Below are 57,671 nucleotides of genomic sequence, written 5' to 3' on the forward strand. Positions count from 1 at the left end.
GCATTCTCGGTCATTTTCCTGCGAAAAATCAATCGAAAACGGAAAGTTTAAACAGCTTCCATCATAAATGGAGATAGCACCTCGTGTTCCAAACCAAATTTTGCCTGTTTTGTCCTCAACAATAGCGTGAACATCATGATTGGTCAGTCCATCCGAAGTTGTAAAATTTTGAAATGATTTACCATCATAGCGGCTTACTCCACCTCCCGTGCCAAGCCAAATAATGCCGGCTTTGTCTTCATAAATAGGCATAACAGAATTATTAACAAGTCCCTCTCTTGTGGTAAAATGTTGAAAGGATTTTCCATCGTAATAATAAACACCTGAGCCAGACGTACCGAACCAAAAATTTCCTTTTCTATCTTCTAAAACGGACCAAAAAGGCTTTGAGATCAGTTTACCTGTGATTTTGGTGAACGATTTTCCATCGTATCGAAAAACACCATCGCTCGCTGCAAACCAAATATTACCCTTTCTATCTTGCTTGATATCCCAAATGGTAGAAGTGAGTGTGTCTGTGGTTTCAGACTTGATACGATCTTTTGATACGTTTGTTTGGTTTTGTCCACAGGAGGTATAAAAAACAGCCATTCCCAACAAGGCATAAATGAGTGCATATTTCATTGTTTCTTCTTTTTAGTACCAATCGCTTTCAACCACAGCGGTGGGCCGCAAACCTACCCGAACAGCAGCAAACCCCATCGGATACTCCATTTGTAAGCAATCGGCAACATCGCTAAATCCTGTTGAAAAATCGAATCCCCACAGCGGTCAAGACCATACAAGACCATAAAGGCGCACATAGGGCATACGAGGGGTACTGTTGTTAAAATGCGACCGTTGACCACGAGCCGACGGGATCAGAATATATCCGTCTTCTAGCGTAAAAAGAATAATCATGCCGCAAAGCGGTGATGACGAATTGACTATTAGTCAGATCATCAGTCTACGAATTGACGAAAATCTTACGAAATATCGTAAAAGAGATACGTCACAACATGAATGCAATTTAGTGTAATTAATTGATATATAGGCAATTGTGGGTTGGTGCTATCTGGTACGGGCTTTGCCAATCTTGTGGTATAAGCAGATAACGTCAACCATGTGCACAGCCACTTTTCTTCCCCGGCCCGACGGCGGGTTTATCCTGACCCACAGCCGGGATGAGCAGACTATCCGACCCACTGCACTTTTGCCCAAAACCTATTTCCACTACGACCAGGATGCGGAATGCCGTCCACTGGTTTATCCGAAAGACCCACAAGGGGGCGGCACCTGGATTGCTACGTCGGCCTTCACGACCGTTTGCCTGCTCAACGGCGGGTTCAAAGCGCATCAGCCGATGCCTCCCTATGGCAGCGGCCAACCGAAGCACAGTCGGGGGCTAGTGCCGCTCCACGTGTTTGATTACGATACCATCGACGAATTCCTGGAACGCTACGACCCTACGGGCCTTGAACCGTTTACGCTGCTACTGGCGCAAATGACCGGAACGCTGGCCGCCGGATCGCCGGCCAGCCGCCTGATCGAAGTGCGCTGGACGGGTCGGCGGCTGTTCATCAACGACAAAGATCCTGACCGGCCTCACATCTGGTCATCGGCAACGCTGTATGCGCCCGACATTATTGAAAAGCGAGAAGGCTGGTTTCATGATTGGCTCTATCAACATCCGCAGCCAACGGTTGAGCAGATTCGTCATTTTCATCGCTATGCGGGTGATGGCGACAACTACAATGCCATTCGGATGAACCGCAATAACGGGCTGATGACGCTTAGCCTGACCAGCATCATTCACGAGGACGAAACCGTTACGATGCGGTACTACGATTTTATCCAACAGCAATCCACCGAACAACATCTAACCCAGCCTGCTTATGCAATCGCTTAACCCGTCTTTAGCCAAATCCAGCTCGTTTTGGGAATCCGTCAAACAATACGTACCTGCACTGCGGTTGAGTCACCCGTTCTGGATTCGGCTGCGGCATTGGGAATACTGGCCGTTTGAAGTCGTGTACCTGCCCATCTTTTTCTATTACCTCTGGTTGTCGCTCAAAGCCCGTTCGTTTTTCTTCTTTTCAGCCTCCAATCCGGGCATCGAAACAGGCGGCTTGTGGGGCGAATCGAAGGGGAAAATTCTGGATGCCATTGCCGATGAGTTCAAACCCAAAACGCTCTTTATTTCTACCGATATGCCCATCGACTCTATTTTGGAGCAGGTTGATGGGCAAGGGCTAACGTATCCGGTCATTGCCAAGCCAAACGTGGGCGAACGCGGCTGGCGGGTCGAAAAAATTGATCATTGGGAGCACCTGGTTAACTACGCACAGCACCGGCCCGGCGACTTTCTGATTCAGCAATACGTCGATGAACCGTTGGAACTGGGTGTGTTTTATTACCGGATGCCCGGCCAGAAGTCGGGTATGATCTCATCCATTGTTCAGAAGGAATTTTTGACCATTCGGGGCAATGGGCGTAACTGCGTTGAGGAACTGATCATGCAGAATGAACGGGCGGTGTTGCAATTGCCCGCCCTGTACGAAAAGTACGGATCACGATTTCACGAGATTCCGCCGGTCGGTGAGGTTATCACGCTGGTGCCCATCGGCAACCACAGCAAAGGCACCAAATTCCTCAACGCGAACCACCTCATTACGCCCCAACTGACCGAAGTTTTCGACCGCATTAGTCAGTCTATCGACGGGTTTTACTATGGCCGCTACGATTTGCGGTGTCGTTCGGTCACGGATTTATATGCTGGCAAGCACATCCAGATTATGGAGCTGAACGGCGCCGGAGCCGAGCCTGCTCATATTTATCACCCCGGCTTTTCCATTCGGGAAGCCTACCAGGTACTGTTTCATCACTGGCGGGTTTTGTACGACATCAGCCGCGAAAATCACCGCCGTGGGGTGCCCTACATGCGTCTGGCCGAAGCCCGTCAGCTTTGGAAACAGACGAACGCAGTAAAGAAAAATTCGACCTATTAACTTAATCTATATGGCTTACGCAACGCTCAATATGCTTTTGGAAGAAACTGATTCCTTAACGGGCCTCCATGTTCTGATTACGGCCGGCCCAACGCATGAGGCTCTTGATCCTGTGCGTTACATCAGCAACCACTCGACCGGTAAGATGGGGTACGCCCTCGCCGATGAACTAGCCCGACGCGGTGCACGGGTGACGCTCGTGAGTGGCCCAACGCATCTGACGCCCATTCATCCGGCCATCACGCTGGTGCGGGTGCAGTCGGCGGCTCAGATGTACGAAGCCTGTCAACGGTATTTCCCGACGTCGGGACTGACCATTCTGGCGGCTGCGGTGGCCGATTACACGCCCAAAATAGTGGCAGATCGAAAGATCAAGAAACGTGAAGATACGTTTACGATTGAGCTGGTCAAAACCGTGGACATTGCGGCTCGTCTGGGACAACAAAAACAGGATGGGCAGGTGTTAATCGGTTTTGCGCTGGAAACCGACAATGAACTGGCCAATGCCCTAGGCAAGCTTACCCGCAAAAACCTGGATATAATTGTGCTGAACTCACTCCGGGATAAAGGGGCCGGGTTTGCGCATGATACCAATCAGGTTACGATGCTGCATCGGTCGGGGGCGGTTCATTCGTATGCGCTCAAATCCAAACAGGCCGTTGCCCGCGACATTGTGCAGGCGGCTATGGCTTATTTGCCTGTTTTTCAGTATGTTTAACATTAACCAATTGTTGTATGAATCGATTCATGTTGTTGATGGCCTTTATTGGCCTGTGTTCGTTCGCATCGCCCCTGACTACACCCGTGGTCGACGGAGGCAAACCACCCCGTCGCGTAGAGAAGACCGAAGCCGAGTGGAAGAAAACGCTGACGCCCAGTCAGTTTGCCATTACCCGTCAGGCCGGTACTGAGCGGCCCTACACCAGCCCGCTTGTCGAGAATCATGAGCACGGCGTGTATCGTTGCGTGAGTTGTCATGAGCCCCTGTTCAGTTCCGATACCAAGTTTGAATCGGGTACGGGCTGGCCTAGCTTCTACGCACCGATCAGCAAAAATGTCCTCAAAGACATTACCGATACTAGCCACGGCATGGTCCGAACGGAAGTGCAGTGCGCGGTCTGCGATGCCCATTTAGGCCACGTTTTCAACGACGGCCCCAAGCCAACCGGCCTACGGTACTGCATGAATGGTATCGCGCTGGAATTTGTCAAAAAACCATAATCCAATAAGCGTATGTTCTCGGTAAAAACAATTCCCTGGCTCCTGGCGAGTCTGCTGACAGCCAGTATAGTATGGGCACAAACGCCCGATAAAACGCCCGCAACCTTACCCACTCTAAAACCCGGTGAGGCTGTGGCCACCTTCGCAGGTGGTTGCTTCTGGGCTCAGGAGGAAGGATTCCAACAACTCAAAGGCGTCCGGGAGGTGATCTCCGGCTATTCGGGCGGGTTCACCAAAAATCCGACTTATCCCGAAGTGGGAACCGACGAAACGGGGCATGCAGAAGCCGTACAGGTGTATTACGACCCGAACGTAATCAGCTATTCGCACTTGCTGACCGCTTTCTTCGCCGGTCATGACCCCACGACGCTTAATCGACAAGGCCCCGACGTAGGCCGTGATTACCGGTCGGTAGCTTTCTACCGAACACCCGCTGAAAAAGCGGAGATTTCAGCGGCTATCAAGGAAGTCAACGCGTCGAAGCACTACGCCGGTCCGGTGGTGACAGAAGTGGTGCCCTTCAAGGCGTTTTATCCAGCCGAAAACTACCACCAGAACTATTGTCAGTTGCACCCCAATCAGCCCTACATCCAGCACGTATCCTTGCCCAAAGTGGCCAAATTGCGGCAGGCCATGCGGGGCAAATTAAAACAGGAAGGCGGTATCTAACCCGATGGGCAGCGGTCCGCATAGAATCGCTGCCCATTCTATTTTTACTCCGTATAACCATGAGCGACACCATCAGCGACCTGAATCAAACGGACAAAATCCTGCATAGTCTGGCGCAACTGATTGCCCAGACCGCTATGCAAACCTTGCCCGCCTTACCCGACGATAGCCAGACCAATATGGCCTGGAACAACACCCAACTTCGGCTGGAAGGACGTGCCTTTCCGTTGCATGAGCAATCCGCTCAACTGGTGATTGATACGAATTCCTTTACGTTGCAGTTTATCGATGAAGAAAGCCAACTTCTGGCTGCTTTTCCGCTCGAAGGCAGAACACCCATTGATGCGGAGAACTGGTGGAAGGCACGGATGCAAGCCTGGGGTTTTTCGGTTGATAAACCTCTGAATTATAAGCTCGATTACCCGCCGGTAGCCCCGGATACCCCTTACGCATACGGGAGCGGTATGGTCGACTGGCAGCGGGGTCGAACTCTGGCGAATCAGGCCTTGGACGCATTGAACGCCTGGAGTGGCGAAATGAGTGACGTTCGCGTCTGGCCGCACCACTTCGATACGGGCGTTTATTATTCCCGGTTAGGCAACAACGGGCAGGAACGGGCAGCTATCTGGGCGGGGTATGCCATCGCGGATGCCTTGAACGACGCGCCCTATTTTTACCTATCGGGGTATAACCAGCAGCAACCGCTTGATTTTTCGGGGCCAACATCTTTCTCTAAAGGAAAATGGCGGCAAACGGCTGAATGGCAGGGCGCTTTGCTATCGATCACCGACGTGACAGATTCGGATCAGGTGCGCTCCTTCTTTGAGGAAAGTTACCAGTGGCTCAACGATCAATTGTAAACGAACAAAAAGGTAAAACAGATGAACTAGGTAGCGTTACGCTATCTTCCAGTTGCCGATTAAATCAAGCCGCTGTTAACCTTCAGCGAAGCCCAAAATCGTAGGTAGTTCGTTCGCCTTAAACACCTTTAAGATGTAACGTATAGGAGGTGATTCACATAAACTAGTTCAGTTATGATCGTTCACAAAAAGGACTTTTATCATCATTGACTGAACTTCTCATAAATCAGCTATCAAAACCGTTCAGAAAAACGTCCCGTCAACCTTAGAAATTCCAGCTAATCTCCGGCGCAAAAACTACGCTGCGAGTCAACCCATCGGGCCGAACTTCCCGCACAATGAGCGGAACTCCGCCCGTAAACCCCAGTCGCATCCGGGATGACACATTCCACCAGCCCGCCAACGTCGCGTTGAGGGTCAGCCCGTCCGAGCCGGCGATGGCGCGGGAACGCCCGGACAAGTCCGTATAAGTATCCGTACCCAGGTGATAAATGCCCAATAGTCCAGCGTTGATGGTCACTTTGTTTTTAGCGACAAGCATGTAAGCCGTTCGGGCCAGCACGTCGGCTTTGCGGGTAAACTGGTTGGAGGGCGGATACGCCAGCGCTTCCTTGCGGTTATCGGCGTCGGGCATAAAGGTGTTGGCGTTAGCCCCCGTCAGCGGCTGTTGCCAGCCCGCCGAAAACTGCCAACGCGTGCTGTTCATCGACAACCCCACTATCGCATCCACCGTACCGAGACTGCTCTGGTACTGCATCGGCAGCGGCTGACTTCCGGCCTTTAGGTTGCTGTTACTCAGGGGTAGTTTCGTGCCCAGCGTCAGGGCAGTCATCCAGGCGCTTTTGGTTGGGAATGAGTAGGTCCCCGACAGAAAAACATCGCCCAGACCGCCAGCATGGCCCAGGTCACCACTGGCGTAATTTGCCGTTAGCTTACCCTGAACAGCCCAGCGAGCCGATAGTTGACGGTCATACTGAATACCGGGCGTTAGGACCAGCACGCTTTGATCGCCCAGACCAACCGGCACCAGCAGGGTAATTTTCTGCTTGGTCTGGTCGGCAAGGGCGTGTTGTTTCAGCGCACCAATGGTGCAGAAACCAGCGTCGCTACACCCTTGTGCGGCAACTGATAGCCGGGTCGCCAGGAGTACAATGACACCCAGATAAAGTGGTTTGAAAATAGTCATGATTTTATTGGGTGTCTTTCAGTTTCGGCCAGTTCTGGTCGGCTTTTTCGATGTAGCCGGGGCGATCTGTGTTCCACTTCGTACGTACTTTCGTGTTGTAGTTTAGGTACAGCTTGCCATTGTCGATGGTCCATGCATCGGGTTGCGTGGGGGCTTTGTGACCGTCGGCGGTTCCGTATGCGCAATAGCCGCCGTATTGCGGCATGTATTTCATCAGGTCTGTTTTAAAGGCATCCAGATGTTCTTTGCTTGCAAACTGCCAGGTTGTGCCCTCATAAGCATAGGTCAGTGTTGAGTCGCCTTTCACGGCCTGCCCATCGGTGAAGTACGCGACGGGGTCATAGCCCCGGATGGCTTTTCCGTCAACACTGAACACGTTGGTATGCTGAGCAAACGAGGTTGCTACGGACAGGAAAGTAACGAATAAAGCGGATAAAATAGTCGTTTTCATTGAAGTAACAGATTGATTGTGATTGGTTTGTGTAACGTCACTTTTCAGCGAGTGATCAGAATTTGAGCTATCTGCCAAACGGCCATGCCAATAAACGCCATCCCCGTTAGTCGGTTAATCCACGAACTGCTCAGGTACCGGACAACGCGCTCCCGCTGGTAATCCGTCAGCCAGGCGACGCCCACTAACAGCGCAAACGCACCAACTGCCGTTGCCCCAGCAAACACCCACTGACTACCGGTTTGGTCGGTGGATACCAACATCCGCCCGCCTATCATGGCATGACTCAGATAAAGCCACACCGCTGACCAAAAGGGCAATAGCTGCGGGTTCACACTAGCTAGCGTAATCCCTTTCCAGAAGGGCGCACTACCTCCCGTAACCGATTGCCCCATCAAAACGGGCTTTTGTCGGAAAGCGGCCAGGCCAGCGCCCAGCAGTATCGGAATGGGCAGATACGATAGCCAGTTCGTCCAGGCGCTTTGCTGCGGCAGTAACATCAACCCACTGACGGCCAGACTGCTATAAACGATTTCGGGTAAACTTCCGCCCAGCGCGAGCCAGATACCGGCCCGTCTGTTTTGACTGAGCGTCGTCTGCACGACCGCCAGATTGACCGAACCCGGATGCACCGATCCCAGAAAACTAATGGTACTGACGATGACGAATAAGAAAAGCATGACGTCTGTGAATTACGAGTCGTTCAATGGGCCTGATACTGTACGGTCGAGTAGGCGACACCGAAATGCGCGGGCAGTTCCACGAACGGAAACGAATCCCGGATAGCAACCTGAATCAGGGCCATGTGGTGAATGGCGTGTTCGATGTTGTGGTGCAATTCCCGCGCAAATGATGATGGAATCTGTACCGATGCATCACCGCTCGTTGACAGGTCAGCTTCCAGTTGAAGGGGCTGATTCAAATCAAGCCGGTGAATGGCGCGGTCGAGCGAGTCAATGCGCTGGATGGCTTCGTCGGTGTCGGTTTCCAGACGAAGGTCGCGCTGGCGACGGTCGTAATTCAACTGGCCGGTTTGCGTACTATTCACCAGCAACTCGTAAAACTCCAGTATGTGGCGAACGTGCTTGCCAACGGTGTTCCCCGAAAGAACTGCTACCGGACGGGCATAATCGGTGTTGGTCATCTGATCGATCACCTCGACCAGTTGCAGCAAAATATCGGTATTAGCGAGCTTGAGAGACATCTTATTTAATGAGTGAAAGAGCGAAAGAATGAAAGAGTGGGGGAGTGAAAGAGCGAGGAATGTACGGCTAAAATGCCTTTTCACTCTTTCGCTCATTCATTCTTTCGCTCTTTAAGAAAGGCAACCACTGCATCCGGGTCAGCCAAAGAATGAGGGCACAGCTCAGGGCTACGACCAGCGCCAGAAAGAACAGATAACCGCCGTCGCCCAGCACGTCGATACCCAGAATGGTCAGGTGGGAGAGCACAGCTCCGGCCATGACGCCCAACCCCAAACCAGCCCCGATCCAGCTGGTGCGGGGAATCAGAATCAGGATAGACGCAATCAGTTCGACGATGCCCGAACCAATGCGGCCCCAGGGTTCAACGCCGAGTTTGGAGAAGATATAGACCGATTCGGCCTGCGCCCCAAACTTGAAATACAGCGTTTGCAGAAGGATAATGGCGGCTACGAGCCGGGCCGCCCAGAGCACATAAGTTGTTAAGGTATTCATGGTTGATGAGGGCGTTTTAGGTTATGATTGAATGAATTTCGACCAGCTTGCATCGGCTTTCTTGTGCAGATTCGGCTCGTCTTTGTTCCACTTTGTTAGCGTGTTGTTGATGAAGCTGTGATAGAACAAATAGAGCTTGCCGTCGATGATTTTGAACGTTTCGGGATCGATTTCAACTTTTTCGCCCGTTGCCCCCATCGCATAGGCGCACCAGCCACCGTACTGGGGTTCGTATTTTTCGGGATCTTTCTGAAAAGCGTCCCGGTCGGCGGGGGTAGCGAAGCGGTAGGTGGCGTTCTTGTAGGTGTAGGTGTTGGCGGCTGAGCCTTTCACGGCCTTATGTTGCGTGAAGTAGGCCACAGGATCGTAGCCCTGAATGGCTAAGCCGTTGTCAAGGTTAAACTGCTGTTTGCGAATCGACGGCGAGTCCACCGCGTCGGCGGACCGGCGGGGATTCGATTGGGCGAGAGCACTAAAGCTTAGCGCGAAGGCGACGAGAAGGAATGTGATGAGCGTTTTCATGGATTTGTCCGATTGCCGAAGCGTTGGTTTGTTTGAAGCGGGCGTCGGTTTGATGACGACCCCGTGCCAATACGATTTCCAAAACCCGTTCCAATTAGGGTAGCAATCGTCCAAAAGGGCCCTGCAAGCGTGGAAAGGCCTTTTTCACCCGTATCATTGCGTGCCAGAACGGGTGAATGTCCATGTAGCATTTACGATATTTCGGAAGAATCACGAAATAAAGAATTCACGTAGGCAATCGTCTGTACAATCACTAGCCATGCAGGTTCAATTAAGTCCAGCCATTCTGTTAGCCAATGCTATCGTCATCATCGGCTTTTTTTTCGCAGGATTGTTACTTTTTGCCCCGACCAATCGTCAGGCTAATTCGGTAGCGATGCAATAAGCCTGGCCATTGATTACGGCATCGGACTGAACGGCTCGAATGGATTCTTTTTCAACTTTGGCGAGTTTTTCTAAGGAGCTACTGATTAACCCATTGCTTCCGATATTTCGGGAATAGTTACGATATTTCGTAAGTTTGCTTGCCGTTTTATAGACTGTTTATGCCCTGAAAACCTTCCTGGCAGGCTGTAGGGCCAATGCCTGACTACCTAGGCTGATTGGCGTTAAATTTGTCAGTTGATACGTACGCTTGCTCAGGAAGGTCAAGCTGTGTTCATCGCTTCAACGCTATGTCAGTTTCTACCGATACACCTGAAAAAATATTGCGCCTGTCCCACTCCACGATTGAGCAGGCGCTGGAACCAATTCTTCTGTTCGACAGGCAAGGGCGAGTGAGTCGGGCCAATCCAATTGCGGCCCAGCAGTTGGGCTATTTGGATACTACATTGGTAGGCACTCACTTCAGTAAGCTGCACGCTGGTTACGACACCGATGCCTACGACCGTTTGTGGGAACAAGTTCGCCAGGACCAAACCCTGACGCTCGACCTACCTCAAATCCGTCGGGACGGGAGCACCCTGCTAACCGAAACGAGTTTGAATTTCGTGCGGCTCGACGGCGAAGATTATCTCTGTAGTTTCGTGCGCGACATTACCGAGCGTTCGCAACTAGATGAAACCCTGCGTCGTATTTCGGAAAATACCGCGACCGATATCGGCATTGATTTTTTCCAGTCGCTGGTGCAGCAACTGACCACCACGCTGAACGTGCAGTATGCGCTGGTGACGGAGTGCACCAACGTAGAAAAAACCCGCGTCCGAACCCTGGCATTTGGCCAGAACGACGCCCTGTTGGAAAACATCGAGTACGACCTGGCCGGTACCCCCTGCAACATCGTCATGCATGACCGCGACTTTTACGCACCCAGCGATGTATCGCAGAACTTCAGCCAGGAAGCGGGCGTGGCCTCGTATTTAGGGGTTCCGATTCACGACAAGGCCGGGGAAGTGATCGGGCACCTGGCTATCTGCGACTCCCGACCTATGACCAATCACCATAAGTACGTGGGCATTTTGCGGGTGCTGGCGGCCCGGTCGGGTGCCGAGATTGGCCGCAAAGTGGCAGAAGAAAAACTGTTGCAGATCCAGCAACACCTGGAGGAAACCGTCGAAGCCCGCACCGTTGAGCTAGCCCGCGCAAAGGAAGAAGCGGAATCGGCAAACCGCGCCAAAAGCGAATTTCTGGCCACGATGAGCCACGAACTCCGCACTCCGCTGAATGGGATTCTTGGCTATACCCAACTGTTTCGGCAGGATGAGCGACTGACCAACGGCTTACGGAAGGGCGTGGAGGTGATTCACACCTGCGCCGAAGATTTGTTATCGCTCATCAACGACGTACTGGATTTAGCTAAGATTGAGGCCCGGCGGATGGACGTTCAGGCCGAGCCCCTACACCTGCCTCAACTCCTGCAAAATCTAACGAGCCTGATGCGGGCGCGAACCGAGCAAAAGGGGCTAACCTTCGACATGCAACTAAGCGCCGACTTACCCGAATGGGTAGCGGGCGACGAACGTAAACTCCGTCAGGTGCTCCTCAACTTGCTGGGAAACGCGGTTAAATTCACCAAGACGGGCCAGGTGAGCCTGACGGTTGATCGGATTCCGGAGAGTGACACGTTTCGGTTTGTGGTGAATGATACGGGCGTAGGCATTGCGAGTGAACAGGTGATGGATATTTTCCAACCGTTCGGACAGGTCCGGGAGCCGGGCGAATTTGTCGAGGGCACCGGGCTAGGGCTGTCCATCACTGACCAGTTGGTTGAGTTAATGGGTGGGGATTTGAAAGTAGCGAGTGAACCTGGGCAGGGTACGCAGTTCCGGCTGTTGCTGCAACTGCCTGTTTTGGCGCAAACGGTAGCCGCGCCAACACTGACCATGCCGATTGCTACCGAGCCGTTACCTACCGAACAACCGCCTGTTCAAGCCCGTCAACAATTGTATCGACTTGCCGAGATGGGCGACATTGGCGGGGTGCTCTCGCTTCTGACCAAACTGGAAAACACCAATCCAGCTTACGCTTCTTTTATTGACCAGGTTCGTCAGTCTGCCGAAGCGTTCGATACCCTCAATTTGAAAAAGTACCTGAAACACAGTCTGGAAGCTCAATGAATCCTACTTACGAATCCGGGGCCGGGCGCACGATCCTGTTAGTGGATGACATGCCCAATAACATCAGCGTACTGTTCGAAACGCTGACCCGCTTTGATTATAAAGTCCTGGTCGCCCGCGACGGCAAAAGCGCCATTGAACAGGCTAAATTAGCCCAACCCGACCTGATACTGCTCGATGTGATGATGCCCGGCATGGACGGATTCGAGACCTGCCGCCGATTAAAACAGATCGACACCCTGCGCCCGATTCCGGTGTTGTTTATGACGGCCTTATCCGAAACCATCGACAAGGTGAACGGCTTCAACATGGGCGCGGTCGATTACATCACCAAACCGTTTCAGTTGCAGGAGGTCATCTCGCGCATTAACACGCACCTCGAACTCCGAAAGCTCCAGCGCGAACTGGAAGAAACCAACGCCCACCTCGAACAGCGCGTGGCCGAACGAACCGAATCACTGGCGAAAGCGCTGGCCGAAGTCGAGCAGTTAAAAAATCGCCTGCAAGCCGAAAATACGTACCTGCGCGAAGAAATCCGGCAAACCAGCAACTTCGAAGAGATCGTCAGCCAGAGCAAAGCCTTCGGTCGGGTGCTGCGGCAGGTTGAGCAGGTTGCTCCCACGAACACGACCGTGCTGATTCTGGGCGAGTCGGGAACGGGGAAGGAACTGCTGGCGCGGGCCGTGCACAACCGAAGCAATCGCAAGAACCGGCCGTTGGTGAAAATCAACTGTGCCGCCCTGCCCGCCACCCTGATCGAAAGCGAATTGTTCGGTCACGAGAAAGGTGCGTTTACGGGCGCTACGACCCAGAAAATCGGCCGGTTTGAACTGGCCGACGGCGGCACGATTTTCCTGGACGAAATCGGGGAAATGCCCATTGAACTGCAACCCAAACTCCTGCGGGTGTTGCAGGAAGGCGAGTTCGAGCGCGTAGGCGGTAGTAAAACCCTGAAGGTGACCGTGCGGGTCATTGCCGCCACCAACCGCGACCTGGAAAAAGAAGTGGTCGAAGGCCGTTTCCGCGAAGATTTATATTACCGGCTCAATGTATTCCCGATTATGAGCTTACCCCTGCGCGAACGCAAAGACGACATTCCGCTGCTGGTGCGGCATTTCTGCACCAAACACGGCCCCGGCATCGGCAAAACCATCGACACCATACCACCTGACGTAGTGGATGCCCTGACAGATTACAACTGGCCGGGCAACATCCGCGAACTGGAAAACGTCATTCAACGGGCGCTCATCCTCTCGCCCGGTCGGAAGCTGGAACTCGGCGACTGGTCGCGTCGGAGAAGTTTACCCCTGAAACCGACCGGACTGGTGACCATGGAAACCTGCGAACGCAACCACATCATCAGCGTACTGGAGCACACCCGCTGGAAAGTAAGCGGTAGGAACGGAGCCGCCAAAATCCTCGACATGATTCCCACTACGCTGGATTCACGCATGAAAAAGCTGGGCATTAGCAGGCCGTAGAATGGAAGCACGCTTAAATAAACCGCGTAGGCTACTTCGGCGCAATAACAGCCATCGTACGAAAATTGCGTATGTACCTCGCAGTTGTCTTTAAGAATATATGTACGAAATGATCCCTTATTGACGAACGAAATTTCCTGACTGACCTGTCCGGCATTGAGCAAGGGTTCGGTCCTCATCGACTCTAATAAAAGGATGCTTTTACCAAAAATGGCAGCGATTGAAACTATTTACTGGATAGACAGGTTCATTAATTATTCAGACAGACTTGTCTGTATGGTATTTGAATAGATGAACGTAAAATTGGACACACAACCTGAATTGTCGGCAGTTCGGCAGCGCATTATCAACACGGCGGCCCGGCTGTTTCATCAGCGGGGATTTAACTCAACGGGCATCAATCAGTTAATTGCGGAAGCCGGCGTAGCTAAAGCCAGTCTGTACCAGCATTTTCGCACGAAAGAAGATGTTCTGAAGGCTTATCTCGAACAGACCAGCCGAGCGTGGTTCGAGCAGGTGCAGACTATTGTCGACCAACCAATTTCGGTGAAAGAAAAGATACTGGGCCTATTTGATCTGATTCGTGATTTCTCAGTAACCGTGGATTTCCGGGGCTGCAATTTCCAGAATGCGCTGGTTGAAATTGGACCAGGCGATTCGGAAACGCACCGGTTGATTCGGGACCACAAGATGCGAATGGGGCAGGTCTTTGCCGATTTGCTGACGGATGCCCGACCCGGTCTTGCTGATGAACTGGCGCTGTTGTTTGAGGGCGCTTTATTAATGAGTCAACTTTACAATAGTCTCGAACCCATCCAAAAAGCACGAACGGTTGTGGACCAAATTTTATAATTTTTTCTACTAAAATCAGATGAACACGGATAACACGGTTGACGACGAAACCCCCTTCGTTCGCGAAGAGTGTGGCGATACAATGTGGGATGAAGATGTACTGAATCGACTCACGGAAGCCCTTACACCAGTGCAAGGAAAGCCAAACGACACGGACGAAACGTAACATGAACCGCCCGTCCGTTGGCTTTACACCCCAATGAAGGGGCTTACTACCATACAACAATGGCACGCAATTATGCATCACTGGCTTTTTCGGACGCAGCCAAAGCTTTACAGGAGCGATACGGCAGCCGGTCAACCTATGCCCGCGTCGAGGAGAAAAGTCAGTTTCATGGCCTAACCGAGACCGAAGCCGATTTTATCGCCGACCGCGACAGCTTTTATTTGGCCTCTATGGGGGAAAACGGATTCCCTTATATCCAGCACCGGGGCGGCCCGAAAGGATTTCTGGTCGTTATCGATCCCATGACGCTAGGATTCGTAGACTTCAGCGGCAATCGGCAGTACGTTTCGGCGGGTAACATCCTGACTCATCCGAAAGTCTCCTTGTTTCTGATGGATTACGCCCGTCAGGCCCGGCTGAAACTATACGCCACGGCTGAGCTTGTCGAACTCACCGACCGGCCCGACCTGCTGGCTCGTTTAGACCCCACCAACTACAAACATCGTCCCGAACGCATCATGCTCCTGCACGTGGAGGCTTTCGATTGGAATTGCCCGCAACACATCACCCCCCGCTACACCACTGATCAAATCAACGAAGCCCTCGCCCCGCAACGCGCCTACATAGCGCAGTTGGAAGCTGAATTACTCCAATTAAAGAAGGCCGTTGGGGAAGGTGAAGTTGAGTAGTTCGGGCAAAATTGACAATACGATGGGGAGTATTGCTATTTCCGGTTGGGACTGCACCAACGACCTTTGTTGTGTCAATTAAGCACATAACAAACCAACGACGATCATGTCACAATTCACCGTTCCAACCCGCGATCAAGTATCGCCCGCTACGCAAACGGCTTTCGATAGCCTGCAAAAAATGGCCGGTTTCGTACCCAATCTATTCGCCACCTTCGGACACTCCGACAATGCGCTGCCCCGCTATTTAGCCTTCCAGGGCGCTAAAACGTCGCTGTCCAACAAAGAAAAAGAAGCCGTCAATCTGGTTGTCAGCGAAGTGAATGGTTGCCGGTATTGCCAGAGTGCCCACACTGCCATCGGCAAAATGAACGGTATTTCGCAAGAAGAAACGTTGAACATCCGGGCGGGTCATAGCACCAATCCGAAACTGAATGCGCTGGTTGTTCTGGCGAAAGATATTACCGAACACAAAGGCTACGCATCGCCCCAGAACCTGGAGGCTTTCTACGCAGCCGGTTACGACAAGGGCAATTTGGTCGATCTGATCTTGCAGGTAAGCGAGAAAATTGCCGCCAATTACCTACACAACCTGACCGGCGTAGCAATCGACTGGCCCCTGGCTGCCAAGCTCGAAGAAACGGCTGCGTAGTTTAGATCATTTAGCTTTGCGGTCATTGGTCATTGGAAGCGTCAGCCGTTCCCAATGACCAATGACTATTTCCCAATAACTAATTTATGCTCGCCATCTACCACGAACCCACGACCGACGGAACCATCCGGCTCGTTGAGCACGAAGCGGGCTTTTACCGCCAGTTTTTCGATGAGACGATTCGGGCTAATCAGGTGCAGACGGGCCGTCAGCAGCGTTTATTGACCGTCGCCTGGAATACCGGAACCGACCAGACCGTTACCATCGACGGGCTGGAGTACGTATTTCCGACCCAGACGGTGCTGCCTCTGGTCGTCAACCAGACGTTCCGTTTTGAGCGGGCCGACACCGTGGTTGCCTGGCAGTTCGACCGCGAGTTTTATTGCATCATCGACCACGACAAAGAAGTTTCCTGCTCCGGTTTGCTCTTTTATGGTCGGCCTGACCCCTTGTTTCTTCGCCTGTCCGCCGAAGATCAGGTAAAGCTGATGGCCTTGCTGGTTGTATTCAAAGACGAATTCGCTACCCGCGATACGATTCAGGGTGAAATGCTTAGGATGCTGCTCAAACGCCTGATTATTACCCTAACCCGGCTGACGAAAGCTCAGTACGTAGAACAAACCATGCCCACTTCGGGGCTGGAACTTACCCGACAATACCGGATGCTGGTTGAGCAAAATTACCGCCAGCAGCACCAGGTCAGTTTTTACGCTGATAAACTGGCCAAATCGCCCAAGACGCTGACCAACGTATTTGCCCTGCATGAGCGGGAAAGCCCGCTGCAAATCATCCACGAACGCATCGCGCTGGAAGCCCGGCGGCTGCTATCATTCACCGACAAATCGGCCAAAGAGATTAGCTACGAACTGGGCTTCGAGGACGTGTCGAATTTCAGTCGGTTTTTCAAAAAACAGGTGGGCGTGCCGCCTTTCGAGTTTAAGGAACAACTACAACGGATGAGGAACGTAGAGGAAGCTAACTAAGTCCGGATTGTACCAGAGTTGGCTGTCTGATCTCTACCAGTGGTAGTGATATAGCCATTACGCTATTCTTTTAGCCAGGCCGAAAGAGTGGTTTTGCCTGAAGTGTGCACACGAATAGAAAGGTGGCTATCGAGCCATAGGTCAACGCGATTAGGCCAGCGGCCTGAATAACCTGAATCGTTGCCATAGGTTTGGGTTTTGAACTTTCTCTTACTGTTTCACCAGCTTCAGCGTCTTTTTCTTGTCGCCGGCCACAAGCGTCATGATATACACACCTGCGGATAAGTTCAAGTTAGGTAATATAAAGGCAGCTAGGCCCGGCGACGTATACCGGTTTTGCCAGATCACCCGACCTGCTGTAGTAAACAACGTTGCATCCAGCGGCACATTAGCCTCAATCTCACCCCATTGAACGCCTAACGATTGGACATCGCTAAATGGATTAGGATAAACTAGCAATTGTCCGAACGAATCGGCCAGAATTGACGCCCGTTCGAAATTGGGAATTCCGTATCCTAATTGGTCATCTGGCGCGCCAAACTGACTCCCTGACCGACGTAAGGCTTCTGTTACCTGGGCAGCTGTCAGTCGAGGATGGGCTTGCCAGAAGCCCGTTGCCAGACCCGCCAGCAATGGAGTTGCATACGATGTTCCGTTACCTGTGGCAATCTGCCCATTTGGTAGGCCAATTACAGTACCCTGACCTCGGGCCGCTAAATCAGGTTTTACCCGGCCATCGGCCGAGGGACCGAATGAGCTAAAGGAAGCCCGCGTACCTGCTTGTGTAACAGCAGCGACGGCAAGCACCGATACGGCATCGGATGGAGCCGAAATATAGTGCCAGGCATTGCTCCCCTCATTACCCGCAGCTACCACAACCACCATACCCGTTTGGGTCGCAATTTGGGCCGCGCGACTACAAAGCGTCGTTTTGCCATCCATATTCTGATAGGTATAGCTCGTGGTTGGATCGTCGAACTGAGTATATCCGAGCGACGAACTGATCACATCGACACCAGCGCTATCGGCGTATTCGGCACCGAAAAGCCAGTTTGCCTCTTCAATCTGTTTTTCGCTGCTCGCGTCTTCAGTTCGGAGCAGAATAAACGAAGCTTTGTAAGCTGTTCCGTAAAGCTGATTATCTACCGTGGCCGCAATCGTTGATAGACAGGATAAGCCATGCGAATCGTCTTCATACACACTGGTTTCTTTTTTGACAAAATCGTAGGTAGCGAGCACTCGTTTTTCATCGAACACGGGCTTCAGAAAAGCAACGTTATTCGCGTTCAGAAAACCCGCATCCAGCAGGCCAATGAGCATGCCTTCGCCATGGTAACCCTGCTCGTGCATTTTATCGGCCCCTAATTGGGCCACCTGACTTTGTGAAGTACCATAATTGAGGGGTGTCTCGACGGTGCCAAACTTGCTGAAGCTGTCTGATGGGTAGGATACCGTTGGCTGGACTTCTGTAGTACCCACGCGGGCATTGGCCAACGATCGATTAAACTCCAGCCCGGTTACGAAGGGTAATTTCTGGATGGCTGCAATGGTTGCATCAGTAGCCTCGACCAATACCGCATTCATCCAACGAGACGGAAACCAGATTTTTGCTCCAGCCTGCTGAAGTTGCGTGATGTAAGTTGGATTGACGGGGAGATCACGCTCTAGTATGGGAATGTTCTGTTTTTGCCGACGTAGAATAGACCGTTGAGATAAAAACTGCCCGGGTTTGCTAATGCTGTAGGGCGAATTAACCTTGTCGCGCAATAGCACTAAATATTTACGCGTTTGCCCAAAACTGTTGAATTGGGAGAGCATTAACAGAAGGATTACCCAGGCAATTTTATTGGGTGCCGTAGTTCCGAATGCGATATATTTGTTGAGTACCATAATCGATCTGGTTGTGCCCTATGCAGGCTGAGGAGGCTGTGCAAAATTGTAAATTAATTCGCTCTCTATAAATCAAGCCAATTTGCCGGGCATATACTGCCACGTATTTTGTTTGCGCAATGAGCGTTGAATCATTCTGACCTAAAACGGTAACCGTTTGTTCAAATTGTTTAGTCTGTACGCGGTAAAACTGATCTACGTTGCGTGCCGTATAGGGAGATGGCCCCAGCGAATTAAGCCGGTTACTATCCCAGCTTAGTTGATTGCTGACTGGCAAAAGGAGTTGAACAAAATCCCTACCGTTTTCAGTCCGGATAAATTCATTATTGACCAGGCGGGTCGACCAGACCGAATCAGCCTGCCAGGGTTGGGTTTCAGAAGTACGCCGAAAGCGGTTCAAACGATAAGCTATTTGTCCGGTAACGTCGGTGTATGGTTGGCCTATAACTTCTTTGAGTTGGTAGTTTACCTGACTGCGCGCACTTGTGAGCGAGTACCGATTCTCCTGTACATCGTAAATGACATAACGACCCGTTTCGAGGAAGGCATAATCCTGAGCTGACGTATCCGGTTCGGTCGATGCCGATTGGCAGCCGAAAAGCTGACATGAACCTAAGAAGACAGTTAGAAATAAAAGCCGAAAACTCATAAGTCAACAGAAAATGAATTTCCGAAGATAACGAGCCTGAAGATAGTGAGCAATAAATGGATGGTACTCAAAAAATCCGGCTCCAGGCGAAGCGGATAATTAGCAAGAGAGCAATGAAGCCGACGACAATGTAAGTGAAAGGAACGTAGGTAATGGCGTAGATGCGGGTGCGATCAATGAACCACAAAATACCCATGACAGCGGCTATCAGCGTCAGAAAACTCGATAATTTCCCGAATCCAGGGATGTAATTAAAGGGGATTTTACGGCGTATCAGGAACAAGGTCCCAATCATCGTCAGAATAGGCAGCACCTGCAAGGCAAGGTTCATGTCCCAAATGCTCTGCCGCTCAAACAGAAAGAGATAAATATTGAGCGTAACGGCAAAAATGCCAGGAATACAAGCCAGGTAAACCAGCGTAGAATAGACATACTTCCACTTTATTATCTCCTCCGCCGTTTCGCCTGACCACAGATTCACTAAAAAGGCCGCCGTTGGGACAGACGCTAAAAGTAGAAACAGGAAAGCAGGCTGGCCGGAAATGGTGGCAAATACGTCGCGGAGGGTCATGATGGGGGAATGATTGACTGATAGAATGCCTGAATGATTGAATAAAGCATGCGTAAGCTATTCAATCATTCAGGCATTCTATCAGTCAATCATTATTTAAGCGTCAACAAATAACCAATGGTAAAGTTAGCGTCCCAGTCGAATACAAACTGATTGCAACCGGTAGCGTCGGCAATCGATTTATAGATGTTCAGGCCTGCCTTTGATTTGGCGTTTTCGAGTTTATAGGCTGAGGGAGCATCGAGAACCGTATAACGCTCTTTCCCTTTTCGTACACTTTTGGCTAGCTCAAACGGAACACCACCGATAATAAAACAGGTTTTCCGGTGATCGCTGGGTACTTGTTGAGCTTTAGCTTTTACATCAGCAGCTACTGTTTCGTCGCTGGTTCCATTGCCATAATATTTGGCTCCGTAGGTCTCCAGGGCTTTGGTGAAACTACCTTCTTTCCATGAAATCTTGGTATTCCCCGAGCCAATATCAGCTACAAACGAATTGTCGTAATATTCGACTGGTAACACAGCACGCAAGGCCAGTGAACCTTCCTGCTCTGGTGTAACCGTGTTAACGACGTAGTTCAGCGTTTTCAGGGCTTTGATGATTTTCTGGGTGCTTTCTACTTTAACAGCCCCTGAGCTAACCACAAACTGAATGTTGCGACCACCTACGCCAAAGTCAAGCATCTTGCCGATGTAGGATTTAAGACCTGCCCGGATGTCTTCGTCGCTGGCCATGTTTTCCTGAACGAGACTATTGCCAAACTCGGCTTTTTCGAGTTTCCAGCGTTTCTGATCATCAATCCGAACAATGAACGAGTTGAAACCACTGGCACCCATTTCGACCACACCTTTAAGAACGCCGTTTTGAGGTTCTGGCGCTGTGTACGTAAACGCGGGACCTGGCTGACTACTGCTTGCTTCATCCGATGAGCCAGACGACGATGCGGTCGACTCTTCGACAGACTTCTCAGCCGTTTTGTCGTCGGCGCGGGGCAGTGTCTGCGATTCAGTATATTCTTTGTCTTTAGGCTGGAGTTTTTTCAGGGCTTCGTTGCCACCGAAGTAACGGAATGCGAAGAAAATACCTGCCAGAATTAAGGCCGTGATAAGCAGCCGACCGGCTACAGTTAAACGTTGCATAGGAATGTTAATTTTGAATGGTTGAATGATAGAATGAGTGAATGAAGGTAGAGATCGTGAACTTTATTCACTCATTCTATCATTCACTCATTCAAAACTAGTCGAGCAAATTCTTATACCCAGCGTCTTTTTGCGGAGCGGGTCCCAGGTTGAGCGGTTGCGCAGGAGCATCCAGTTGGACGATCTTGAACTCGCCTTTGTTGTAGGCCTCAAGCAGCGCTTCCCCTTTATCAGACAGGATACCGTTCTGAATATCCACCCCATTGATAAAGTCCATCGACAGGTCCATCGCGCGTTTCATTTCGCCGAGTTTCATGCTCATATCGTCTTGAATATACTCCATCGACTGGTCGAAGTAGAACTTCTTGTCAGGATCGCCTTTGAAGATGCTTACGGCCGTTTTAAGAGCATTTGAGCTGTCTTTAACGATTTGATATTCAGTTTCTTTTAAGCGAACCTTGATTTCGGTTTCCTTGATAATGTAATCGGCGCTCTGGTTCACTTTTTCCATGAAAGCGAGCACGTTTTTCATATTTCGCTGGAGCGGCAGCAGTTTTTCGTTCATTTCCTGCAAGCCTGCCCCTTCGATGGTGGCTAACTGTGCAGCTTCCCGCATACCGGGCTTGTCGCTCATTGAATTGGCCTTGTTGGCTTCAGCAAACTTTTGCTTGATCGTGTCGTTGTTCTCGGTGATTTTCTTGTTCAGTTTCACCAGTTGACCGGCCAGAATATTAATCTGCCCCTGCATTTTTTCGCGCTTCTCCCGCAAATCCTGAATATAGATTTTCATGATAGCGATGGGGTTCAGCTGGATAACGGTTCCCGTAATACTTCGCATCAATGATTTAAACAGGAAGAAGACAGCGGTACGAACGTCTTTGCTGGTAAACAGGAAAATCAATACCCCTAATGCACCCAGCAGAAGAGCCAGTTCGAGGACGTTCGAGGTGGCCCGGATCAGGAACTCCAGAATCCGGTTGAAGTAAACCAGGCCCAAACCAGCCACACCGGCCAGCGTAATCATACCCAGAATACCTTCGGGGCGACTCCAGAACGAACGCTTTTCGGGTTCTGAACCACCGCCAAGTTGAGAAAAATCAGGTGTTGCCATGTAAGGATTTACGATTTTTGATTTACGATTTGTGACAGTACGGGCAATTCCGTTGCGAGTTGCGAATTAAGGATTTTATTACTCGGTGGTAAATCGTAATCCGTAATTCGTACCTCGTAAATCATTTTAGATATTGACCGATTTTAGCAATGTCGTCTTTGATTTGATCCGTAAAATGCACGAACGTCGTTTCGTAGTTCTGCTTATTCTGCGTGATCTTGGCACTTTGCTCACTAATGTCGCCACCAATGGCCGCTAGTCGGCTTGTGTTGGCATCGATCTGCTTTTGAATCTCAGCCAACTGTTTTGTCAGCGATTCGTTCTCGGTTTGCAGTCGTTTCTGTTCGTTCTGTAATCCGCCCACTCGCTCAGCTAAAGCAGCCTCGACACTTTTGCCAAAGGCGTCCCGATCTTTGTTCAGCGCTGCAATATACTGATGCGCTGTATTGGTCAACGTGGCCATGTCCGTACTGCCACCGAGCGCTTTGAAGCTCGCCCAGGCAGCCTGATATTGCTTATCTTCAGGTAATCCCAGGTTCATCAGACTCCGCAGCGTTTCGCGAAACTCGAAATAATCGGGACCGGGCGGGTTGTTCTGAGCCAGCACGGTTGCAAAATGTTCCGCAAACTTTGAATCGACCGAACCGGCAGGTGACGCTGGTGCTGTGGGCGTCGGCGTTGCGGCAGATGGCGTACTCGCTGGACGAGGAGCAGTCGATGCTGGCGCAGGTGATGTTCCGGTTGCGACACCGGGGTCTTCTTCTTTGACGAAGAAACTCAGGATTTTACGTCCAATCGATTTATCTGGTTCTGGCATAGTTGTGTATCAGTTGCGGGGCTACCCGTGCGTGAAATACTGAACAATGTTACGAGGTTCGGTCCAATCCCACAATATCAGATTTGGCCGAACGGTTGCGGGACTTGACAACGTGTTGCAGGGCGGGCCGAATGTAAAATTGTTTCAGGTTGATTGTTTAAAGTTTCAGGTTCCAGGTTCAATGTTTCAGGTTCCCTAATAACATTAGCAAGAAACTTGGAACCTGAAACATTGAACTTGGAACAACTAATCCTCCTTCAACTTCCCCTCCATCGCGTCCCGAAATTTCTCCACTTTCGTTTTTGATACAAGCTGAAGGTATAAGTTGTTATACAGATTGTGTTGGTAGTAGTCCTGATGATACACTTCGGCAGGGTAAAATGCCTTAAATGGTTCGACTTGGGTAACAACCGGGGCTTTGTGATGACCGGATGCATTTTCGCGACGGATAGCGGCTTCAATGCGCGCTTTTTCGTCGGGAGTTCGATAAAAAATGGCGGAACGATAATGCTTGCCAATGTCAGGCCCTTGTCGATTTAGTTGGGTGGCATCATGTCCGGCAAAGAAGGCATCGAGCAACACATCGTAGGAAAGCACCTTCGGATCATAATAGATTTGTACGGTTTCGGCATGACCGGTCTGGTCGGTACCGACTTGTTCATAAGTTGGATACGCCAAATCACCACCTGCATAACCCGAAATGGCGACCCGGACTCCTTTCAATGACTTCATTTCTTCCTGAACGGCCCAGAAACACCCACCCGCTACAGTTGCAACGGCTTCGCCAGGACGTACGGTTGGCAGTTTCGCCGGGTTGATGTCGATGACAGTGCTGTTTTTTTGAGCGGGCTGTTGGTTACAGCTTGTCAGCAGGCTTGCAGAAAGAAACAATAGTGTAAGGGAAATAAGCAGCTTCATGAATTGGATTCTATACGTCAATAACACAAAACGACCTATTTGGTTGTCAATCTTCTCATTGCGCCCTCGTTTGTATCTTTGCCTACCGACTGACTACTATCGACTACTGACTTTCGACTTATGTCGCTCACAACTTTAGGACTTGAACTACCAACCGACCCGCGCTGGGTCAATATTGCCGAAATGAATATTGGCGAAATTCTGATCGATCATGCCTGGTGCGAGCAAAAGGCCGCTTCGTCGTGCATCTCGCTCATTGTCATGTACACCGAAAAAGTAAAACTGGTGGAAGTCCTGACGCCCATTGTCACCGAAGAATGGGGACATTTTCAGCGCGTGCTTAAAGAACTGGCTAAACGAAATATCCCGCTTGGTCGGCAGCGAAAAGACGAGTATGTCAATCAGCTTCGCTCCCGAATTCTCCGAACCAGTGGCGATCAGCAGGGACAGATGCTGGATAATCTGCTGATCAACGCTCTGGTTGAAGCCCGAAGCTGCGAGCGCTTCAAACTCCTTTCCGAGAGTATCTCTGACGAAAGCTTACGGAAATTCTACCGCGAATTAATGATTTCTGAAGCAGGTCACTACCGCACCTTCATCGAACTCGCCGAAACCTACTTACCCGCCGACCGTGTTTGGGCGAGATGGAAGGAATTTCTGGCTATCGAAGCCGATATCATGGCCAATCTGGACGTGCGGAGTGATCGAATGCATTAGGATTTCTTTCGACAGGATTTACAAGATTTACAGGATTAGAAATCAGGAAAACATCCTGTTAATCCTGTCGAAAAAAGTAAATCCTGTCGAAAGAAACTTACGCATACTGTTGCCAGGCGCTTTTGTGGAATTCACTTAGCTCCTGAACTAAAGAGGGCGGGCTAATCACGTTTACCGAATTACCCAGGCGAGCCAGTTCATAGACCAGTTCTTTATTGACGATAATCGATAGCTTCACCCGAAGTTCATGCTCGCTGTCGACCAGGACATCTTCTTCCTGAAACGGATAAAAGGGTTGTGCCCGAAAAATCAAACCCTGCTGGCGTGTGAAAGAAAGAATAACCTCTTCGGGTGGGTTATCGTAAGCGGCTACACCCAGTGCCTGATGGAAATAGATGTTCGCATCGAATTCGGGGGCATCGTACGATTCATGGGTAATCTGTACGGAACCATCGACAATCCGATCTAACCCAAATACTCGGATTGACTGATAATCAAGTTGCCAGCCTACGACGTACCATCGATTGCGGTGTTCTTTAATGACATATGGAAAGAGCCGATGCATTTTCGTTTTCTCCGTATCGAATCGCTGGTGGGCGAACTCCACTACACATCGTGCATGAATAGCTCGCAGAAACACGTCGACCCACTCACTGCCTTTTACAAACGGCACCGATTCGAACAGAATATATTGACCGTAATCATCGACCGCATTGGTACGAAACCGGACGGCCTTGTCAATCTTATCGACCGTTCCGCGCAGGTCATCGAATAAATGGAGGTGCTGATACTGATTCAGCGTGGCAACAGCCGCATGAAGTGCCGTCAGGTCTTTATCGGTTAGCGTAATGGAGGCCGCCAAATTAAACGGGCGTGTGTAGTAATAGCCTTTCGGTTTGCGACTGTACTCGATGGGTGCCTCGTGAACCTCTTTCAGATAAGCAATATCCTGCTTAATGGTCGATTGAGCTACCTGGCATAAATTGGCCAGTTCTTCGGTCGTAGCGGGGCGATTCCCCCAACGGTTTAGGCGACTGTTGATAGCCTGTAACCGCTCTTCGCGATTCTTGACAATGGGCATGGTAGATAAATGGTGTAGAAATTTTCACAAAAATGTGATGTGAACGCTTGCGTATACATAGGCTGTACGGAAGCAAATCTACTTTTATGCCGTTAACTAATGTCAAAGGAAAAAAATAGTAGAAAAACGGGTAAACCTCATTCACCTTTCAATCCCCACCGAGATACATAAATATGCAGTTCAAGTTAACCCTCCGCCCGGTCGCCCGCCAAACGCTGGTACCCTTCAATTATGCGTATCGGCTCAGTGCGTTCATTTATGGCGTGCTAGCTGACGCCGATAAACAATACGCCGAGTTCCTGCACTCGCAAGGCTATCAATTTTCGCCTACCCGACGATTCAAACTGTTTACGTTTTCGGATTTGATCATGCCCAATGTGAAGGTCGATGTTCGGGCGGGAGGCATGTGGGTAAACTCCCCACATATAGAGTGGATCGTTAGCTTTTATATTGACAAAGCAGCCCAGCATTTTATCATGGGCTTGTTCCAGGATCAGCGTTGTGTGATAGCCTCACCCCGGCATCGAGCCAATCCAGGCCGGGCGGAGTTCATTATTGAACGCGTAGAGGCTGTTTCGGTAGAGATTACTCGTGAAACCATTCAATTACGTACCCTATCGCCAGTCGTGATTGCGGAAAAAGACGAACGAAGCATCGATCAATATTTGCATCCAGCCGACGAGCAATTTGGTCCGTTGCTCATCACGAATCTATTGGCCAAATACGGCAGTATTCAACCGGCAGTGCCAGCCGGAACCGCATTTGTGGAGGAATTCGATGTATCGTCGGTAGCCTATCGCTTATTACCAGCCCCAGGCCGAAACGCGGCCCAGCCCAAATCTCGTCTGGTAACTATCAAGGAAGGCTCACGCGAAGAGACCCGAATAAAAGGCTATTACAATTTCCAATTTGAACTAAGCGGACAGAGGGAGTTACTGGAACTAGCTGTGCTGGCTGGGGTAGGGAGGTATAATGCGGAAGGGTTTGGGGCCGTGGGAATTAACTAAGTGTAAAGATGGGAACAATTTCAAATCCACTCTGGCACAATTTTGTGTATCTTTGCATGCAACTGGCTGGTAGGCCTGTTTCCATAACTCAATTCATGTTGGGGGTTGCCAGTATTGGCACGGGGGCAGGAGGATCGACCAGTTTTTTTATTGACCAGTCATCCAGTCGAAAGGCTTTATCTTTTCCAATCGTAGTCGATTGGCTCCTCCATCATATTCTCTCTGATGATCGTACAGGTCAATTACTGATCCGACTTGTTGCTCAACTGTTTCCCAAAATCGGACCTCCCCGCGTATCAAATAGCGATGAAGCGCCCATAGAAAATAGTCTACAACACTTAGTTCTGGCATTTGGCTACTTTGCTGAATCTGACAATCATAGACTATGGTTTTCTCAACAGACAAATGGCGATTATCAGCTTCAATGGCTTTATCGACGGCTGATACTAATTGCTTTAGTGTCGTTTTGGGCTTATGAGCCAGATAAATCTTATGTGCAGTATCTTCTGTCAGACGGTTTTGCAATAAATGATGAACCAAGTCGAAATAAAACTCAGACGGATTGTTGTTATGCTTATGGTTGAAAATTTCTAGGTCTTTTCTAGCGATAACGGCATGGAAACGGATACTTGAGTAGGTTCGTATGAACTTGAAAAATTCAGATCTGACTTCGGGGTGATCTTTGCGGGCGTGTAGAAACCAGTCTGGCTTCTGAACAGTGTAGATGCTTCGGTACAGCGAATCCGTCAGTATATGCTTTTGAAATTCAAGTATAGCTTTTTCTAATTCTTTTCGATCAGATGTTTCAACTAATCCAAGAATTAATAAGGGTTGATAGCCCGGCTCCCCAACCAATAATTTCTTTCGCTTACCGTAGAATTCTGGGTCTCCGCATTCGTCAATGAAAAGGTAATTATGGTGCATGTGGGATAGGTGGTAAAAATGACTTGGACTGGTACGATTTAGGAGCTTTTCGGCAAGCTTTTAATGTTTTCAATTCCCTTGTCTAAGTATGATTTACAAAATTATACTTTTATATATTCTTTTCAGCTTATAATGTGACAAAATATTAATATATGCTTAAAGAACTCGTCCAATTCACACAATCCCTCAAAGAACAGGAGATAAACAACATTGGTGTAGTCCCCAAAGAAGGGCTACACATCGTTCTGACTCTTAAACAGGAAGATAATCAGGTCTACTGGCCACCTGATGGGTTTATCTCAGGAATCTACACGAAGAAAATGGTAGGACTGACCTCGTTTCTTCAGGAGTGCGCTGCTTGGGCACAGGCGGCTTGGATGGTCAATACCAATAAGTGCTTCGACTTGCCAGCTAAAGGAATTCACTCCTGTTCGCCGTATTGCCTGGCTTTCAAACGAGAGTCCCTGAAAGGCGGAGCCAAGTACGCAGATGCTAAGACAAAACTGCCGGAGCGTATAAACGCCTATTTCGCCAAAGCCATTGATTTGTTGGAGGATGAAGCCGAGAAGCAGCGTATCGAAGTCTTCAAATATGCATTAAACAGCGAAGAAAAGCTGGATGCTATTTTAAGCCAGATTCCAGAATATGAGTCGCTGAAAGATGCGAACTACATTGTCTTTTACCTGAATGATCCGCTGGAAGCTTACCAAAAGACTAATACGAAGTATTTAGCTGATAAACTATTCAATACGAATCAATTCAATCTGTCAGTTGATGATGTGGTGTACGGTACAAGCGATTTTATTAATGGCTTTTCAACTAAGAAGGCGTACCGATTGCACCAAACAGCTTCATTCGACATTGCCGGCCGTATTTCGTCTGTCGAGGCTCGTACTTTATTCGAATTTCACGACATCATTGATCGTGGGATTCTACCAAGACCGTTGCCCATTTTTGTCGATCGCGATGAATTGAAGAAGGATGCTGTTGCACTGTTTAAAAAAGGTGCAGAAGACGGCGAGCGAATTGGCTACAAAGAGATTATCGAAACGCTGAATGAAAAGCATAATGACGATGTAGGAAACTACTATCTCCTGTTCTATCTGGCTGGTGAAATCAAGGATTTTGACTTTGTTTCCAAGTTTGAATATTACCTGAACGACGAAGCGGGTAAACCGTGGAAAGTAGCTGATTACTTCTCTATTAATTACCAGCCAACGGTCAAAAATGTCTTCGACTTTCAGTACTCTATTCTAGTATCCATTCTGAACAACTCGCTAGTTGTCAAAACAAAAGTGGGCGGGTTTCAATACAAATTCTTCGACGATATTGATGCAAAGTATTGCAAATCAGACAATACCTATCTGCTAGTCATGAAGTATCGTAAAGCCTTTTATGATTTTATCTATAAATCAAAAAGACAGGCAGTTACGCAGCTGATGTTCGATGATATTTTACAGACCAGCATTCTTGACGATCTACGGCTGGATGAAATCAAAAATAATCGGCATACCCAAGAATATTCGATTCGCCAAAAGCTAAATATCTGGTTCAGCCTTTCCGAAAACTTTGAGCGTAAACATAAACCCGTTGAAACTATGGCCAATAAGTTACAGACACACCGAAAATTCATTCAGCAGCTTACGAAAAACGAAGCTACCATCGAGACCGACGAGCAATATGCTTTTACAGTCGGGCAGGTTATCTATTATCTGCTGACCAAAAGTAAAACCAGCGATACCAGCTACAAACGACTGGAACCCTTTCTGCAACAGATTCATGCGAAGGAATTGAATAAGGCCATTGCCCGCTTATTCGATACGTATAAACACGAAACGTTCTCGTCCAATTTTCGTACGCCATTTGCCGAAGTTATGGCATACGAGACAAAAGCCAGTATCCGAGACCTAATGCCGACTACGCTAGCGGGGATTTTCTCCCAAAATGCGCTATTCAGCGACAAGGAGAAAAAAGAGGAAACAGGAACTGATTCAACTCCAACCGAAGAATAAAATCAACCTTCAACCACCCAATTAAACAACTACCATGAGTCAATCCTTTAAGAATCGCGTTTTTGGCTGTGCCATCATTAAATCAATTAATTCGAATTATAACGCGGATTTTACGCACCAGCCCCGCACTCTTCCCGATGGTACAGTTTACGCCACCGATAAAGCGTTAAAATATTCTATTCGTAATTACTTCGTGAAGCACTTAGGTGAAGAGCGTGTTTTTTACTTCAAAAGTTTGAGTGACGAAATGCAGCCTCGTGATCTTGACCAGACGTACATTAAGCATTTTACCGCTTTTCCAACGGCTGAAAAAGGCAAAGATGCTGCGGTAAAAGTCCGTAAGCAGATTCTCGAAAATCTATTAAAATGCATTGATATACGGCTGTTTGGTGGCACGTTTGCCAGTTCAGGAGCCAATCTTTCATTGCATGGCACAGTGCAGTTTACGCATGGTGTTAACCGCTTCCCGGAGGGAATTATTTACTCGGAGCAGATTTCGTCGCCGTTCCGGAATTCCAACGATAAAAGCGCCGATTCGATGCAGACGACCCTTGGAACTCAGTTTAAGTTGCGCGAAGGTCACTACGTTCATCACCTGTCAGTCAATCCCCGAAATCTGGAAGACATGGCATCGTTGGTCAGTAGTGATGGCGTTACAGATGAGGATATTGTTAAATTGAAGCAGGCATTACGTTCGGGTGTTACACTGTACGATTCATCTGCCAAAGCGGGTACCGAAAACGAACTATTACTTTGGGTACAACTCAAGCCTGATTCCAAGTTAGTCTTACCATCGTTTGTGGAATTGGTGAGTGTGACTGTTGGCGAGAATGAAAACCGGGAAATCGACTTGACTAAAGTGAGTGCCATTCTTGGTCGGGAACATATCAAAAGCCAGATCGAGAAAATTGAGCTTTACTATGATCAGGCTGTAACGACCGTATTGAATGCGCCCGAAGGTGCTGAGATTCTGGAACTAAATTAACTCGGCAATGGCGAACCAGAAACTGATTTCGTTCGACTTACGGGCAGACTTCGGGTTTTTCAAGAAACCCGACTACAACGATGGTATTCTGTTATCGTATAACATGCTCCATAAGCCGGCTTTGCTAGGAATCCTTGGGGCTATTATTGGTCTGAAAGGCTATAGTAAAAAAGGCGAGTTTCCAGAGTATTACCAACGACTCAAAGAACTGCCTATTGGTATTCAGCCATTGGATCATGAAAAGGGGAATTTCCAGAAAACCAGTGTTAAATATACCAATACCGTTGGCTATGCTAATGATGATGGCAATTTGCTGGTAGAGGAAATGATGTTGATTCAACCGGCCTACCGTTGCTATTTGTTGCTGGATATAGAAAACCCCGACCACAGTAAGTTGTATGAATATCTGAAAAATGGTCAGGCTGAATACATTCCCTATTTGGGCAAAAATGAATTTCAGGCGTGGTGGTTGATGGACGATGATGGAAGTGTATCGCTAAAAGAATATAACCATGAGGCTTTTTTGCCTAGCCAAGATTTCCTGCTAAACACACTATTCATTAAAAGCAACCCTTTAAAAAATGAGCAAGTAACTGTCAAGATTTCGTTCAGGAACAGAACTGTATCGAACCAAGCTACTTTCTCCTACTTCGAGCGACTACCGGTGAATTTTCATGAGTCGTTGGTTCAATACCAGCTTTATGATTTTGCTTACACAGACTTTACACTCTCGCAGGAATCCACCATTAACAATCTCTTTCAGATTGAAGATGAGCAGGGTACTAAAACCATCGTACAACTTTTCTGACGTATGATTTCTATCCACACTTTATACAAAGAACGAGCAACAATTGCCGCCCTTCTCCAACTGCATGAACAGTACTGGGCGCATTTACCTGCTAAAGGTGAAGAAGACCTCAAACGGCCTGAAAAACTATTTGAGCACTGTGATTTAGTGAATGACTATTTTGAAAAACTTTGTGATGTTCATGGATTAGAGCCAATTATCAACCGGCTCATCCTGAACCTCACGAAGGATTCTTTCAAAAAAGAAAGTAAGATTAACGATTGGATTAAACGCCTTTTCGTCAATACCATAGCCTTTCATGACTTTGGGAAAGTAAACGAAGATTTTCAGGCTTCCCGAATGCGGAATCCGATGTTTAAGCCAAACCCGCAGAGTCCGTTTACACCAGCACATGGACACTCCTGGTTAGGTGCGTATATGTATGTAGGTTATTTTCTTAGTCAAATTGAGCAAGACAATGAATTAGATGAAAGCGAATTGCAGTATTTGACTGTTCTCATCTTGCAATTTTCCTACACGATTATAAAGCACCATAGTCCTTATGTAGATGAGGTCAAAGCAGGTTTACAGAAAGCTGATTTTGGGAGTTACTATACTCAGGTTCAGCATTATCTACGACTTTATAATTTCTCGTTTGAGCAAGGTCTATCTGAATTTATTTTTGGCAAGTTTGACCCTTTTTGGACTGAATTTGAACGGGTTTCCGGTTCATCATTTGCGCTTTTTGCCCTTTTGAAACTCAATTTCTCTTTGCTTACAGCGTCGGACTATCTGGCAACGCACGAGTATATGAGTGGCGATGTGACTAATGACTTGGGTATCTTGAAAGACCGTGATCGCATTGAGGCAATTATCCAAAACCTCCGCCAATTTGAGCATAACAAAGACACTTTTGAGCAACTGGAGTCTGGTTATGTATTTAAGGAGCAATCCCTACGGGAAAAGTCTAGAGAGAATTTGAACAAGCTGCGCCGGGAAATGGCAATCGAGTTACTTCAAACTATTCGGAAATTTTCGGATAAGCGACTTTATTACATTGAAGCCCCGACAGGTGGTGGGAAAACCAATCTGTCGATGATTGCTTTGACGGAGTTATTAGATAAGAACTCAGAGCTTCAAAAGGTATTCTATGTTTTTCCGTTTACAACACTAATTACACAGACCTATAAAGCTGTGCAATCAACACTACAATTAACTAATCTGGAATTAGCGGAACTTCATTCTAAGGCTGGTTTTCAGAGTAAAAGCGAAGCAAAGAAAGAAGATGATATGTATGGTCGAGACAAGAAAGATTATATCGACAATCTGTTTGCGCTCTATCCGGTTACGCTGCTTTCTCATGTAAAGTTCTTTGATATTCTGAAAACCAATTCAAAAGAAGCTAATTACCTGTTGCACCGACTGGCTAATTCGGTGGTGATTATTGATGAACTGCAATCCTATAACCCCAAAATATGGGATAAGATGTTGTACTTCATTAGTCAATATGCAGAGGCTTTCAATATCCGATTTATCCTTATGTCTGCTACGTTGCCTAAACTGGATAAACTGGATTTGAAACTCAGACCTTTGCCTGTATTTCAGGAGCTTCTACCTAATGCACAGAAATACCTTCAAAATCCAAATTTTGCTGAGCGAGTACACTTCAACTTTGAGCTATATGACCGTCAGTTTGACGCCAAAAACGAAGATGATTGGAATGAATTAGCCAAGACGGTTATTGATAAGTCAACGCAGTTTGCAGAGCAGAACAAACAAAACGGTAGCGTTCACACGATTATTGAGTTTATTTATAAAAAGTCGGCATCTACGTTTAAGCAGGTTATTGAAAAAGCCGATCACCCGTTTGATGAGATATTTGTTTTGTCAGGCACTATTCTTGAGTTTAGACGACGCCAGATTATCAATCAGTTAAAGAATCCAATTTATCGAAGAAAAAATGTTTTGCTAATTACTACACAGGTTGTAGAAGCGGGCGTAGATATCGATATGGATTTAGGTTTCAAGAATATCTCACTTTTAGATAGCGATGAGCAACTAGCGGGGCGCGTTAATCGGAATGCGAGTAAGGGCCTTTGCGAGGTTTATTTATTCCGATTAGATGATTCGCGAGTTTTGTACGGTTCTGATTATAGATACAAAGTGATTCAGGAAGGTAAAATTTCTAAGGAAATAGCTCAGGAAATACTTTCAAAAAAGCGATTCGATAAACTATATCAGGAGGTTTTTAGCAAGATTGATGGTTTTAATAAGGGCGCTTATGCCGATAATTTTTCTAGCGAAATTCTGGATCATCTGAATCGGTTAAATTTTACCCAAATCGACAGGAACTTCAGAATAATTGATCAGCAGAATGAATCGGTTTTTGTGCCCATTAATATTCCTGCTTGGGTCGAATCCACAGAAGAAGGCAAACTTGAAGCGATGTTTTCCGAGGATGATCTTGCATTCCTAATTCATTATGGTGCTTATAGAGACGGGGATGAATTTATTAATGGAGAATCGGTGTGGAGATGTTATGAGCGATTTATTTGGCAGGACATTGCTAATAGAAAAGCAGGAAAAGGATTTGATTTAAATGATCGAATTAATTTCAAAACGTTACAAAGCATTTTAGGGAAGTTTACTTTTTCACTTATGGCCCATTCAAAGACCATAGACAAAATGAAAAGCTTTTGCCTGAATGCAGATACGACGTATGGCTATTGGTATTTGTCCCATCACAATAAGGTGTATAAGACAGATGCAGGTTTGATGGAAGATGCATTTGATGACTCTGCAAACTCATTCCTTTAGACTATGAATGTCACCGGCTCACTCATCGGCATGTATCACATCTGCAAACGTGAACTTTGGCTGCATGTCAACCACATTCGTATGGAGCATAATTCCGAGCTGGTCGCTGAAGGCAAACAACTACACGAACAAGCCTATCCGCAACGCGCTGAACGCTACCGCGAAATCACGCTCGATGGGTCGAAAATCGACTTTTACGATCCGCACGACAAAGTGATTCATGAGATTAAGAAGTCGGATAAGTTCGAGCATTCGCACATTGCACAGGTGCAGTTCTATCTGTATTTGTTACGCAAAAACGGCGTGGAAGGCGCTACGGGCCTGATCGAATATCCTAAGTTGCGCCAGACCGAACGCGTTCAGCTTGAGGAAGCCGATGTTCCAATGGTAGAAGCCTGGATACGTGACATCGAGCGGATTGTGGAAAGTGAGCAGTGTCCCGGTCGTATCGAAAAGTCGAAATGCCGATCGTGCAGTTACTTTGATTTTTGTTACGTAGAAGAAGAGTAGTTTTTTTGACAGGATTAACTGGATTTTCAGGATTACTTTTTCATTGATGGGCGTCACATGGTAAATAAATCCTGTTAATCCTGTCAGAAAAAATGCAACATGAAGCTATTACTAGTCAGATCATTGCAGCTGCTTATGCTGTTCATAATGAGCTTGGGCCTGGGTTTCTGGAAAAGGTATATGAAAATGCGCTGTATGTCGAATTGCTCAATCGAGGTATTTTGGCCGAACAGCAAGTAAGCGTACCCGTATTTTACCAACAGGTTCAGGTCGGCGATTATGTAGCTGATATGCTGGTTGAGCAAACGATTTTGATTGAGTTGAAAGCTGTGGAAACCATCCATTCAAAGCATGAAGCCCAGCTAGTCAATTACCTCACGGCGACAGGATTGGAGATTGGTTTGCTGATTAATTTCGGGAGTAGTGTAACGGTTAAACGGAAGTATCGAACGTATAAAAAGTAGTTTTCTGACAGGATTAACAGGATTGACATGATTTTACTTGCGTAAGACGACTGTCTACCTAGAAAAGTAATCCTGTAAATCATGTTAATCCTGTCAGAAAAAACCTGTCGATAAAACATGAAACAACCTAAATACCTCTTCAACGCGGGTCGGATGAGCCGGAAAGACAACACGCTGAAGTTTACACCAGTCGATGAAGACGGCACCGAAGGGCAACCCCGTTACCTTCCCATTGAACAGGTTGGCGATTTGTATGTATTTGGGAGTCTGGATGCGAATAGCGCTCTGTATAACTTTCTGGGGCAGGAAGGTATTGCCGTCCATTTCTTCAATTACTACGAGCATTATACCGGCTCGTTTATGCCGCGCGAGTATTTGCTGGCGGGAAAGATGCAGGTCGATCAGACGAAGCATTACCTATCGGCCAAAAAGCGCATCGATATTGCCCGCCGATTTGTGGAAGGCGCGGCCAATAATATCCTTCGGGTCCTGAAGTACTACGACAACCGAGCCCGTGCGACCGGTACGCCGGAGCGGGACCGTAAAGCCAAAGAATTAACCGACGCCATCGTGACCATCGAACGTTTATTGAGTACCGTTCCGACCACTACAGACGTCCCAATGCTCATGGGCATTGAAGGCAATATTCGCCAGACCTACTACAGCTGTTTCGATGCCATTGTTGGGCAAACCTTTTGCATGGATGGGCGGAGTAAACGGCCACCTCAAAATGAGCTTAATGCGCTTATTTCGTTCGGTAATATGCTGTGTTATACGGCCTGCCTGAGCACCATTTACCACACCCAACTCAACCCGACGATCAGTTTTTTGCACGAGCCTGGTGCTCGGCGGTACTCCCTGGCGCTGGATCTGGCAGAAGTATTCAAGCCCATATTGGTCGATCGGTTAATCTTTCGGATGGTCAACAAACGGCAACTGCAACCATCCGATTTTCGGTCGGAAGTGGGCGGGTGCGTTATGAAAGAAGCCGCCCGGAAGCGATTTGTACAGGGTTTCGACGAGCAATTGAAAGAAACAATTAAGCACCGGGCCCTGGGGCGGAGCGTTAGTTACCGGCATTTAGTCAAGCTGGAATGTTACAAGCTGCAAAAGCATCTGCTGGGCCTTGAAGAATACCGGCCGTTTAAGGCGTGGTGGTAAGTTTTAAAGAGTGAAAGGGTGAATGAGCGAATGAGCGATTAGCTGACGCGAAAATTTTCACTCATTCGCTCATTCACCCTTTCACTCTTTAATTATGTACGTAATTCTAGTCTATGACATGGGGCAGAAGCGTGTCGGAAAGATGCTGAAACTCTGTCGACGGTATCTGAATTGGATTCAGAATTCCGTATTCGAAGGCGAAATGACGGATGTGCAGCTAAACGAGTTGCTCTACGAAGCCCGGCGTATTATGAAGGATGATGAAGACAGCCTGATCCTGTTTAAAAACCGCGATAAAAAGTGGTTGGATAAACAGCTTGTGGGTAAGGAACGGCAATCGACCGATGATTTTTTATAAGGGAGTGGCGTTCCGATTGTCGTCAATCGCCTTTATCTGTTCATTGACTTATGGTAAACGAGCTATCTCGTTGCGGTGTTTTTCTAGCTATACTGTTGACTATCAGCAAGTCGTCGATCGGCGGCTATTTTCTTAGTTTTACCGATTGACGACTTACTAGTCAGAAATTACATCGCAAAAACCGTATTAGGGCTGTCCAAAGCCCTTTTTTTAGTCGTAAATTCACGGCTTCTAATCGTACCTGTGAGGAATTGAAATTTTTAACCATGGCCAGTACTGGGCTCGTGCCAGGTCTTCTAATCGTACCTGTGAGGAATTGAAATGGACTTATCCGCGATGGGCCATACTTGTCTGTACTAACTTCTAATCGTACCTGTGAGGAATTGAAATCCCATAATCTGGAAAAGTCCCCAGGAAACCGAGAGCACTTCTAATCGTACCTGTGAGGAATTGAAATTACTGGATTTGCCGATTTAATAATTTTTAGTCGCATGCTTCTAATCGTACCTGTGAGGAATTGAAATTTTGTAGCCAGGCGCCATACCCTACATCTGTCCCGGCTTCTAATCGTACCTGTGAGGAATTGAAATATGGTCGTCCCGTTTCGGGTAATCGTTAGCTTGTTCCTTCTAATCGTACCTGTGAGGAATTGAAATTTACAAACACAGAGGCAATCAGGATCACGACCGAATACTTCTACGATTAGAAGTAAGGAATCTTAAAAGTTAATCGCACTTGATAATCAGAATACAAATCGGCCTGAAACGTTTTATAAGAAGCAATTTCAGGAATTGTCGACCTAGTTGGGTAATTGTCCTTTTGAGGAGGGTTATCTTTACTGTCCGATTTGTAGACCGCTAATGACTTTTCTTCAGCAAACAGCTAAACGAGTTTTTGACCAGCATGGCCCTAGCCTGAGTGATGTTTGGGTAATTCTGCCCACACGTCGGGCCGTGTCGGTATTTCTGGACGACTTAGCTGCCCTTTCTGATCGACCTTTTTTGGCTCCTCATGCCCTGGCCGTCGATGATTTTATTACGCAGGCGGCTGGTGTACAATTAATTGACTCGGTTAGTTTGCTGTTTGAACTTTACGATGTTTTCAAGGAAATTGATCCACAAGTTGAGTTTGAACAGTTTATTGGCTGGGCGTCGGTGCTCCTGGCCGACTTTGATCGTATCGACCAATATCTGGTTAGTCCGACCGAACTCTTCAGCTACTTAACAGCAGCCAAAGCCCTCGAACGCTGGCAGGTCGATAGGCCCTCTTCGGCACAACCCATTACTGAAACTCCTGGCACAAGCCGCTATTTCAAACTCTTTGAGAATCTGCATACTGCTTATAATGCGTTGCATAAGCGCCTGACCGAACAGCGGTTAGCGTATCGCGGGATGGCTTACCGATTGCTGGCTCAGAACGTAGAGGTATTGATTCGGGATAATCTGGCCTATGAGCGCATCTACTTTGTGGGGTTCAATGCTCTTAGTCGTGCCGAAGAACAGATCATCCGTGTGTTGGTTGAGGCTCAGAAAGCCGAACTGATCTGGGATGCCGATCAATACTATATTCGGGATAAAGGGCAGGAGGCTGGTGAATTTCTACGCCGATACCGCGATAACGGCTGGTTTTTTTCGAAACAAAATCGGGAAGACCTCGCTCAATTATCCAATAATCTGCTGGGTACGGAAAAAAACATTCGCGTAGTCGGCGTGCCCAATGCCAGCATGCAGGCCAAAGTCGCCGGGAAGATTTACAGTGATTGGCAGAAGAGCGCGGAGCAAGGAGCGCGGAGCGAGCAACAAGCTGAAGTTACGGATGAGCAGTTCCCTGCTCCGCGCTCCCTGCCCCCTGCCTCGCAGCCCAAAACCGCTATCGTGCTGGCCGATGAAACGTTACTCATACCTGTTTTGTATGCGCTCGACGAAAACGTGACCGATCTGAACGTAACAATGGGTTTATCGCTACGATCGTCATTACTGTTTACGCTGGTCGATACGTTGTTTGAAATGCAGCGAACGGTACACGAATTTCGGACGAAAGATGGGCGAGACCTTAAGATTCCGAAATACCACCACCGTCATGTGGTGAAGGTGCTCAACCATCCGTTTGTGAAGCAATACGAGCGAATTAAGGGGCTTATGTGGCCGGGCGAAGCGTTGGAATCGGGCGAGGTTTTACCGCCTGAACCGCTGTTTCAATGGATTGCCAAAGTTATTGTAAAAGACCAGCGCGTTTACCTGACCGAAAAAGAAATGCGGGAGTTAGGGCAAGACGATCCACTGGTTCGGGTCTTGTTTTCGCGCTGGCCGAATGAGGCTCCCCTGAAAGCCATACAGACTTTTTATAGCTTGATCGAGCTGTTGCGCGATGTGTATCGAGTTAGTCAGGATGCCATTGAAATTGAATACCTCTATCTGTTTTTTACCCTGCTTAAGCAACTGGAAGCAACGCTGGAGGGTGTTCAGGAAGGGCGAAGCCCGGATCAGAGGGCGAAGAGCACGAGGCAGGGAGCAGGACGAAATGGATATAACGCCCAACTGACGCTCGACTTCACGGCCTTCGGTTCAGTACCCCATGCTCCCGGCTCCGCGCCCCCTGCCATTACCGTACGGAGTTTTCGACAGTTTTTGTACGAATTGATTCGGCAAACAAGTATTCCCTTCACGAGCGAAGGCAAGAGTCAATTGCAAATCATGGGGATGCTCGAAACGCGGGCGCTGGACTTCGATCGGGTCATTATACTATCGGTTAACGAAGGGGTGTTGCCGCAGTCGCGAAAGCTGAACTCGCTGATTCCGTTCGACATTGCTTCTGAGCTCCACTTGCCTACGTACCGGGAGCAGGAGGCCGTCATGGCCTATCACTTTTATCGATTGTTGCAGCGAGCCAACGAAATCGTCTTGCTCCACACCACATCGACCGATGCCTATGGGAACAGCAAAGGTGAACCGAGCCGATTTATTCGGCAGATTGAGCATGAGCTGGTACCCCGTTCAAAAGGCCTGATTCGGCTTAGTCATCCAACGGTTCGCCTGGGACGAAGCGGTACGAATACCGTAGCCGATTTGGCGGATCTCCGTGTGCCGAAAACCGAGGCTATTCGTGCTGAACTCATCAATACCTTAACCACGCGCGGATTGTATCCGTCTTATCTGAACCAGTTTGTGAGCTGTTCCATGCGCTTCTATTTCAGCCGGGTCGTCAATATTAGCGAAGAGGAAGATATCGAAGAAAAAATGGGAGCCGCCGAATTTGGGAGTTGGCTCCACATGGTGCTGGAACGACTGGATAAAGAATATCGCTTGCTGGAACGGCCCATTGATGAGGCAACGATCAAGAACCTCCTGGAAGAAGAGTTTGCGAAGTCGATGAAAGGGCGGGTTATTGAGTCAGGAATGAATCTGTTGCTGTACGAACTAGCGCAGAAACTCATGCTCGATTTTCAGCGGGAACAGAGCAAACTATCGGGGTTGACGGTGATCGGTACGGAGCAAACCCTCGAAACGCGCTTAACCGTGCCGCTTAATGGGGGAGGGGAAATTTCGGTGCGTATTGCGGGTAAAGTAGACCGGATCGAGAAATTCGGTGATCAAATCCGCATCGTCGATTATAAAACGGGCAGCGTTAAATTGCCCGAGAAGACACCGGCCGATTTAACGGAAAAATTGCTGAAAGACGGGGCTGAGGAGAAAATGAGGCAGCTCTGGATGTATCGATACCTGGCGCTCAAGAACATCAGCGAGTACGGCGGATTGCCGCGTGACAAAGCCAAACGAGATATTTTTCCGGCAAAAGGATTGCCTGTTGAAGCGGGTTTCTATTCGTTCCGGGATATCAATAGCGGCTTCAAAACCAACCCCGTCCGATTCGATACCAACGACGATCCTGAGCAGTATATCAAAGATTCGGAAGAGTTATTGCGCCAACTGATTCGCCAGTTACTCGACCCGGCAGAACCGTTCAAGAAAACCGATAAACTCGAAACCTGTCAATACTGCGATTTTAAAGGGATTTGTGGGCGGTAGGATGGCACGCTGATGACGCTGATTTTCTAAGATTCACGCGGATAAAAATCGTATTTAATCTTAATGAATCAGCGTCATCAGCGTTCTATCTTTTACAACGCCAACTCTTTCTCCGTCACGATCGTGAGGACTTCCGGGTCTTTCAGGCGCACCGCCAGCCCCAGCGTTTTCGGCACTTCATAGTGGAAGAAAAACTTCATCGTGTGAATTTTGCCTTCGTAGAAAGACTGCTCGTCGCCTTGTGGGTTTTGGGTAAGTAGTGTTTGTTTCGCTACTACTGCTTGCTTGAGCCACTGCCACGCAACCACAACGATGCCAAATAATTCCAGGAACAAAGTAGCGTCGGAGAGGTATCGTTCAATGTCTCCCTGTTGAGCAAAGGGCAGCAGGCTGGCCAACACCTCCTGAATGAGCTTAAGTTCAGCGCTAAGCTGATCGGCATAGGGCTTGAGGTCGTCGTGCGTGCTGGCTTCTGCAATGGTTTTACTGATTTCAGCGAATAGCAACTGAGGAGCCTTGCCGCCTTTCATGGTTATTTTACGCCCTAGCAGGTCCTGCGCCTGAATCCCCGTTGTGCCTTCGTAAATGGGCGTAATCCGTATATCGCGGTAGAGTTGCTCAACCGGGAAATCTTCCGTAAAGCCGTATCCCCCAAAGGTTTGAACACTCTGACTGACCGACTGAACCCCCATTTCAGATGGGTACGATTTAGCCACGGGCATCAGCAAATCGAGCAGCAAAAAGGCGTTTTCTTTTTCTTCTCCTTCGGCAACTTCACTGATGTCGTAGAGACGTGCTGCTTCGAGAAGTAATGACAGGGAACCCTCCGTTACGGCTTTCTGAAACAACAGCATGCGCCGAACGTCAGGGTGATTGATAATGGGCGTTTGGGGTGAATCCAGCAGGTTTTTCTGGTTCAATCGCCGACTCTGTGGACGCTCTTTGGCATATTCGAGGGCGGCATAGTAAGCCGCTGTTGAAATAGCCGCAGCCGTCATCCCAACGCCAATGCGGGCCTCGTTCATCATCTGGAACATATAAGGCAAGCCCTGATGTGGTTGCCCTACGAGGTAACCGATTGTATTGTCGTTAGACCCCATTGTGAGGTGCATGGCCGGAACACCTTTCTGCCCCATTTTATGGTATACACCCGTCGACGTCACATCATTATCGACAAAATTCCCCTGACCATCTGGCCGGTATTTAGGAACAACAAACAACGAAATACCCTTGGTGCCTTTAGGGGCTCCGTCAATACGGGCCAGCATCAGGTGAATAATATTCTCGGCCGCATCGTGATCACCCGCCGAGATAAACACTTTTTGTCCCTGAATTTTATAGCTTCCGTCGGGCAGGGGTGTAGCCGAAGTCGTTACGTCGGAAAGCGACGAACCTGCCTGCGGTTCCGTAAGCGCCATCGTACCCTGCCAGGTACCGGCCAGCAGATTGGGTACGTAGGCTTCGTTGAGTTCAGGCGAGCCAAAAGACGTAATCAGGTGAGCGGCCCCAGAGGTAAGTCCGGTGTACATCATGCCGTTGTTGGCCGCCATAATAATGAAGCCCACGCATGAACTGATCATTTCGGGAAGTTGCTGGCCACCATGCTCAAACGAGAAACCTGCGCCAATTAAGCCCGCTTCGCCCATTGCTTTCAGGTACTCTTTGATCTTTGGGTGAACCGTTACCTGCCCGTTTTTGAGTTCAGGCTGATTTCGGTCAACCTCCTTCAAGTACGGGTGCATAAGTGTATCGGCGATGTAGGTTGCCGAGTCGATGACCAGGTTAAAGGTTTCGCGGTCGTGAGCGCTGAAATAATCGTATTTGGTCAGCTCTTCGGCCTTGAAAACTTCATGGAGCAGAAAGTGCAGATTGCGTTTGCTGAAATAGGTCGTTGCCATGAGGGCATTCGGGTTAAAATAGGTAAACTAATTCTATGGTAAGCGGGCTAAAAATACCACCTTTGGCGCACTATTTGTACAACGATTCCCAAACTATCATTTACTCTACGCCGTTAGTATACGGTGATCAATCAAATTAATTGTCAAACATGAAAAACCTGATTGCAGTGTTCGTTCTTTTGCTGACGATGACTCCGTTGGTAAAAGCACAGGAAAAAGCTCCAGCGAGCCCGAAGGTAACGGTCGCAAGTCCGGATAAGAGTATTTCAGTTGTGTATGGTCAGCCTTCCAAGAAAGGTCGGGTTATTTTTGGGCCGGAAGGGTCGAGCAGCCTGGAGAAATACGGTAAGGTGTGGCGTACAGGTGCTAACAACGCTACCGAAGTGACGTTCAAAAACGACGTTATGTTTGGTGGCAAAATGGTGAAAGCCGGAACGTATACGCTGTTCACCATTCCAGGAGAAAAAGAATGGAGCGTAATTTTGAATAGCACACTGGGTCAGTGGGGTGCTTATGACTACGAAAAAATTAAAGGTACTGATGTCGCTATCGTTAAAGTGCCTGTTTCTATGAATAAGACACCCATCGAAAAGTTGACCATCACCCCCGCCAATAGCAGCATTGCCATTGCCTGGGATAACATGACAATTTCGGTGCCTGTTACCAAACACGGTTAAGCTAAACGGCTTATTTGGGCAGGGAATTTATGGAACAAGCAGTTACAACGCTCAGCCAAAAGGTTGGGCGTTGCTGTTTTAGAGCGCCTTATTCGCTGCCATTTCTGGTTAAAACTGAAAATTTTAATGCGGGCGATTTGAAGAAAATAGCCTTACAATAGATTATCTGATAATTTAATCAACCATTAATGAAAAATTAGGCGATAAGTAGTTAGCAAACAAACGTTTATCGCGTTATTTGTGGAGTACCTAGCCAATATCCGATGATGAAACGCTACTTGCTGTATGTGCTGTTTGGCTTAGCCGTATTGCCTGCCTTTGGTCAGGGCGTTACGGACTACTATCGGGTATCCGATAATAGCCAGCAATATAACCGCCTGCTAACTCGTTATGGTGGGCCTCAAATTCGCGATCGTTGGTATGTAGCACTCGATGGTTTCGTCAGAACGGATCGCGCCCAACTCGATAATTCCATAAATGGTCTGGTTGAAAGTACGCTCGTTGGCAAAGTTGGCTGGGGCGTTGTGCTTGGCTGGTCGTATCGTGAACGTTGGATGGTAGAAGGAGGATACGCCCGGATGCCTATTCACACTCAATTAGCGATTAACAACACCAGCCCACCCTTGTCATTACGGGCTACCAACGATCGAAACGCCTTTATTCTACGAGGTAAACGGCTTCTTCTCTCAACAAGTAAACCCTGGTTACGGTCGGGCTTTTGGGTCAGTGGCGGTATGTGGGCGATTCCGAACAGCGGTCAGGAAGAAAACCGGGTTTCTGTAAATGGTTACCGCTATCAGGGCCGTTGGGAAACTCCCGAATATTTCCGTTTGACTAGTGAATCGCGCAATAGCTCACAAATGACAGCTTTAGCTGAATTGGGCGTTGAATACAATGTTCGGCTAAGCAATGCGCTTGATTTAGGTATTTCGGCTCGTAAACTCTGGGGGCTTGGCAGCGCTGTTACCACCGATGTGACATACACGGCTAATCGTATGGCTTCGCAACAGGCACAGCTTTTGGGAGCGGGTACGGGTATGAGCTACGGCCTAACGCTTCGTTACTCCTATGCTGCCCGACGCCATCAGTCGAATGTGCTGGAAATCCAGGGTAAAAGTCGTTTAGGAAAAAACTGATTAGTTACAATAAACCTTAAGGCAGTAGGCGGCTTGAATGGCCGCCTTTTTTGTGCGTATCCAATACGAGTATACATAACGCTCATTCAACCTCTGAATACCCATGAATCGATTGACCTGCTTTTTCTTCGCGCTAAGTTTTATACTAACGCAAACTTCCTTTGCCGATGTGCGACTGCCGAAGGTTTTTGGCTCGCATATGGTGCTACAACGTCGTAAACCAGTACCTGTGTGGGGTTGGGCAGATCCCGGCGAGAAAGTAACTGTAACGCTGAATGCGCAGGTCAAAACCATAAAAGCAGACAAAGATGGGAAATGGCGTGTTGCATTGGACCCAATGGAAGCGGGTGGGCCTTATCAGTTATCGGTAAAAGGAAAGAAAAATACCGTTACGTTCGACGATGTATTGACCGGTGAAGTTTGGGTATGCTCCGGGCAATCAAACATGGAGTACCAATTGCGCTCGGCTGCGAATGCCAAAACCGAAATTTCGCTGGCCAACTACCCAACTATTCGGCAGTTGTTAGTTAAAAAGGACATTAGCTTAACACCTAAAGATGACATCGAAGGCGACTGGGCGGTATGTACTCCCGAAACGGCTCCAAACTTTACAGCGGTCGGGTATTTCTTTGCCAAACAACTTCAGAAGGAATTAAACGTACCCATTGGCCTGATCAATACCTCCTGGGGTGGTACTCATTCCGAAACCTGGACGAGTCGCGAAGCCATGAATCAGAATGATGAGCTGCGACCAGTGGCCAATAAACTCCCCGGTTCTTACGAAGAGGTGATGAAAAGTGGTCAGGAACGCACGCAATTATTGATTAAAAACCAACAAGGAAGCTTGCCCAACAGTGCTGAAGAATGGACGTGGTCGGCGGCTGATCTCGATGATAGTCACTGGAAGTCGATGACCATGCCGAGCGACTGGGAGTGGAGAGGCTTGCCAACGCTGGATGGCGTGGTCTGGCTTCGTCAGGAAGTGATGATCCCAGAAGGGAAAAAATTACAGAAGATGGTCCTGCACATGGGGTCAGTCGACGATCAGGATTCAACGTTCGTAAATGGTAAGCTTGTCGGCAATAAAAAAGGCGGAGGGAATCGCGACTATCCGTTGCCCGATGACTTGTTGAAACCGGGTCGGAATGTGATTGCTGTTCGTGTAACGGATACGGGTGGGGCAGGTGGCCTAATGGGAACGCTAGCCGATTTTCATATTTCGGGCGATAATATCGATATTCCCCTGACGGGACAATGGAAATACCGGATCGCTACTGTTTTTGCTTCGTCTTATAAGCCAGGGCCTAATACCTACGCCACGCAATTGTTTAATGCCATGCTGAACCCACTGATTCCGTATGCGATAGAAGGGGTTATCTGGTATCAGGGTGAGTCGAATGCAGGTCGGGCCTATCAGTATCGAAAAACGTTTCCATTGATGATTCAGGATTGGCGGAAACATTGGGGCTACGATTTCCCTTTTCTGTTTGTTCAGTTGGCCAGCTTCAATTCGGCCAATGGTGATAGCCGACGCGGAAGTACCTGGGGTGAACTGCGGGAGGCTCAGACGATGACCCTGCAATTGCCCAATACCGGTATGGCCGTTACGTCAGATATTGGTGAACGATCAGATATTCACCCAAAAAATAAAGAAGACGTGGGCAAGCGCTTAGCCGCCGAAGCCATGCGCATAGCCTACCAAAAACCAGGCGTCAGCGCCGGGCCTCAATTCGAGAAAATGACCGTTGACGGAAATCGGGCTATACTAACCTTTACAAGCGTAGGAAGTGGTTTGTCTGTGAAAGATAAATATGGATATTTAAAAGGCTTTGAAGTGGCGGGTGCCGATCATAAGTTTTATTTTGCCAAGGCTGAAGTTCAGGGTAATACAGTAGTTGTTCATGCCGATTCGGTAAGTGCTCCGGTAGCTGTACATTACGGATGGGCTGATGATAATGGCGAAGTAAATTTGTATAATCGGGAGGGATTTCCAGCTGTTCCTTTTCGTACCGATACCTGGAAAGGAATCACCGAAGCTGTTAAATTTGGTGAACAGTAATACGGACACATGCAAAAGCGATTCTATCTCTATCTGGTTAGTCTACTGCTAGTCACAGGAGGCTATGTACAGGCGCAACTGAGTATAACTTCTTCGGGGTCGAATACAAATCAGGCTATTCGATTATATGACCCACTCCTAACGCGCTATTCCAACATAGAAGGATCGCCCTATGTGCCGTCAGACTCCGTGCAGCAGGGATGGCTGGTGATCAACAATAAGCGAACGCCAACCAAGATACGGTACAATAGTCAGACTGGAGAAGTTGAATACATACAGGATAATAAAGTGGTAACGCCAATCAATCCGGTTACCGAATTTGCTATTCTGGCTCCTGATACGCTTTTGTTTCGAAAAGGGTTTCCGGCAATCGGTCTGTGGACGCCCAATGAATTTTACCAGTTGCTGTATAATGGGCGTAAGGCTAAATTAGTGAAGCATATCCGATCTGATATTAAAGCGAATACAGATCAGATGCAGAACGATTATGGTAAAGAGCGATTTCGGAAACAGGAAGACTATTATGTCTGGATGGCAGCCGTAAAACCACCCGCCGAGAATTATTTTGAGAAATTGTCTGATGGAGAAATGAAGTCGGTGGTAGCCAGTAAAAAGGCGCTGGTGAGCTTGTTCCCGCAGCAATCGGATCAGATCGATCGGTATTTGATGGAGAAAAAACTCAAACTCAAATCCTGGGCTGATTTTGCAAGTGTGTTGCGGTTTTTAGATATGCTTTAATCATAACCGCATGGGCGGCCCCGCAGGATTTTTTTGATTTGACTGATCGACTATGATTTTTATTATTAGGCATTCGCCTAACGCGTTTAAATTTTCTAGATTTCATTCAAACTGAATAGTTTTTGTCATTTCGACGCAGGAGAAATCTCAAACCTACCTACTAATCGAGCTTGAGATTTCTCCTGCGTCGAAATGACAAAAAAGCAACCTAATTTTCATTTTATAAGGGAAGTATAAACAGCTTCAAAATTAAAGTCGATCAGTTAAATCAAAAAAAAACGGTTATGCCTAATCAATTTTTTGCTGGACTCGTTACGCTAGTATTACTAACTGGAACATTCGCTCAGGCTCAGGTTGATTATAGTAGTGCTCAGAATGTCCGAATTTCGGCACCAGCATTTACCAACTATCATGGGGTAGAAGGTTCGCCTTATATACCGAGCGATACAGTAAAGAACGGCTGGATAATGTTGGGTAATAAGCGAGTACCTGCTAAACTACGCTACAATACCCAAACCGGTGAGGTAGAATATGTGCAGGGCGATCGCATTCTGGCACCCGTTAATCAGGTGTCTGATTTTGTGATTCTGGCTCCCGATACGTTGCATTTTCAAAAAGGCTTTCCGGCTGTTGGCACACGCTCTGCCACAGATTTTTACCAGATACTTTTTGAAGGACGAAAGACGAAACTTGTCCGATACATCTATGCGAATGTTAAAAGCAATACAGACGCGATGTCTATTGATTACGGACAAAAAAAATATAGTAAACGGGAGGAGTATTATGTCTGGCTTCCGAAGGGGCCACCAGCCGCTGAAAGCTATTTCCTGAAAGTAACGGATGGTGAGCTGAAACCCGTTACGGCCAACAAAAAGACATTAATCAATCTGTTTCCCCAGCAAGCCGATCAGATCGACAAATACATAGCCGACCAAAAACTCAAACTCAAATCCTGGGCCGAATTTGCCAGTGTGCTGCAATGGGTAGATGCGCATTAATCTGAACCAAGATTTTAACAAGATTTAAAGGATTTGCACGATATCACTTATAATCCTGCAAATCCTTTAAATCTTGTTAAAATCCCGGTCAGAGATCCTCAAGCCGTTCCAGCATCAGAATGGAACCCTGTGGCACAATGACATATTTTTCACCTTCATATTCCAGGTCAATGGCATTACGTTGTAGGTAAAGAGCTACATCGCCTTCCTGAGCCTGAAGTGGCATATATTTCACTTTTTCTTCGGTTTCTTTCCAGGGTTCGTCTTCCATAGGCGATGGAATCGGATAGCCCGGTCCAACTTTAATAACGTGGCCAGCCTGGACCTGTTCTTTTTCCTGTACAGTCGGGGGTAAGTACAATCCGCTCAATGTGCGGTCGGTGGGGTCTTTGGGCTTTATCAACACCCGGTCGCCTACAACAATCAGGCGTTTGAGTTTATTATCGGCAGTAATCCCAATCATAATAGTGTCAGTCAATAGTCGAAAGTCGTTCGTCAAAAATCGGGCGAGTTAACGATTCAGGTCAAATTGTCATAGCTTGTTGGCCATTACTGACTGCCAGTTTTTGATTACCGACTAAACTACGGTACTGGATCATAGCCATGACCGCCCCAGGGATGACAACGACTGATCCGCTTCAAGCCCATCCAACCACCCCGAATGGCGCCATGTTTGCCAATCGCTTCAATGGTGTATTGCGAACAGGTAGGCGTGTAACGACAGGCGTTTGGAAAGTAAGGTGACACAATGGCTTGATAAACCTTGACCAGCCCAATAAGAATTGATTTCATCATACACGCATAAACAGCAAAACCGACAAAAACTTTCCCGCAATATGTATCTTTGCCAATCATCGTTATCCCGTTCAATGTTTCATGTTCAATGTTCAATGTTGCAGATGAGTAATTGACCTGGAAACCTTGAACATGAAACCTTGAACTTTGAACTGTTTTTCTATGCTTCAATACATTATTTGGGAAGTTAATCCCGAAATTTTTCACATTGGCTCGTTTTCGGTGCGTTGGTATGGGCTACTGTTTGCACTGGGGTTCCTGATTGGCATGCAGATTATGGGCTACATTTTCAAAAAAGAAGATAAGCCGGTTGCCGATACCGATACATTGCTGATTTATATGGTAGTCTCCACCATTTTAGGGGCCCGGATTGGCCATTTCCTTTTTTATGAACCCGAAGTGCTATTACATAATCCTCTAACGGTCATTACTCCCCCATTTGCCGGATTGGCCAGTCACGGGGCAACCATTGGGATTCTGACAGGGCTGTGGCTCTATTCGCGCCGGAAAGAAAGTTTGCGGACAAACCAGACCTTTCTGTGGGTGACCGACCGAATCGTTATTGTAGTGGCATTGGCAGGAGCCTGCATCCGGTTCGGTAATCTGATGAACTCCGAGATTGTTGGGCGGCCAACCGATGTGCCCTGGGCGTTTGTGTTCATGAATAACAACGAGTACGCGAAAATCCCTCGTCACCCCGCCCAATTGTACGAATCGCTGTCGTGTCTGGTGTTATTCTTCATTCTGCTTTGGTTCTGGAATCGCAAAAAAGAGCTAACCCCGCGCGGTAGTATGTTGGGTATATTTCTGATCTGGGTCTTTGGACTCCGCTTCTTTTACGAATACCTGAAAGAAAATCAGGTTCCGTTTGAAGATAGTCTGCCATTAAACGTAGGTCAGCTTCTGAGTATTCCAGCCGTACTGATGGGCGTTTACTTCATAGTTCGGAGTTACCGAAGTCCGGTTGTCATACCCGCTCGAGACGAACCGAAAGAAATCGAATCCTAGCCATTTAGGGTTTTTGTAGAGACAAAAGCCGATTCTTATAGAAATCCTATAAGAATCGGCTTTTCTGTTGATTGTTGGGTAAGTTGCTAATAGATAGTTGAATAGCTGGGTTGATGCTAATGGTTTGTCTTATTTTTTGTCATTCCGATGAAGGAGGAATCTTAAAATCCCCAAGCATACGGGTGAGGATACGTTAAGATTCCTCCTTTGTTGGAATGACAAAAACCTGCTATGAGAACTCAGAAAATGCTGTATTTTTGATGGTAACTTATACCAACTCTACACTTCATCTGTGAGCCTATCTTATTTCGTTTCGCCCAGAAACCTGTTTATTCTTGGTACACTTCTGAGTACTCACCTGTCACATGCGCAGGTTCCCGGTCGGCAAATGCACTGGACTGCTAATGGAAATGCGTATGTTACCAGTACGCAGGGAGACCTTGTCCAGACCGACATTCGGACAGGGAATAAAGCCGTATTAATTCCACAGGATAAATTACGGGTACCCGGAAGTGGGCAGCGCATGGCGATTTCTGATTTTGTATTTACCCCCGATAGCGCCAATGTGTTGATTTTTACGAATACAGCCCGTGTCTGGCGCTACAACACCCGTGGTGATTATTATCTGATTAATCGTTCATCGGGGCAGGTTCGACAAGTAGGTAAGGACCGACCTTCGCAGTCATTAATGTTCGCTAAGTTATCGCCCAATGGCAAAGCCGTAGCCTATGTCAGCGAACACAACCTGTTTGTAGAAGATGTGGCAACAGGTCAGGTAACCCAACTAACAACGGACGGCACTCGGAAACGCATCAATGGAACGTTCGACTGGGTGTACGAAGAAGAATTTGGTTGTCGGGATGGATTTCGCTGGAGCCCTGACAGCAAACAAATTGCTTATTGGCAGGTAGATGCGACCAAAATTCGGGATTACCTGATGTTGAACACCACCGATTCGGTATACTCTCACGTTATACCAGTTGAGTACCCGAAAGTAGGCGAGGCTCCATCGCCGACCCGCATTGGCGTTGTGGCAGCAACAGGAGGGGCTACGACTTGGTTAGCCATTCCGGGCGATCCGCAACAGCACTATCTGAACCGGATGGATTGGATACCTAACAGCGCGAGCCTGTTCATCCAGCAACTGAATCGGAAGCAGAACGAAAGTAAATTGTTCGTATGTACGCCCGCTACCCAATCGATTACGCCGATTTATACCGAAACCGATAAAGCCTGGGTCGATGTCAGAGAACGAAACAATACCGATCCTAATGGTGGAGAATGGCTTAATGGCGGAAAATCCTTCGTGTGGGTTTCTGAAAAAGATGGCTGGCGGCACATTTATCGGGTGACGACCGACGGAAAAAGCGAAATCCTGCTAACACCCGGCTCGTATGATATTGAATCGATTAGCCATATTGACGAGGCCACTGGACAGATTTATTTTATTGCATCGCCCCAGAATACAAACCAGCGTTACCTGTTCCGAACCCGGCTAGATGGCAAAGGAAAGGCAGAGCGACTAACCCCGGCTGGTTTGGACGGTACGCACAGTTACGTGATTTCGCCCAATGGGAAGCTGGCACAGCATTCGTTCATGAATTATCAGACACCACCCGTTCAGGAGTGGATAACCCTGCCCGATCATAAGCCAGTCAACGCGTCGGAAAGTATTTCGACACGGATGAAACCCGTTTCAAAATCCAACGTTAGTTTCTTCAAGGTTACGACCGATGACGGCATTACGGTGGATGGCTGGATGGCGAAACCCGTAAACTTCGATAGTACCAAAAAGTATCCGATTGTTTTTTACGTCTACGGTGAACCCGCTTCCAGTACAGTCAATGACGTATTTTCGGTTGGCCAGAACCGGTTGTTTCAGGGCGATATGGCTAATGCTGGCTACCTCTACGTAGCGCTTGACAACCGGGGAACACCTAACCTGAAAGGAGCCGCCTGGCGTAAGTCGATTTATCGGCAAATAGGCCGGATTAATGTCCGCGATCAGGCGATGGCGGCCAGAAAACTGTTTTCGCAACATGCCTATATCGATACCAGCCGCGTGGCCGTTTGGGGTTGGAGTGGGGGAGGTTCAACAACCTTGCACCTACTGTTTCAATATCCAGAAATTTACAAGACAGGCATTTCGATAGCAGCAGTTGGCAATCAGTTATTTTACGACAATATTTACCAGGAACGCTACATGGGGTTGCCGCAGGAAAATCGGGAGGATTTCGTGGCCGGATCGCCAGTGACGTACGCGAAAAATTTACGGGGGAATCTCCTTTACATCCACGGTACGGGCGACGATAACGTGCATTATGACAATGCGGAATTGCTGATCAATGAGTTGGTTAAATACAACAAGCAATTTCAGGTAATGCCTTATCCAAATCGGTCGCACGGAATTTCGGAGGGAGAAGGAACGCAACAGCACCTGAGAACGCTCTACACAAACTATTTACGGACTCACTGCCCACCCGGACCACGGTAAAAGTAGCCTGGACGGCCACGTCCGGGTGAACAATAGCGCTTACTTTATACCCGGACGTGGCCGCCGGTCTGCCGTACCACCAAGCTACAATCCATTGCACTATGCCGATTAAGGTGATAATAATCCGATTGTTGACCATAAGCCTGTTTCTTTTGCCCGGTCTGGCTTCTGCACAGCGCTACCAATTTACGCACGACGACACGTTACGAGGTTCCATAACCCCTGAACGATCCTGGTGGGACCTAACATTTTATCACCTCAAGGTGCGCGTTCAACCTACCGACAGTACCCTCAAAGGCTCTACTGAAATTCGGTATCGGGTCCTGAAATCAAGCCAGATAATGCAGGTCGATTTACAACGACCACTACAAGTTGAGCGTGTAGAGCAGGACGGACAACCGCTCAAATTCCGGCGGGATGGCAACGCATTTTTCGTAACATTGGCGAAAAAGCAGCAACCTGGTCAGAACGAATCCGTAACGGTTTATTATGCCGGGAAACCCAAAGTAGCTAAGCGCCCGCCCTGGGATGGCGGCATGGTGTGGTCGCACGATAAGGAAGGTAACTGGTTTATTGCCACGGCTTGTCAGGGATTGGGGGCTAGTGTCTGGTGGCCCTGCAAAGACCATATGTACGATGAGCCTGATTCGATGGCAATCAGTGTAACGGTTCCCGAAGATTTGATGGATGTATCGAACGGCCGCTTGGTCAAAACGACAACAAATCCAGACCATACCCGAACCTTCGACTGGTATGTTAAGAACCCGATCAACAACTACGGTGTCAACCTGAACATTGCCCGCTATGTCCATTGGGACGAAACCTATCCGGGAGAAAAAGGCGCCCTTTCGCTAAACTATTACGCCTTGCCCGAGCATGCCGATTCTGCCAAACATCAGTTTCGGCAGGTGCCCAAAATGCTCAAAGCGTTTGAATACTGGTTTGGCCCGTATCCGTTTTATGAAGATGGCTATAAGCTCGTTGAAACGCCTTATTTGGGTATGGAACACCAGAGTTCAGTAACCTATGGCAACCGTTTCCGAAATGGTTATCTGGGCCGGGATCTCTCGCGTACGGGTTGGGGGTTGCTCTGGGATTTTATCATCGTTCATGAATCGGGCCACGAGTGGTTTGCCAACAACATTACCTATAAAGACGTAGCCGATATGTGGATTCACGAGAGTTTTACCAACTACTCGGAATGCCTATTTACAGAGTACTACTATGGCAAAGATGCCGGAGCGACCTACGTAATTGGCTGTCGGGCCAACATCCGCAACGATAAGCCGATTATTGGGATCTACAACGTAAACCACGAAGGGTCAAGCGATATGTATTACAAAGGGGGCAATATGCTGCATACCATTCGGCAGCTAGTTGGCAATGATGCCAAGTGGCACCAATTGTTGCGGGATATGAACAAAACCTTCTATCACCAGACCGTTACGACCGCACAAATTGAACAATACATGGCGCAGCAAACGGGTGTCAATCTGAAACCTGTGTTCGATCAATATTTGCGCGACGTTCGGATTCCGGTGCTTGAATACCGGTTGGTTGGGTCAGACGTCCAGTATCGTTGGAGCCAGTGTGTAGCCGGATTTGCGATGCCCGTGAAAATCTGTCTGGGCGAATCAGGCCCACTAAAACAAATTCAACCGACTTCGCAGTGGAAAACAATGCCTGCCAATGGTACCAAAACACTCACTGTCGATGCGAACTACTATGTTCTTTGCCAGCGAGTTAGCGAGTAAATAAAACGACCGATTTACGTTTACTCAAAAGAATTGCTATCCTATTGGAGGAAAATGTAGCTTGCCTGTAATTAACCTTTACCCCATTCTTATCTAATTAAAACGACTATGCGAACGAATCTAAACTGGCTTTGGGCCGGCTTACTCCCCGTGATGTTATTGGCTGGCTGCGGAAGTAAGGAAGAAGAGGAAGAAAAAGAGAAAAAAGACGAAGAAAGTGTATCGACACTCGGCGCGGTGAGTGCTTTGAAAGAAATGGCAAGTCAGGCCGAGGAATTGGGGAAAAAAGGACCCGTTGAAACAGTCGACTTTCGTAAGCTCAAAGAACTATTGCCGGCCGATGCCGACGGACTGGCTCGTAAAGAAGCAACAGGTGAGAAAAATGGAACAGCGGGTTTCACGGTCTCAACCGCAACGGGTAAATATGGCAACGACGACAATAGCGAGAGTATTGAACTGTCTATAATTGATGGGGGCGGCTCTGCTATGATGATCGGCCTGGCGGCCTGGTCGATGCTTGAGATTGACAAAGAAACCGAAAACGGCTATGAAAAAACCACGAAAATGGGCGATAACAAAGCGTATGAAAAATACGACAACGCTAGTAAAGATGGTGAAATAAACGTGCTGGTTAACAAGCGATTCATTGTGTCGGCCAAAGGTCGAGGTGTTAGCATGGACAAAATCAAAGCCGCCCTCGAAGACGTCGATTTGGACAAATTGGCGGACTTGAAGTAAGATTTGTAAAGTCAAAAAATGGCCAGGGGTTGTCAAGTATAGCATCAAAAACAATTGCTGACTCTACTTGACAACCCCTGACCATTTTTGTGAATTAGGCTATAACTACGGCTGATCAGGTGGATTTATACCAAGCACGGTCTGTATAATGTCATCTATAGTGTAAAACAGATGAATATCTGCCTGCGCCTTGAACACATCGACAAGAGTATATCCCCAGGCAACTGCACCGAATGCCATACCGGCTCCTTTAGCGGCTTCGCCATCTCTAACTTCATCTCCCACACACAGAACATCATTGGACTTAACACCACAAGTTGTCATAGCCTTTCTGAATTTATGCTGTTTTCCAAAAAGAGAGCTACCACAGCCGTAATACGTGATGAGCGCTGCATTTTCAGGACCAAGCACCTGGCGGATGTTTTCTTCCGAATTAGAGCTGACTATGGCCAATTGAATCCCCTGATCCGATAGCGATTTTAATAAATCGGGAATGCCTGCGAACAACTGGATTTGCTCAATATCATTGGCCATCCGACGAATAAATGCATTGGCAATAATTGGTATTTTCCAGGCTGGCAATTGGGCATTTTTCATCAATTGACGAGCCCCCATTCCCCGTATATGATCGAGTCGTTCGAGATTGATGGGTGGAAAATTATACGTCTCGGCTAGCGTATTTATTATGGTTAGAAAATAGGGAAAGGAATCGGCGAGTGTACCGTCAAAATCGAAAATAACCAGTTTGTACTTCATCGTGAACGGTGAATAAAGCAGATAGCTTTTTATTCAAAATCAGCGTAAAGGACTTTTCGGTCTACTTTATCCGGCAGTGGTCCTTGTCGGGTTAACTTCATTTTGGCTAAAGCTGCCCCTGCATGGGCACAATTGCCGGGAGCATAACCATCTAAATAGGCTGTAAGAAAACCTGCCCAATACGCATCACCAGCACCGGTAACGTCTACCACATCAATCTTTTTGCCGGGGATTCGTGCTTGTTTGGCTCCGCCATCATACGAAACCAGACTTCCATTAGGGCCAAGGGTTAGGCAAATGGTCGTTGCCCCCATTTGATGAAAATCGCTCAGAATCCGTTCGGGAGTTTGTGGAGAACCATAGAGCCGTTCGGCATCATCCTCACTCACTTTTACCATCGCACCCGCAGCAAAATAATCGGTCAACACCCGCCAGGCCTGATCGCGATCTGGCCAGATTGTAGGAGCGTAGTTGGCATCGATCGTAACCTGACAACCAGCCGCTTTTGCCCGACGGGCTGCGTCGATAATGGTATCCTGGGCCGGTTGCTGGCTCAGGGCAAAGCAGGTCGTATGAAATAGTTGCGTCTGAGCCAGTAACGAATCAGGTAATTGTTCGGGCTTTAGCTGACAGTCGGCATGGCGGTAGGCCACAAAATCGGGCGTACCAGCCGTGCGTGATACAAGTACAATGGTTGTTGGTTCGAATGGGTCCGATGTAATGTATTGGGTATCGACACCCGATTCTTCAATTTGTCGAACCAGATACTTGCCAATATTATCATTGCCAACGCAGGATACCAAGGCAACTTTACCGCCTAAACGAGCCATGTTGGTTGCCATGTTGGCCGGGCTTCCACCCTGATACCGCCTGAAATCCTGTGCATCAAGTAAACTACTCGACACATGGTGGCCAATCAAATCGGCTAGTAATTCGCCAACCGAAAGGAGGGCGTACGGGCGGGGTGAATTTGTCATGAATTGAACTGCTCTTCTGATTAATTTTCAACTTAGGTGATTAAGAGCGGAAAACTAATCAGAAGAATAAAAAGAGCAAATAGATTAGGTTTTAATTTCAACCAAGTTCAACCGGGATGGTAGGCTCGTTGGTCTTTTTGACTTCTTTTACCAGAAAGCAAGACGCGGCTGCCAACAACAGACAAATACCCACTAGCACAAGTGCGTTGCGAGGATCGTCGCCCAACAAAGGTTTGTAATAAAGTGGTACGGTAAGCATCCCAATAAACTGGGGTACACAAATAAAACCGTTGAAAATACCCATGTAAACACCCATTCGCTCTTTGGGGACCGCACTGGCCAGTAGCAGATAAGGCATCGACATGATAGAACCCCAGGCAAGGCCAATGATCGTCATGCCAATGAGATAGACCATTTTATCATTGGAGGTGAGCGTCAGAAAGAACCCCATTGACCCAATGGTAAGGAACAGGGCGTGAGTAGCCCGTGCACTACCGATAGCTTTGGCAATGCGCGGAATAAAGACCGAGATAACAGCACAGGAGATGCTAAACATAGCAAAGCAAAGCCCTCCCCACTTGGTGCCTTCTTCAAAACCAGCCTTGTTCGAGATCGTATCAGGCGCATTGAACGCATATTTGGCTGCTGCTAGTGATAGATACTGCCACATGAGCGGTAACCCGTACCAGGTGAAAAATTTGACCCACCAAAGCTGTTTCATTACAGTGG

Annotated in this window: 56 protein-coding genes and 1 CRISPR repeat array (1 of these 57 running past the window's edge); of the genes, 34 read left to right on the forward strand and 22 right to left on the reverse strand. The window is 48.1% G+C overall.

What is annotated here, in order from left to right:
• Positions 1–624, reverse strand: a 624-nt coding sequence (locus ACYVGR_RS06255; protein ID WP_460954669.1) for a ligand-binding sensor domain-containing protein, incomplete at its 3' end; no start/stop codon positions are given.
• Positions 625–1,102: 478 nt separating this feature from the next.
• Here ACYVGR_RS06255 and ACYVGR_RS06260 point away from each other — a divergent pair.
• From ACYVGR_RS06260 to ACYVGR_RS06285, 6 genes are read left to right on the forward strand one after another with little or no spacing between them, the layout of a single operon-like run.
• On the forward strand, positions 1,103–1,888 hold the full coding sequence (locus tag ACYVGR_RS06260; RefSeq protein WP_460954671.1) for an NRDE family protein: 786 nt from the start codon (positions 1,103–1,105) through the stop codon (positions 1,886–1,888).
• Positions 1,875–2,987, forward strand: coding sequence for a hypothetical protein (locus ACYVGR_RS06265; RefSeq protein WP_460954673.1), 1,113 nt, complete (start codon positions 1,875–1,877; stop codon positions 2,985–2,987). Before ACYVGR_RS06260 ends, ACYVGR_RS06265 begins: the two co-directional genes overlap by 14 nt.
• Positions 2,988–2,997: 10 nt before the next feature.
• A complete protein-coding gene (locus tag ACYVGR_RS06270; protein ID WP_460954675.1) occupies positions 2,998–3,705 on the forward strand; it encodes a phosphopantothenoylcysteine decarboxylase domain-containing protein in 708 nt (235 codons plus the stop codon).
• A 17-nt stretch (positions 3,706–3,722) separates the two neighbouring features.
• Complete coding sequence (msrB, locus tag ACYVGR_RS06275) at positions 3,723–4,208, forward strand: peptide-methionine (R)-S-oxide reductase MsrB (RefSeq protein WP_460954677.1); 486 nt, start codon at positions 3,723–3,725, stop codon at positions 4,206–4,208.
• A 12-nt stretch (positions 4,209–4,220) separates the two neighbouring features.
• The gene (msrA, locus tag ACYVGR_RS06280) at positions 4,221–4,877 is read left to right on the forward strand and encodes a peptide-methionine (S)-S-oxide reductase MsrA (RefSeq protein WP_460954679.1); all 657 of its coding nucleotides are present in this window, start codon (positions 4,221–4,223) and stop codon (positions 4,875–4,877) included.
• Positions 4,878–4,936: 59 nt separating this feature from the next.
• The gene (locus tag ACYVGR_RS06285) at positions 4,937–5,737 is read left to right on the forward strand and encodes a hypothetical protein (RefSeq protein WP_460954681.1); all 801 of its coding nucleotides are present in this window, start codon (positions 4,937–4,939) and stop codon (positions 5,735–5,737) included.
• 265 nt (positions 5,738–6,002) lie between these two features.
• Here the strand turns inward: ACYVGR_RS06285 and ACYVGR_RS06290 are convergent, their stop codons facing one another.
• The 6 genes from ACYVGR_RS06290 to ACYVGR_RS06315 all read right to left on the reverse strand — a co-directional run bounded on the left by ACYVGR_RS06290 (position 6,003) and on the right by ACYVGR_RS06315 (position 9,593).
• Positions 6,003–6,923 (reverse strand): hypothetical protein, encoded by a 921-nt coding sequence (locus tag ACYVGR_RS06290; protein ID WP_460954683.1) that lies wholly within the window; start codon positions 6,921–6,923, stop codon positions 6,003–6,005.
• 4 nt (positions 6,924–6,927) lie between these two features.
• Positions 6,928–7,374, reverse strand: a complete 447-nt coding sequence (locus tag ACYVGR_RS06295; RefSeq protein WP_460954685.1) for a YHS domain-containing (seleno)protein — start codon at positions 7,372–7,374, stop codon at positions 6,928–6,930.
• Between the two features lie 44 nt (positions 7,375–7,418).
• On the reverse strand, positions 7,419–8,054 hold the full coding sequence (locus ACYVGR_RS06300; protein ID WP_460954687.1) for a LysE family translocator: 636 nt from the start codon (positions 8,052–8,054) through the stop codon (positions 7,419–7,421).
• Between the two features lie 23 nt (positions 8,055–8,077).
• On the reverse strand, positions 8,078–8,578 hold the full coding sequence (locus ACYVGR_RS06305; protein WP_460954689.1) for a DinB family protein: 501 nt from the start codon (positions 8,576–8,578) through the stop codon (positions 8,078–8,080).
• 67 nt (positions 8,579–8,645) lie between these two features.
• A complete protein-coding gene (locus ACYVGR_RS06310) occupies positions 8,646–9,071 on the reverse strand; it encodes a DoxX family protein (protein ID WP_460954691.1) in 426 nt (141 codons plus the stop codon).
• A gap of 21 nt (positions 9,072–9,092) precedes the next feature.
• A complete protein-coding gene (locus ACYVGR_RS06315) occupies positions 9,093–9,593 on the reverse strand; it encodes a YHS domain-containing (seleno)protein (protein ID WP_460954693.1) in 501 nt (166 codons plus the stop codon).
• A 259-nt stretch (positions 9,594–9,852) separates the two neighbouring features.
• On the opposite strand from ACYVGR_RS06315, the gene ACYVGR_RS06320 reads away from it, so the two are divergent.
• The 8 genes from ACYVGR_RS06320 to ACYVGR_RS06355 all read left to right on the forward strand — a co-directional run bounded on the left by ACYVGR_RS06320 (position 9,853) and on the right by ACYVGR_RS06355 (position 16,971).
• Positions 9,853–9,978: a hypothetical protein gene (locus ACYVGR_RS06320; RefSeq protein ID WP_460954695.1), complete on the forward strand. Its 126-nt coding sequence runs from the start codon at positions 9,853–9,855 to the stop codon at positions 9,976–9,978.
• 289 nt (positions 9,979–10,267) lie between these two features.
• Complete coding sequence (locus ACYVGR_RS06325) at positions 10,268–12,148, forward strand: ATP-binding protein (RefSeq protein WP_460954697.1); 1,881 nt, start codon at positions 10,268–10,270, stop codon at positions 12,146–12,148.
• Positions 12,145–13,629 (forward strand): sigma-54-dependent transcriptional regulator, encoded by a 1,485-nt coding sequence (locus ACYVGR_RS06330; RefSeq protein ID WP_460954699.1) that lies wholly within the window; start codon positions 12,145–12,147, stop codon positions 13,627–13,629. The genes ACYVGR_RS06325 and ACYVGR_RS06330 overlap by 4 nt, the downstream gene beginning before the upstream one ends.
• A gap of 291 nt (positions 13,630–13,920) precedes the next feature.
• Positions 13,921–14,481 (forward strand): TetR/AcrR family transcriptional regulator, encoded by a 561-nt coding sequence (locus ACYVGR_RS06335; protein ID WP_460954701.1) that lies wholly within the window; start codon positions 13,921–13,923, stop codon positions 14,479–14,481.
• 19 nt (positions 14,482–14,500) lie between these two features.
• The gene (locus ACYVGR_RS06340) at positions 14,501–14,647 is read left to right on the forward strand and encodes a hypothetical protein (RefSeq protein ID WP_460954703.1); all 147 of its coding nucleotides are present in this window, start codon (positions 14,501–14,503) and stop codon (positions 14,645–14,647) included.
• A gap of 59 nt (positions 14,648–14,706) precedes the next feature.
• The gene (locus tag ACYVGR_RS06345) at positions 14,707–15,336 is read left to right on the forward strand and encodes a pyridoxamine 5'-phosphate oxidase family protein (protein WP_460954705.1); all 630 of its coding nucleotides are present in this window, start codon (positions 14,707–14,709) and stop codon (positions 15,334–15,336) included.
• Between the two features lie 106 nt (positions 15,337–15,442).
• A complete protein-coding gene (locus ACYVGR_RS06350; protein WP_460954707.1) occupies positions 15,443–15,988 on the forward strand; it encodes a carboxymuconolactone decarboxylase family protein in 546 nt (181 codons plus the stop codon).
• Between the two features lie 86 nt (positions 15,989–16,074).
• Positions 16,075–16,971: a helix-turn-helix domain-containing protein gene (locus tag ACYVGR_RS06355; protein WP_460954709.1), complete on the forward strand. Its 897-nt coding sequence runs from the start codon at positions 16,075–16,077 to the stop codon at positions 16,969–16,971.
• Between the two features lie 210 nt (positions 16,972–17,181).
• Here the strand turns inward: ACYVGR_RS06355 and ACYVGR_RS06360 are convergent, their stop codons facing one another.
• The 7 genes from ACYVGR_RS06360 to msrA (ACYVGR_RS06390) all read right to left on the reverse strand — a co-directional run bounded on the left by ACYVGR_RS06360 (position 17,182) and on the right by msrA (ACYVGR_RS06390) (position 24,066).
• Complete coding sequence (locus tag ACYVGR_RS06360; protein WP_460954711.1) at positions 17,182–18,861, reverse strand: S8 family peptidase; 1,680 nt, start codon at positions 18,859–18,861, stop codon at positions 17,182–17,184.
• On the reverse strand, positions 18,815–19,510 hold the full coding sequence (locus ACYVGR_RS06365) for a hypothetical protein (RefSeq protein WP_460954713.1): 696 nt from the start codon (positions 19,508–19,510) through the stop codon (positions 18,815–18,817). The genes ACYVGR_RS06360 and ACYVGR_RS06365 overlap by 47 nt, the downstream gene beginning before the upstream one ends.
• Positions 19,511–19,577: 67 nt before the next feature.
• The gene (locus tag ACYVGR_RS06370; RefSeq protein WP_460954715.1) at positions 19,578–20,081 is read right to left on the reverse strand and encodes a hypothetical protein; all 504 of its coding nucleotides are present in this window, start codon (positions 20,079–20,081) and stop codon (positions 19,578–19,580) included.
• Between the two features lie 92 nt (positions 20,082–20,173).
• Complete coding sequence (locus ACYVGR_RS06375) at positions 20,174–21,220, reverse strand: hypothetical protein (protein WP_460954717.1); 1,047 nt, start codon at positions 21,218–21,220, stop codon at positions 20,174–20,176.
• 97 nt (positions 21,221–21,317) lie between these two features.
• The gene (locus tag ACYVGR_RS06380) at positions 21,318–22,331 is read right to left on the reverse strand and encodes a hypothetical protein (RefSeq protein WP_460954719.1); all 1,014 of its coding nucleotides are present in this window, start codon (positions 22,329–22,331) and stop codon (positions 21,318–21,320) included.
• A 121-nt stretch (positions 22,332–22,452) separates the two neighbouring features.
• Complete coding sequence (locus tag ACYVGR_RS06385; protein WP_460954721.1) at positions 22,453–23,148, reverse strand: hypothetical protein; 696 nt, start codon at positions 23,146–23,148, stop codon at positions 22,453–22,455.
• Between the two features lie 246 nt (positions 23,149–23,394).
• The gene (gene msrA, locus ACYVGR_RS06390) at positions 23,395–24,066 is read right to left on the reverse strand and encodes a peptide-methionine (S)-S-oxide reductase MsrA (RefSeq protein ID WP_460954723.1); all 672 of its coding nucleotides are present in this window, start codon (positions 24,064–24,066) and stop codon (positions 23,395–23,397) included.
• A gap of 120 nt (positions 24,067–24,186) precedes the next feature.
• On the opposite strand from msrA (ACYVGR_RS06390), the gene ACYVGR_RS06395 reads away from it, so the two are divergent.
• Positions 24,187–24,783, forward strand: a complete 597-nt coding sequence (locus tag ACYVGR_RS06395; protein ID WP_460954725.1) for a MiaE family protein — start codon at positions 24,187–24,189, stop codon at positions 24,781–24,783.
• Between the two features lie 97 nt (positions 24,784–24,880).
• On the opposite strand, the gene ACYVGR_RS06400 is transcribed toward ACYVGR_RS06395, so the two are convergent.
• The gene (locus ACYVGR_RS06400; protein ID WP_460954727.1) at positions 24,881–25,864 is read right to left on the reverse strand and encodes a helix-turn-helix transcriptional regulator; all 984 of its coding nucleotides are present in this window, start codon (positions 25,862–25,864) and stop codon (positions 24,881–24,883) included.
• 173 nt (positions 25,865–26,037) lie between these two features.
• On the opposite strand from ACYVGR_RS06400, the gene cas6 reads away from it, so the two are divergent.
• Positions 26,038–26,871, forward strand: a complete 834-nt coding sequence (gene cas6, locus ACYVGR_RS06405; protein WP_460954729.1) for a CRISPR-associated endoribonuclease Cas6 — start codon at positions 26,038–26,040, stop codon at positions 26,869–26,871.
• A 147-nt stretch (positions 26,872–27,018) separates the two neighbouring features.
• Here the strand turns inward: cas6 and ACYVGR_RS06410 are convergent, their stop codons facing one another.
• Complete coding sequence (locus tag ACYVGR_RS06410; RefSeq protein ID WP_460954731.1) at positions 27,019–27,795, reverse strand: hypothetical protein; 777 nt, start codon at positions 27,793–27,795, stop codon at positions 27,019–27,021.
• A gap of 152 nt (positions 27,796–27,947) precedes the next feature.
• On the opposite strand from ACYVGR_RS06410, the gene ACYVGR_RS06415 reads away from it, so the two are divergent.
• The 9 genes from ACYVGR_RS06415 (at position 27,948) to ACYVGR_RS06455 (ending at position 40,914) form a co-directional block, all read left to right on the forward strand.
• Entirely contained in the window at positions 27,948–29,807 is a 1,860-nt protein-coding gene (locus ACYVGR_RS06415; protein ID WP_460954733.1) for a hypothetical protein, read from the forward strand.
• Positions 29,808–29,841: 34 nt separating this feature from the next.
• Positions 29,842–30,792 (forward strand): type I CRISPR-associated protein Cas7, encoded by a 951-nt coding sequence (locus ACYVGR_RS06420; protein ID WP_460954735.1) that lies wholly within the window; start codon positions 29,842–29,844, stop codon positions 30,790–30,792.
• Between the two features lie 7 nt (positions 30,793–30,799).
• Entirely contained in the window at positions 30,800–31,600 is an 801-nt protein-coding gene (cas5b, locus tag ACYVGR_RS06425) for a type I-B CRISPR-associated protein Cas5b (protein ID WP_460954737.1), read from the forward strand.
• A gap of 3 nt (positions 31,601–31,603) precedes the next feature.
• Positions 31,604–34,396: a CRISPR-associated helicase Cas3' gene (cas3, locus tag ACYVGR_RS06430; RefSeq protein ID WP_460954739.1), complete on the forward strand. Its 2,793-nt coding sequence runs from the start codon at positions 31,604–31,606 to the stop codon at positions 34,394–34,396.
• Positions 34,397–34,399: 3 nt separating this feature from the next.
• Entirely contained in the window at positions 34,400–34,906 is a 507-nt protein-coding gene (gene cas4 / locus ACYVGR_RS06435; protein ID WP_460954741.1) for a CRISPR-associated protein Cas4, read from the forward strand.
• Between the two features lie 92 nt (positions 34,907–34,998).
• Positions 34,999–35,370: a GxxExxY protein gene (locus tag ACYVGR_RS06440; protein WP_460954743.1), complete on the forward strand. Its 372-nt coding sequence runs from the start codon at positions 34,999–35,001 to the stop codon at positions 35,368–35,370.
• Between the two features lie 117 nt (positions 35,371–35,487).
• Positions 35,488–36,531 carry a type I-B CRISPR-associated endonuclease Cas1b gene (gene cas1b / locus ACYVGR_RS06445; RefSeq protein ID WP_460954745.1) on the forward strand — a complete coding sequence of 348 codons (1,044 nt, stop codon included), beginning with the start codon at positions 35,488–35,490 and terminating at the stop codon, positions 36,529–36,531.
• 94 nt (positions 36,532–36,625) lie between these two features.
• Positions 36,626–36,889 (forward strand): CRISPR-associated endonuclease Cas2, encoded by a 264-nt coding sequence (cas2, locus tag ACYVGR_RS06450; protein WP_460954747.1) that lies wholly within the window; start codon positions 36,626–36,628, stop codon positions 36,887–36,889.
• Positions 36,890–37,117: 228 nt separating this feature from the next.
• A CRISPR array of direct repeats spans positions 37,118–37,545; the repeat unit is 30 nt; unit sequence CTTCTAATCGTACCTGTGAGGAATTGAAAT.
• A gap of 204 nt (positions 37,546–37,749) precedes the next feature.
• The gene (locus ACYVGR_RS06455) at positions 37,750–40,914 is read left to right on the forward strand and encodes a PD-(D/E)XK nuclease family protein (protein WP_460954749.1); all 3,165 of its coding nucleotides are present in this window, start codon (positions 37,750–37,752) and stop codon (positions 40,912–40,914) included.
• 92 nt (positions 40,915–41,006) lie between these two features.
• Here ACYVGR_RS06455 and ACYVGR_RS06460 read toward each other — a convergent pair whose 3' ends face one another.
• Positions 41,007–42,812 carry an acyl-CoA dehydrogenase gene (locus ACYVGR_RS06460; protein ID WP_460954751.1) on the reverse strand — a complete coding sequence of 602 codons (1,806 nt, stop codon included), beginning with the start codon at positions 42,810–42,812 and terminating at the stop codon, positions 41,007–41,009.
• A gap of 149 nt (positions 42,813–42,961) precedes the next feature.
• Between ACYVGR_RS06460 and ACYVGR_RS06465 the strand changes: the two genes are divergently transcribed.
• The 5 genes from ACYVGR_RS06465 (at position 42,962) to ACYVGR_RS06485 (ending at position 48,420) form a co-directional block, all read left to right on the forward strand.
• On the forward strand, positions 42,962–43,489 hold the full coding sequence (locus ACYVGR_RS06465; protein ID WP_460954753.1) for a DUF2911 domain-containing protein: 528 nt from the start codon (positions 42,962–42,964) through the stop codon (positions 43,487–43,489).
• 263 nt (positions 43,490–43,752) lie between these two features.
• Positions 43,753–44,625 (forward strand): hypothetical protein, encoded by an 873-nt coding sequence (locus ACYVGR_RS06470; RefSeq protein WP_460954755.1) that lies wholly within the window; start codon positions 43,753–43,755, stop codon positions 44,623–44,625.
• 103 nt (positions 44,626–44,728) lie between these two features.
• The gene (locus ACYVGR_RS06475) at positions 44,729–46,684 is read left to right on the forward strand and encodes a sialate O-acetylesterase (RefSeq protein WP_460954757.1); all 1,956 of its coding nucleotides are present in this window, start codon (positions 44,729–44,731) and stop codon (positions 46,682–46,684) included.
• A gap of 9 nt (positions 46,685–46,693) precedes the next feature.
• Complete coding sequence (locus tag ACYVGR_RS06480; protein ID WP_460954759.1) at positions 46,694–47,422, forward strand: hypothetical protein; 729 nt, start codon at positions 46,694–46,696, stop codon at positions 47,420–47,422.
• Between the two features lie 284 nt (positions 47,423–47,706).
• The gene (locus ACYVGR_RS06485; protein ID WP_460954761.1) at positions 47,707–48,420 is read left to right on the forward strand and encodes a hypothetical protein; all 714 of its coding nucleotides are present in this window, start codon (positions 47,707–47,709) and stop codon (positions 48,418–48,420) included.
• An 88-nt stretch (positions 48,421–48,508) separates the two neighbouring features.
• Here ACYVGR_RS06485 and ACYVGR_RS06490 read toward each other — a convergent pair whose 3' ends face one another.
• Positions 48,509–48,883, reverse strand: coding sequence for a co-chaperone GroES (locus tag ACYVGR_RS06490; RefSeq protein ID WP_182463647.1), 375 nt, complete (start codon positions 48,881–48,883; stop codon positions 48,509–48,511).
• A 119-nt stretch (positions 48,884–49,002) separates the two neighbouring features.
• A complete protein-coding gene (gene yidD / locus ACYVGR_RS06495) occupies positions 49,003–49,212 on the reverse strand; it encodes a membrane protein insertion efficiency factor YidD (protein WP_182464367.1) in 210 nt (69 codons plus the stop codon).
• Between the two features lie 165 nt (positions 49,213–49,377).
• On the opposite strand from yidD, the gene lgt reads away from it, so the two are divergent.
• The 4 genes from lgt to ACYVGR_RS06515 all read left to right on the forward strand — a co-directional run bounded on the left by lgt (position 49,378) and on the right by ACYVGR_RS06515 (position 55,209).
• On the forward strand, positions 49,378–50,223 hold the full coding sequence (gene lgt / locus ACYVGR_RS06500; RefSeq protein ID WP_182463646.1) for a prolipoprotein diacylglyceryl transferase: 846 nt from the start codon (positions 49,378–49,380) through the stop codon (positions 50,221–50,223).
• Between the two features lie 388 nt (positions 50,224–50,611).
• Positions 50,612–52,717 carry a S9 family peptidase gene (locus ACYVGR_RS06505; RefSeq protein WP_460956066.1) on the forward strand — a complete coding sequence of 702 codons (2,106 nt, stop codon included), beginning with the start codon at positions 50,612–50,614 and terminating at the stop codon, positions 52,715–52,717.
• A 101-nt stretch (positions 52,718–52,818) separates the two neighbouring features.
• Positions 52,819–54,471, forward strand: coding sequence for a M1 family metallopeptidase (locus ACYVGR_RS06510; RefSeq protein WP_460954764.1), 1,653 nt, complete (start codon positions 52,819–52,821; stop codon positions 54,469–54,471).
• A 108-nt stretch (positions 54,472–54,579) separates the two neighbouring features.
• Positions 54,580–55,209: a transposase gene (locus ACYVGR_RS06515; RefSeq protein ID WP_460954766.1), complete on the forward strand. Its 630-nt coding sequence runs from the start codon at positions 54,580–54,582 to the stop codon at positions 55,207–55,209.
• A gap of 105 nt (positions 55,210–55,314) precedes the next feature.
• On the opposite strand, the gene ACYVGR_RS06520 is transcribed toward ACYVGR_RS06515, so the two are convergent.
• The 3 genes from ACYVGR_RS06520 to ACYVGR_RS06530 all read right to left on the reverse strand — a co-directional run.
• Positions 55,315–55,965 carry an HAD hydrolase-like protein gene (locus ACYVGR_RS06520; protein WP_460954768.1) on the reverse strand — a complete coding sequence of 217 codons (651 nt, stop codon included), beginning with the start codon at positions 55,963–55,965 and terminating at the stop codon, positions 55,315–55,317.
• Between the two features lie 29 nt (positions 55,966–55,994).
• Complete coding sequence (locus ACYVGR_RS06525; protein WP_460954770.1) at positions 55,995–56,942, reverse strand: carbohydrate kinase family protein; 948 nt, start codon at positions 56,940–56,942, stop codon at positions 55,995–55,997.
• A 97-nt stretch (positions 56,943–57,039) separates the two neighbouring features.
• Positions 57,040–57,671, reverse strand: the end of a protein-coding gene (locus tag ACYVGR_RS06530; protein ID WP_460954772.1) for an MFS transporter. Its footprint extends 898 nt past the window's final position; the window shows 632 of its 1,530 coding nt (coding positions 899–1,530); its start codon lies beyond the right edge, outside the window — the gene reads right to left on this strand; its stop codon occupies positions 57,040–57,042.

The sequence above is a fragment of the Spirosoma litoris genome (assembly GCF_054776755.1).

Coding starts and splice junctions, on each gene's coding strand:
- ACYVGR_RS06260 (WP_460954671.1), top strand. CDS start 1,103: ATGTGCACAGCCACTTTTCTTCCCCGGCCCGACGGCGGGTTTATCCTG.
- ACYVGR_RS06265 (WP_460954673.1), top strand. CDS start 1,875: ATGCAATCGCTTAACCCGTCTTTAGCCAAATCCAGCTCGTTTTGGGAA.
- ACYVGR_RS06270 (WP_460954675.1), top strand. CDS start 2,998: ATGGCTTACGCAACGCTCAATATGCTTTTGGAAGAAACTGATTCCTTA.
- msrB (WP_460954677.1), top strand. CDS start 3,723: ATGAATCGATTCATGTTGTTGATGGCCTTTATTGGCCTGTGTTCGTTC.
- msrA (WP_460954679.1), top strand. CDS start 4,221: ATGTTCTCGGTAAAAACAATTCCCTGGCTCCTGGCGAGTCTGCTGACA.
- ACYVGR_RS06285 (WP_460954681.1), top strand. CDS start 4,937: ATGAGCGACACCATCAGCGACCTGAATCAAACGGACAAAATCCTGCAT.
- ACYVGR_RS06290 (WP_460954683.1), bottom strand. CDS start 6,923: ATGACTATTTTCAAACCACTTTATCTGGGTGTCATTGTACTCCTGGCG.
- ACYVGR_RS06295 (WP_460954685.1), bottom strand. CDS start 7,374: ATGAAAACGACTATTTTATCCGCTTTATTCGTTACTTTCCTGTCCGTA.
- ACYVGR_RS06300 (WP_460954687.1), bottom strand. CDS start 8,054: ATGCTTTTCTTATTCGTCATCGTCAGTACCATTAGTTTTCTGGGATCG.
- ACYVGR_RS06305 (WP_460954689.1), bottom strand. CDS start 8,578: ATGTCTCTCAAGCTCGCTAATACCGATATTTTGCTGCAACTGGTCGAG.
- ACYVGR_RS06310 (WP_460954691.1), bottom strand. CDS start 9,071: ATGAATACCTTAACAACTTATGTGCTCTGGGCGGCCCGGCTCGTAGCC.
- ACYVGR_RS06315 (WP_460954693.1), bottom strand. CDS start 9,593: ATGAAAACGCTCATCACATTCCTTCTCGTCGCCTTCGCGCTAAGCTTT.
- ACYVGR_RS06320 (WP_460954695.1), top strand. CDS start 9,853: ATGCAGGTTCAATTAAGTCCAGCCATTCTGTTAGCCAATGCTATCGTC.
- ACYVGR_RS06325 (WP_460954697.1), top strand. CDS start 10,268: ATGTCAGTTTCTACCGATACACCTGAAAAAATATTGCGCCTGTCCCAC.
- ACYVGR_RS06330 (WP_460954699.1), top strand. CDS start 12,145: ATGAATCCTACTTACGAATCCGGGGCCGGGCGCACGATCCTGTTAGTG.
- ACYVGR_RS06335 (WP_460954701.1), top strand. CDS start 13,921: ATGAACGTAAAATTGGACACACAACCTGAATTGTCGGCAGTTCGGCAG.
- ACYVGR_RS06340 (WP_460954703.1), top strand. CDS start 14,501: ATGAACACGGATAACACGGTTGACGACGAAACCCCCTTCGTTCGCGAA.
- ACYVGR_RS06345 (WP_460954705.1), top strand. CDS start 14,707: ATGGCACGCAATTATGCATCACTGGCTTTTTCGGACGCAGCCAAAGCT.
- ACYVGR_RS06350 (WP_460954707.1), top strand. CDS start 15,443: ATGTCACAATTCACCGTTCCAACCCGCGATCAAGTATCGCCCGCTACG.
- ACYVGR_RS06355 (WP_460954709.1), top strand. CDS start 16,075: ATGCTCGCCATCTACCACGAACCCACGACCGACGGAACCATCCGGCTC.
- ACYVGR_RS06360 (WP_460954711.1), bottom strand. CDS start 18,861: ATGGTACTCAACAAATATATCGCATTCGGAACTACGGCACCCAATAAA.
- ACYVGR_RS06365 (WP_460954713.1), bottom strand. CDS start 19,510: ATGAGTTTTCGGCTTTTATTTCTAACTGTCTTCTTAGGTTCATGTCAG.
- ACYVGR_RS06370 (WP_460954715.1), bottom strand. CDS start 20,081: ATGACCCTCCGCGACGTATTTGCCACCATTTCCGGCCAGCCTGCTTTC.
- ACYVGR_RS06375 (WP_460954717.1), bottom strand. CDS start 21,220: ATGCAACGTTTAACTGTAGCCGGTCGGCTGCTTATCACGGCCTTAATT.
- ACYVGR_RS06380 (WP_460954719.1), bottom strand. CDS start 22,331: ATGGCAACACCTGATTTTTCTCAACTTGGCGGTGGTTCAGAACCCGAA.
- ACYVGR_RS06385 (WP_460954721.1), bottom strand. CDS start 23,148: ATGCCAGAACCAGATAAATCGATTGGACGTAAAATCCTGAGTTTCTTC.
- msrA (WP_460954723.1), bottom strand. CDS start 24,066: ATGAAGCTGCTTATTTCCCTTACACTATTGTTTCTTTCTGCAAGCCTG.
- ACYVGR_RS06395 (WP_460954725.1), top strand. CDS start 24,187: ATGTCGCTCACAACTTTAGGACTTGAACTACCAACCGACCCGCGCTGG.
- ACYVGR_RS06400 (WP_460954727.1), bottom strand. CDS start 25,864: ATGCCCATTGTCAAGAATCGCGAAGAGCGGTTACAGGCTATCAACAGT.
- cas6 (WP_460954729.1), top strand. CDS start 26,038: ATGCAGTTCAAGTTAACCCTCCGCCCGGTCGCCCGCCAAACGCTGGTA.
- ACYVGR_RS06410 (WP_460954731.1), bottom strand. CDS start 27,795: ATGCACCATAATTACCTTTTCATTGACGAATGCGGAGACCCAGAATTC.
- ACYVGR_RS06415 (WP_460954733.1), top strand. CDS start 27,948: ATGCTTAAAGAACTCGTCCAATTCACACAATCCCTCAAAGAACAGGAG.
- ACYVGR_RS06420 (WP_460954735.1), top strand. CDS start 29,842: ATGAGTCAATCCTTTAAGAATCGCGTTTTTGGCTGTGCCATCATTAAA.
- cas5b (WP_460954737.1), top strand. CDS start 30,800: ATGGCGAACCAGAAACTGATTTCGTTCGACTTACGGGCAGACTTCGGG.
- cas3 (WP_460954739.1), top strand. CDS start 31,604: ATGATTTCTATCCACACTTTATACAAAGAACGAGCAACAATTGCCGCC.
- cas4 (WP_460954741.1), top strand. CDS start 34,400: ATGAATGTCACCGGCTCACTCATCGGCATGTATCACATCTGCAAACGT.
- ACYVGR_RS06440 (WP_460954743.1), top strand. CDS start 34,999: ATGCAACATGAAGCTATTACTAGTCAGATCATTGCAGCTGCTTATGCT.
- cas1b (WP_460954745.1), top strand. CDS start 35,488: ATGAAACAACCTAAATACCTCTTCAACGCGGGTCGGATGAGCCGGAAA.
- cas2 (WP_460954747.1), top strand. CDS start 36,626: ATGTACGTAATTCTAGTCTATGACATGGGGCAGAAGCGTGTCGGAAAG.
- ACYVGR_RS06455 (WP_460954749.1), top strand. CDS start 37,750: ATGACTTTTCTTCAGCAAACAGCTAAACGAGTTTTTGACCAGCATGGC.
- ACYVGR_RS06460 (WP_460954751.1), bottom strand. CDS start 42,812: ATGGCAACGACCTATTTCAGCAAACGCAATCTGCACTTTCTGCTCCAT.
- ACYVGR_RS06465 (WP_460954753.1), top strand. CDS start 42,962: ATGAAAAACCTGATTGCAGTGTTCGTTCTTTTGCTGACGATGACTCCG.
- ACYVGR_RS06470 (WP_460954755.1), top strand. CDS start 43,753: ATGATGAAACGCTACTTGCTGTATGTGCTGTTTGGCTTAGCCGTATTG.
- ACYVGR_RS06475 (WP_460954757.1), top strand. CDS start 44,729: ATGAATCGATTGACCTGCTTTTTCTTCGCGCTAAGTTTTATACTAACG.
- ACYVGR_RS06480 (WP_460954759.1), top strand. CDS start 46,694: ATGCAAAAGCGATTCTATCTCTATCTGGTTAGTCTACTGCTAGTCACA.
- ACYVGR_RS06485 (WP_460954761.1), top strand. CDS start 47,707: ATGCCTAATCAATTTTTTGCTGGACTCGTTACGCTAGTATTACTAACT.
- ACYVGR_RS06490 (WP_182463647.1), bottom strand. CDS start 48,883: ATGATTGGGATTACTGCCGATAATAAACTCAAACGCCTGATTGTTGTA.
- yidD (WP_182464367.1), bottom strand. CDS start 49,212: ATGAAATCAATTCTTATTGGGCTGGTCAAGGTTTATCAAGCCATTGTG.
- lgt (WP_182463646.1), top strand. CDS start 49,378: ATGCTTCAATACATTATTTGGGAAGTTAATCCCGAAATTTTTCACATT.
- ACYVGR_RS06505 (WP_460956066.1), top strand. CDS start 50,612: ATGCACTGGACTGCTAATGGAAATGCGTATGTTACCAGTACGCAGGGA.
- ACYVGR_RS06510 (WP_460954764.1), top strand. CDS start 52,819: ATGCCGATTAAGGTGATAATAATCCGATTGTTGACCATAAGCCTGTTT.
- ACYVGR_RS06515 (WP_460954766.1), top strand. CDS start 54,580: ATGCGAACGAATCTAAACTGGCTTTGGGCCGGCTTACTCCCCGTGATG.
- ACYVGR_RS06520 (WP_460954768.1), bottom strand. CDS start 55,965: ATGAAGTACAAACTGGTTATTTTCGATTTTGACGGTACACTCGCCGAT.
- ACYVGR_RS06525 (WP_460954770.1), bottom strand. CDS start 56,942: ATGACAAATTCACCCCGCCCGTACGCCCTCCTTTCGGTTGGCGAATTA.